Here is a 57,671-nt window from a genome sequence, read left to right as displayed (position 1 = left end):
GAACATGTTCCTTTCATGTTCTGGCTGATCGATTCGCTGCGGCCGCACCGGTTTGTCGAGCTTGGCACGCACACTGGAGTTTCCTATTGTGCCGCCTGCCAAGCCATTGAACTGCTGGGTCTCTCCTGCAGTTGCTACGCGATCGACACTTGGAAGGGTGATGAGCACGCGGGTTTTTACGATGAGGGCGTCTATGCCGGCCTTGCCACCTATCACGATGCAAAGTATTCGGCCTTTTCGCGTCTAGTACGGTCGACTTTCGACGAGGCAGTTGGCCATTTCGAGGATGAGAGCATCGACCTGCTGCATATTGACGGTATGCACACCTATGATGCCGTTCGCCATGACTTCGAGACGTGGCGACCGAAGTTGACGAAGAATGCAATTGTACTCTTTCACGACACGAATGTACGTGAGCGCGATTTCGGAGTCTTTCGCCTTTGGAGCGAGGTCTCGGCCGGCCGGCCGCATTTCGAGTTCCTTCATGGGCATGGCCTGGGCGTTCTAGCGATGGGCAACAGCTACCCGAAAGCGGTCGAGGCGCTTTTCACCAGCGGCGAACAAGATCATGGCCAGGAAGCTGTACGAACCATTTTCGCCCATCTTGGACAAGCAGTCGCCCAGCGTGGGAATACAGCCAATGCGATAAGGCAGGCGGAAGCGCGGTTTGCGCTGAGCCTTGAGGACTGGCGGCGACAGGTCGAGCAGCGCAACAGCGAGATCGAGGCACTGACAGCTAAGGGCGAACAGGCGGAAGCGCGGTTTGCACAGAGCCTTGAAGAACAGCGGCAACAGCACGAAAGCGAGATTGCAGCGCTTGAGAGCGAGCGTGCCGAGAAAGCAGAAGAATTCCGGGGGTTGCAGGGAGAAATATCGGCTGCCAACGCAACCGCGAGCGCACTGCGGACCGAGCGCGACAAAGAGATCGCACGAGCGCGAGCGCAGACGGCCGCGCTCCAGGCAAAAATAGAGCAAGGTCAGCGCGCTGTTCAAGAGTTCAAGGACTCAACAAGCTGGCGGATAACCAGTCCCCTGCGAGCGCTGTTGAATGGCAGGCGGTTACTGAAAAGGGTCGCCGCAAGGTTTCAACGGGTCGTCGCCGCAAAGTTTCGTTGAGAGCGAAATTGAATTGGGCATGGGCAGCCCTGCTCTTGTCCTCTCCATCAGATATCCGCTTCCCTGAGCGAATTCGCCTGAACGCCATGAACTCGGCGCCGCCCGGAGCCTCCTCGCGCCGTTGTTGGCAGCCACAAAAACAGCTTATTTTGCCGAAGCAGGTAGCGCGCGGAAGCAAAGTTCTTTAGGTCCATATGGAACACGGCAGCCGATCAGCCTTGCGGAAAGAAGAGGGTGGATTGTCAAAGCTTATTATTCAAATCCCATGCCTGAATGAGGAGGGGACGCTCGCCGTTACGCTGGCCGATCTGCCGCGTCAGGTCGCGGGTTTCAGCACGGTGGAATGGCTCGTAGTCGATGATGGCTCCACCGACCGAACAGTCGAGGTTGCCCGGGAAAACGGCGTCGATCACGTGGTCTCGCTGCCCCACAATCAGGGGCTTGCCAAAGCGTTCATGACCGGCATCGAAACCGCGCTGAAACTGGGCGCGGACGTCGTCGTCAACACCGATGCGGACAACCAGTACGATGCCTCCTGCATTCCCGATCTCGTCCGGCCCATACTGGAGAAAAAGGCTCAGATCGTCATCGGCGCAAGGCCGATCAGCGAGATAGAGCATTTTTCACCGGTCAAGAAATTTCTGCAGAAGCTTGGCAGCTTCGTCGTCAAGCTTGCCAGTGGCACGACGGTCCCTGACGCCCCGAGCGGTTTCCGGGCCATTCATCGCGACGCGGCGATACAGCTCAATGTCTTCAATCGCTATACCTATACGCTGGAAACGATCATCCAGGCGGGACGCAGGAACATCCCGATCACCTCGGTGCCGATCCGTGTCAACGGCGATCTTCGACCCTCGCGGCTGGTCAAGAGCATACCAAGCTATGTTCGGCGCTCGTTGATAACGGTCGTGAGGATTTTTGTCGTCTATAGCCCGCTGCGCTTCTTCTCGACATGTGCGGCAATCGTCGCCGCGCCGGGGTTGGTCGGGGTTGTCCGGTTCCTTGTCCACTATTTGTTGGGCGAAGGCAGTGGCAACATCCAGTCACTCGTTCTGTCCAGCGCCTTGCTCGCGCTTGCCGGCATTCTTGCGATGAGCGGCATCATTTCCGAGCTCATAGCGGTCAACAGGCAATTGCTTGAAGAAATAAGGATCAGGCAATTGCAGCAAGAGTATGGTGCAAGGGCCAGGATCCGGTCGTTTGCGATGGAGAGCAAAGAGTCAAAAATTGAGAAAATAGTGTAGGCGGCGGCAGTCATGTCAACCTGCGGCGCCCGCATCGACAATCTGCCAATAGATATTTTGGTGAATCCGGTCTCGCATATCCAGATGAACGGCGAGTTATTTTTATCCGCCATTGTTCTCTTTGGCGTTGCCGCCGAGTGTGCAGGTGGGAAGGTGGCAAGATTGCATTTCAAAGAACACCAAGATTGAGCATGGGGCGAACGCTGAAGGTTCTTTTGTGGGGCACCTATGATACCGGCAAGCCCAGAATCCGGATTTTGCGGAAAGGTCTTCGAGAGGCGGGAGTCAACGTCGACGAACTGCATTTCCACGTTTGGCGCGGCATCGAGGACAAGAGCCAAGTTTCCTCGGTGTGGTCTGCTTTTCGTCTGATAGGCACAGCTGCGATTTGGTACCCCATACTTCTGTTTCGGTACGTCTTCTCCGCTCGTCATGACTTTGTTGTCTGCGGCTACTTTGCTTATCTCGATTCCTTGCTTATCTGGCCGCTGGCGAAGCTGAGGCGTGAAAAGGTAGTCGTGGATGCGTTCCTTCCGATCTTCAACACGGTTGTTGAAGATCGGAAGTTGTTTAAGGTTGGCTCCCTCCCGTCGCGCCTCATTCATTGGTTGGAGAGAATATCGCTTAGATCGGCAGACGTTGTGCTGGTCGATACGGATGCACATGGCAGATACTACGCCGACACGTTTTTGGTTGATCCGAGGAAAATAGTTAGGGCCTTTGTTGGAGTGGAGAGCGAGAATTTTAGCCCAAAGGATGCAGTCGACTCCGGACCTATAGCCACCGTTTTGTTTTATGGGCAATTCATTCCACTTCATGGTATTGAAACCATAGTGGAAGCGGCTCGTTTGTTGTCTGATACGGCGATCAATTTTCGAATCGTCGGAACGGGTCAAGAGGCATCGAAAATTCGCGATATGATTGCAGAACGCAATCCTGGAAACCTGGATTGGACCGAGTGGGTCGAGTATAAAAAGCTCCAGATTGAAATCGAGAAAGCGACTGTCTGCCTTGGGATATTCGGGACGTCTGATAAATCGGGCAGGGTAATTCCAAACAAAGTCTTTCAGATAGTCAGTGCGGGCAAACCCCTTATCACTCGTGATTCTCCTGCCATTCGAGAGCTGTTTGGAGACAACCCGCCAAGAGGTGTAACTCTGATCGAGGCGGGCAAGCCGCAAGCGCTCGCGCAAGCCATCGTTCAAGCGATCGGCGCGACCGACACCGGGTATTCGGACAGGATCATTGCCGAAATTGCGCCTTCCAAAATCGGTCAGCGGTTGCGCGACGACCTATTGCAACGGATAGGAGTTTGAAACGTGTTCAAGCATTTTCTTTACGGGACCGCGGCCCCCGAACTGGGCTGGGTGCCGGCGCCAAGATACATATTGCGCCGGTCACGAGTCCTTCATCATTTGAAGATCGGTAAAGGTCGGCGTTCCCTGGATATCGGGTGCGGCGCCGGTGCGCTGCTGGTTGATCTTTATGACCGAGGATTCGAAGCTAGCGGTCTTGAATCTGGGCCAGACGCCGTGTCGGTTGCGAAGGCGCTGACTGTTCAAACAAGCGTCAATATCCTTTCTGATCCTGACCCTCAGTGGCGCAGCACTTTCGACGTGATTTCCGCCTTCGAGGTCCTGGAGCACATCAAAGAGGATCATGAGGCGCTCGGCCTCTGGGTCTCATGGCTAAAACCGGGCGGTCTGTTTCTCGCATCCGTGCCGTGTCTTATGAAGCGCTGGACTGTTTCCGACGACTGGGCTGGCCATGTGCGCCGCTACGAACGACAAGAACTAGAGGACCTTTTCGACAAGGCGGGCCTCGATATTGTTGCATTCGAATCCTACGGGTTTCCACTTGCAAATCTATTGTCTAGCCAGCGTATCAAGTACTATCAGGCGGAAATGGACAAGCGAAGCGCAGTCAAGGGCCTCGATCAAAGCACGGCATCTAGCGGCATCGATAGGAGTGGTCTTATTAGCGTATTCAACAAGATGTGCACTTGGCCGGGTCTCTTGGCCATGTGGCTATCAATCCAGTTGCAACGACCGTTCCTGCGCACGAACCTAGGCGATGGATATTTCGTGGTAGGGCGCTTTCGCGGTGACAAGTAGTTCGTGGGTCGCAATTGGAAAACGCGCTGCAGGTTACGTGGGTGCGGTACTCACGGTTGCGGCAATCGTTTACGTAGGCAGAGCCTTCTGGATCAACAGAAGCGTAGTTCTTTCGCAGCCGCCGTCATTCTATTTTGAACCGTCATTTCTAACGGCATTACTGATGTACATGCTGAGTGTGATGTCCGGTGCTCTGGCCTTTGGAATGTTTTCAAAGGCTTTTGGTGTGCGTCTTCCACCGTCTCGTCTCTTGTATATTTTCCTTGTCTCTCAAATCGGCAAGTATATCCCGGGCAATGTAGGTCAATATGTTGGCAGATTTTATCTGTCTGGGAAGCATGGCGTATTACATAGAGCGACGGCGTCCATAATAATAATGGAGATAATATCCATTGTCGTATCATCTCTAGGAATAATTACCTATTCATCACGGACCATTGACTTCACATTGCTGCCCGCGTGGATCAGAAATGACGAGGCCGCTGCAATTTATGAATACAGAATGCCTATCATGGTTGCCGTTCTGATAATTTTCGTCGGCGCAGGCTTGGCTTTCGGGGGATTAAGAGGGAAATTAGCTGCATTTTTTGCATCAATATTATCTGGAGTTCCTTGTTTTATTTTTCTTGCACTTAGCTTGAGTTATTTGCTCAAGGCCCTCGGTGCGGATGCAGATTTTTCGAGCCTGGTTGTTTGGACATCGATCAGTTGGTTGCTGGGATTTGTTACCCCCGGCTCGCCCGCAGGCGTAGGCATTCGGGAGTATCTGCTTATACAGTTCCTGTCACCGGTATACGGGGCCGGTTCAGCTACTGCGGCAGCCTTGCTTTTTCGGATCATCTCTTGTGCCGGCGATTGCCTGTTGGCGTTGCTCGGCCTCTTGTTTGGCAGGTATGCCGCCACCCGCCATGCAGAAGATAAAAGTTAGCGCGTAGGTCACCAAAAGGGAAAAGTGTATGGACACGCAGATGACGGGAACGTCCGTGCAGGACAACCATGTACCGGAGCAGGCGCCATTTTTGCGGCACGTCATTTCGCTGGTGCTTCTTTTCGTTCTCGTCCTGGGGATTGTGGGCGTCAATCCTTTTCGGCAAACGCTGGCACCGATGGATCTGCTGTTGGCCTATCCGGGATGGGACAATGCCGGGATCGACACTCCACTTGTCAACATGGAGCGTTCCGACATATTGGATAGCCGGCTGCCAAACTGGCGGGAGTTCAGGCGAGAGTTGCGGGAAGGGCACATCCCGCTATGGAACCCACTCAATCAGCTGGGTACGGCCGGCATCCAGGCGCCGATCTACGAAGGCCTGTCGATACCCTTCCTGGTTTATGCCCTCACGCCCAATGAGGCCATGGGCTACACGTTTGCAATTTTGTCAAATTATCTGCTGGCGGCTTTCGGTACCTATTGCCTGCTGTTTTTCATGTTCAGAAATCATGTGGGTGCGGTTTTCGGCGCCATCACATTCGCCTTTTGCGGGTTCAACATCGCTTGGGCACACTGGCCGCACCTGACAACGAGCGCTCTTGTTCCCTGGGTTCTCGCCACTCAGCTTCGCTATTGGCAAACAGGACGTTTGGGTTGGGCGTTTGGGTTCACTCTCAGTGTCGCCTTGATAGGTCTGGCCGGTTTTCCATTCGTCGCCCTCCTTGGTGGTATATCGTCCCTGATGCTGGCGATCGCAGTCCTCTTCGTCGAAATCCGGAGCGCCGGCATCGGTCAGCTTCCGTTCAGGCGAATTTTTGGGCTGGGATTAGCAGGCATTGCGGGAGCGCTCCTCGCCCTTCCCGGCCTTTTGCAAGTTAAAGAAATTCTGGATTCAACTGATCTGTCGAGCCGAACAGGCGGAACTTGGTTCACGCCCTACGACATTGTCAATATGTTTGGCTCTGACTTTGTGAACAATCTGGGCGTCGAGCGTACCTTTTCGGCAGGAATACCTGCTGCTCTCCTAACCCTTCTCGCGTTTTATTTCATTTTCAAGTCACCCAATCGATTTGCTGTTTTTGGGCTATTAGTGGCGGTATTTACGCTGGCAACCGTATTTGGCATGGCGCCGGCTAGCTTCGTGAATGCAATTCCGGGGTTTGGTTTCAATACGTGGAGCAGGGGGTCAGTTTTATTTGGATTGTCGGCGGCTGTATTATCTTCATATTCCATGAAATTCATGTCGCCGCCGTCTACGAAGCCTGGATCATCTTATAGATTTCATTTGGTGATTTTTATATGCCTCTTGCAGGCAATCAATCTTGGCTATTGGTTCAGGCAGCTTAACGCACGACCTGACATTGAGACTTTTTTCCCGGATACACCGTCGATATCCTATGTGGCATCCAAGATCCTTCCAGGTCAAAGCATCATTGCGGACGGCAGCTTCCTTGTCTCGGGATTGTTATCAAACTACCGGCTGCCAGAATTGTTTGCTCACGGATTTCGTACCGATGCTCAAAAGAAGATAGCCGCGGACGTAGCCCCTTCCTTTCAGACAACATACACGGCCTCCATCGTTCAATGCTCTGACATTAATTTTTCCAGCCCGGGGATCACCTATGCTGCTGTCCGTTTCTTCCTTGTCAAAGAGGGTTGTAATGAACCGAGTTACGAGACCAGTGGCGTTGGCCAGCGGGCTACCGCCTCCCTCACCAATGGAGCTCTTCAAGGTGACTTGGTAATTGACAAGTCCATCACCGCTGCGAACACGCAAGTGTTGTTCGGAACCTATGACAGGGATTTCGCCCCTTCGGCGGTGATGTTTGATCTTTATCGAGACAAGCTCCTCGTGGCTCATGCTGAATTGACACCGGAGGCGATACGCAACAACCAATACGCCACCTTCAATTTCAATCACGACGTTCCTCTTGTGGCCGGAACGTATCGGTACGTCATTTCAATGGCCAAACCCGATAGCCAGAAGATGCTCAGTGCATGGGCTTTCGAAACCGCTGGAGGGGCAACTTATCAAATTGGGTCGAGTGTATTTCCCGGCATCCCGAAAATGAGGATTGGTGAGAGAGTGCGTCTTCCACAGAATTTCTCGATCGCGTCGCCAGAGCCGGGCATTAGCGTTATTGAGGATCACGCGGTTTCAGGTTCGGGCTATTATGTGAACGGGTTAAGCGGACAACCGGAACCGGATTTTGGCCCTGTGCGCCTTGCGACGTATCAACCGGACGACCTGACAGTGGAATATTCGGGCGCAACCCATGGATGGGTCGTTTTCCCCATTCGTACCAATAAGTATTGGCGAGCCACGCTGGATGGAAAGCCGGTTGAATTAGGGAAGTTTTTAGATTTTTTCCCTGCCGTTGAGGTGAGCGGGCCAGGCAAAATTCGTTTCTATTACGACAGCAGTCACTTGCTGAAAACGCTGGAACTTTGCATTGCCGGCTTTGCGGCTTCAGTCATTCTCTTGATCATGGTGAATGGCAGAACGTCCAGGCCACGAGCCGGCGCCGGTTAATTGGTTGCCTGGGTGCCGAAAATGGGACCGCAAACCAGACCGGTGCATAGCACTGCACGTGACTGGACCGCGACAAATTTGGAGTGCTTCAGGAAGCAGGCAACATGTTGATCGGCTGATCGGGTCGTTTCGTCAGAGATTCGCGGTTTGCTGCAACCCTCTGCCGGCAGGCGCGGAAACCCGAATGCGACGCCCCAAAATCCAATTCGACTGGAGCTGGCCTCTTGTATCTATTCAAATAAGGTTGACGCTGATAACGAACGGGCACGTCAATGAAACGGAATGCTGCTTGAATGCCTAAAACATGCGTGGTGACCGGCGGAGCTGGATTCATTGGATGCGCGTTGTCCGCCAAATTGGCAAACCGCTTCGATCGCGTGGTTGTCCTTGACAGTTTGCATCCGCAGATCCACGCAGAGCGAAAGCGTCCCGCCGACCTTGATCCTCGCGTTGAACTCGTGGTTGCCGATGTGACCGAGGCCTCGACCTGGGCGCAGGCGCTGGAAACCACCCGACCTGAAGTTGTCGTGCATCTGGCTGCCGAAACGGGCACGGGTCAGTCGCTAACGGAGGCCTCTCGCCACGCAATAGCAAATGTTCTTGGCACCACCCGCATGCTGGATTCCTTCGCCACGGCATCGCACGTTCCAGAGCGTTTTGTCCTGGCTTCGAGCCGCGCCGTCTATGGAGAAGGGGCATGGCGGTCAGGGAAAAAAGGCGAGATAAAGTATCCCGGCCAGAGATCGAAGCAGCAGCTCGAACGCGCGGAATGGGATTTTCCCGGGCTCGAACCTCTGCCGATGGATGCGGAAAAAACGATACCGAATCCAACCAGCATCTACGGCGCAACGAAGCTGACCCAGGAGCAGATATTGCGTGCCTGGGCTCTTTCGTTCGGAACCTCCGTCAACGTCCTTCGCCTTCAGAATGTCTACGGTCCCGGCCAGTCGCTGACGAACAGCTATACGGGTATCGTGTCACTGTTCATCAGGATGGCCAAGGAAGGCAAAAGTATCCCGATCTACGAGGATGGAGACATCGGCAGGGACTTCGTTTTCATCGACGACGTGGCTTCGGCGATCGACACGGCAACGCGAATAAATTTGTCGCAGTCGATCGCCTATGATGTCGGTACAGGGTCCAGAACAACGGTTCTTGAACTGGCGAGGATCGTTGCAAAAAGATACGAGGCACCGGAACCAAGCATCAACGGCATGTTCCGCAACGGCGACGTGCGCTCCGCGGTTGCCAGCATTGACAGGACGGTGCGCGATCTGGGATGGCGACCGCAGGTCGATGTCGAGCAGGGAATCGAGAAGCTTTGCAACTGGATCGACTCACGCCTTGGTTAGGACGACGAAGACAGTTTTTCAGCGAACTTGATATTTTAGTCAGGAGCACGAGGTGCATCGTATTGCAGTGTTTTCTTTCTACAACGAGCGTGGAATTGCGGATGATTATGTCATCTTTCTGCTCGAAAAACTGCAAGAGGTCGTCGACAAGGTTATTGTCGTTTCCAACGGCGATCTGTCCAAGCATTCGGAAATAGCGGTCAAGGCCAGTTGCGATCAGCTGCTGGTGCGCGAGAATGAGGGGTTCGACGTCGGGGGATACAAAGCCGGAATGGAAGCTATCGGCTTTGATGAGCTTTCCAAGTATGATGAACTTATCCTGCTGAACGACACCTGTTACGGCCCGCTTTTTCCTTTCTCCGAAATGTTTTCAGAGATGGAAGGTCGCGAAAGTGATTTCTGGGGCGCTGCCGCCCACAAGGAAATGACGCCAAATCCATTCACCGGAACGGGCCATCTGCCTTGGCATCTCCAGACGTATTTCATCGCTATCCGAAAGGACATGCTGAAATCGGCTGACTTCAAGAAATACTGGGTAAATTTGCCGGAAATAAAAACGTATACGGATGCCGTTCTGCTTCATGAATCGCAGTTCACGAGACATTTTACGGATCTCGGCTATTCGGCGGAAGCCTATATCGATCCAGAGAAATATGGTTCCCACTATCCAGCGTTTATCAATATCGATGAAGCTATAATCAACCGCCTTCCATTGCTGAAGCGACGGCTATTTTTTCACGACCCAACATTCCTTGAGCATAATGCTATCGATTTACCACGCGCTTTGCGTGTTCTGGAGGAAACATCCGATTACGATATGAATTTGATTTGGCGCAATGTTCTGCGTGTCTCGGAATTGCGCAATCTCAACAGCAATGCGGCACTCATGAGTGTACTGCCGGACAAGCGGATCAAGGGCGATGGCGCCCCCGCCGACTACGGCAATGTCGCTGTGTGTGCGCATATCTACTACACCGATATGCTCGACGAGATGCTGGATCTGACCGGGAACATTCCCGTCCGCTATGATTTCATTGCCACCACGGACACGCCGGAAAAAAAGGCTGACATCGAAGCCGCCTTGGCGAAACGCGCTGGCATAAACAAGGCCATCGTCCGTGTCGTGGAGCAGAACCGCGGCCGGGACATGTCGGCGTTTTTCATTTCCACGCGCGATCTGTTGGTTGACGATCGTTATGACCTTGTCTGCCGCGTTCACAGCAAAAAGACGCCTCAGGTGCAGGCATCGAAGGGTAACCTGTTCAAGCGCCACATGTTTGAGAATCTGCTGAACAGCCGTGGTTATGTTCACAACGTGCTGGACATGTTCCACGACAATCCTTCGATCGGGTTCGCCATCCCGCCGATGATTCATATCGCCTTTCCAACCATGGGGCACTCATGGTTTGGCAACAAGCCGAGGGTTGCGGAAACCGCGCGCCTGTTGAACATCGACGTCAAGTTCGACGACACCACTCCGGTGGCTGCCTATGGCGGCATGTTCTGGTTCCGGCCCCGCGCCCTTCGCAAAATATTCGCACGCACTTGGAAGTGGGAAGAGTTCGATCCCGAACCGTACTTTGACGATGGCGATTTGGCTCATGCGCTCGAGCGCTTGATGGCCTACGCGGCCCAGGATGCTGGATACACCACACGGCATATTGCGTGCTCGCACCAGGCTGCGCACACCTACGCCATGTTGGAATTCAAGATGCAAAAGCTTGCAAGCGTGATGCCGTCGGGCGACTTTCTCTGGCACGGCCATGTATTGTCCGAGTGGAAAAAGGCCGGCTATCCACTGGAGGCGCCGCCAGCGCCGCCACCCCCAGCGCCACCACCGCCATCGGTAAAGCGTTCTTTGGCTGACCTCAATCTGGCGATCAAAAGCTCTTTGAAGTTTAGAGTGCCAATCCTGTTCACGATATTGAGGCCGTTTTATCGAGGCACGAGGGCAGTTTTGAAGCCGGTTTCTCGGCGCAATGAACAGCGCACATCATGATTGCAGAAGTAGCGATGTTCACGGTCTAGTTAGCAGGAGCATCCAAGTGCGTCGTATTGCTGTGTTTTCTCTCATCAACGAGCGTGGCGTCGCGGATGACTATGTCATCTTTCTGCTCGAAAAACTGCGAGAGGTCGTTGACAAGATTGTTGTCGTTTCCAATGGCGATCTGTCGAAGCCGTCGGAAAAAGCGGTCAAGGCAAGCTGTGATCAACTGCTAGTGCGCGAGAGAGAGGGATTGGACCTCTGGGGATATAAGGCTGGAATTGAAGCGATCGGCCATGACGCTCTTTCCCAGTACGACGAACTGATCCTGCTGAATGACACCTGTTACGGCCCGCTTTTTCCTTTCTCCGAAATGTTTTCAGAGATGGAAGGTCGCGAAAGTGATTTCTGGGGCGCCGCCGCCCACAAGGAAATCGCGGCAAATCCATTTACTGGAGCAGGTTATCTGCCTTGGCATCTCCAGACATGCTTTATCGCCATCCGGAACGACATGCTGAGATCGGAAACCTTCAAGAGATACTGGGCAAAATTGCCGGAAACAAAGAGTGACCCAGATGCCTTTCTGATTCACGCGTCGCAATTCACAAAACATTTTACAGGTCTGGGCTATTCGGCGGAAGCGTATATCGACCCGGAGAAATACGGCTCGCACGATCCCGCGTTCATCAATGTTGATGAAGCAGTCATCAATCGTTTTCCGCTGCTGAAGCGAAGCTTGTTGTTGAACGACCCAACTTTCCTTGAGCACAATCCTGTCGATTTACCGCGCGCTTTGCGCGTTATCGAGGAAACGTCCGACTACGATATGAATTTGATTTGGCGCGATGTTCTGCGCGATTCCGAATTGCGCAATCTCAGCACCAACGCGGCTCTGACGAGTGTGCTGCCGAATGAGCGCATCAAGGACGATGATGCTCCTCCCGACTACGGCAAAGTGGCGGTTTGCGCACATATTTACTACATCGATATGCTCGACGAGATGCTGGATCTGACCGAGAACATCCCTGTTCCCTATGATTTCATTGCCACGACGGACACGTCGGAAAAGCAGGCCAAGATCGAAGCCCTCTTGGCAAAGCGCCCCGGCATTAACAAGGCGATTGTCAGGATCGTGGAGCAGAACCGCGGTCGGGACATGTCTTCGCTGTTCATCTCCTTGCGCGACCTGCTGGTCGACGATCGTTATGACCTTGTCTGCCGCCTGCACACGAAAAAGTCACCTCAGGTGCAGTCATCGAGGAGCAACCTGTTCAAGCGGCATCTGCTCGAGAACCTGCTGAATACCCGTGGTTACGTTCACAACGTATTGGACCTGTTCCAGGACAACGCTTCGATCGGTCTCGTCATTCCACCGCTTATTCACATCTCCTATCCAACCATGGGGCGCGTCTGGTTCTCCAACAGGCCCAAGGTTGAGGAAACCGCGCGCCTATTGAACATTGATGTCAAATTCGATGACACCACTCCGGTGGCTGCCTATGGCACCATGTTCTGGTTCCGGCCCCGCGCCTTACGAAAATTATTCGAACATCGGTGGAAGTGGGAAGACTTTAATGCCGAACCACATCATGTCGATGGCGGCCTGGCTCATGCGCTTGAGCGCCTGACGGCCTACGCGGCCCAGGATGTGGGCTATATCACCCAGCACATCATGTGCGCTCATCAAGCGGCGCACAACTACGCCATGCTGGAATTCAAGATGCAAAAGCTTGTCGGCATGCTGCCGATGAACGACTTTCCATTGCACTATCAGATGCTGTCTACGTGGAAAAAAGCTGGTTTTCCCCTGCTTGCACCAGCACCGCAATTGCCAGTGCCGCCACCGTCGGTGAAGCGCTCTCTGGCTGAACTCAATTTTGCCACTAAAAGCTCCCTGAAGTTCAGGGTACCTATCCTGTTCAAGATTCTAAGGCCGTTCTATCGCTGCGTCAGGGCGGTCTTAAAACCAAATTCTCGGCGTAATAGCGCATAGCCTGGAATGACTCGTCTGAGGTCCCAACCCGCTCATCCATCAGTGGAATTTTCAGCCTTAAGCGGCCGCTGCTGCAATGCCAAGCGCGCCACATGAAGCCGAACCAACCGAGGATTTTTACATGGATGCCGCTCCGCCAGAATTCAGCAGAAATGAGCTTGCCGCTCTTGTCGGTCGCAAATCAACCCTCGAACTGGGGCCTTTCACGAATCCAACCCTGCGTGGTCGAAATGTAAAGTATTTCGACGTCATGGACAAACACGGATCAAGAGGGCGGATGCGATCGGCTATGCCTACTCCAGCCCCGTCGATATTCATTATGTCTCCAGCAATGGCGACTTGAGTATCGTCGACGAAAAGTTTGATTTTTGCCTGAGCAGTCACTGCATCGAGCATCAACCGGATCTGATCTATCATCTGAACCAGGTCGCGAGAATTCTCGTGCCGACGGGCAGATACCTCCTGATTATCCCGGACAAGCGCTACTGCTTCGATCATTTCATTCCAGAGAGTTCAATTGCGGATTTCATCGGCGCTCGGGGCAACAAGGTTCACACCGCAAAGAGCGTTGTCGAACACATAGCTCTAACCACGCATAATGACGCGGCACGCCATTGGGCTGGAGATCACGGGGTCGCAAAATTTCGGCAAGATATGACGACTGTCTCGCAGGCAATGAGCGGGTACGACAATTCCGGCGGGGCCTACATCGATGTGCACGCCTGGCAATTCACCCCGCAAAGTTTCCGCTCCGGAATAGAGGTACTTGCCAATCTCGGCCTCATTGGGCTTGACGTGGAGCAAGTCTATGCCACGCCGCACAAAACTTTTGAATTCTGCGCGATCTTGAAGCGACGGCTGGGGACTAAACGCTGACTGGATGTACCGCCAGGACAGATTTATCTGCTGCCAATCATAGCCCCCGCAGGGGTCGATGGAGGTGCCAGCCTAAAGGTGGCGCCGTGCCGGAATGATGCCCTTTCAAAGCCGACAGGTTGCGTAACCGCGGTGGGCGCGTCGACGATGCAGATACCGGTGCTGGAGGCGCCGATGCTGGAGGCGGCGGTGATGTCGGTGCCAGTGACGCCAACGTCAGTGAAGCCAACGTCAGGGAAGCGCTCTCTGGCTGAACTCAATTTGGCCGTCAAGAGCTCCCTGAAATTCAGGTCGCCTATCCTGTTCAAGATTCTAAGGCCGTTCTATCGCTGCGTCAGGGCGGTCTTAAAACCAAATTCTCGGCGTAATAGCGCATAGCCTGGAATGACCCGTGTCAGGCGCCAATCCACCCATCCATCAGTGGAAATTTCAGCCTGCCGCAAACCCCAGGCGCGTACCTTCATACCCTGGCTCTACGTCTTGAACAAGGGCGATGAATCGCCCAATTCGATCCCGTCAATGGTGATCACTCGGCGGGCTGAATGGTTGAGACGGGCACACGTTTTCCAAGAACGGCATTGCCGATCTTATCGAGAAGCCATTTTTCAATGAACTGATAGATGGCTGCGCCGAAAGCGATCGCCAACACGCAGGCGACACCAGCAACGAGGAGGCGCGGCCGCAGATCCATCAGCCCGGCGCGCAGAACGATCAGCGCCAGAATGGCGAAAAAGGTCTGGTGGCTCAGGTAGATCGAATACGACGCATTGCCGAGATACTGCCAAACCTTCGGGAACGTCCACAGGCCGCGCAATTCGATCGTGATGAGACCATAGAGGATAAAGCCCGTGGGAATGCCCCAACACGCCGTTCGCCACCATGGGGCGAGAGCCCACCAGCCGCCATGCCGATGCAGCACAACGCTACCGAGGGCGTACAACACCACACCCACAACGAACGATGTTTTCGCAAAGGCGGTTTGGCCCATGCCGATCAGCAGGGCAACGAAAACTCCGAACATGAACTCGAAGAAGAGAGATGACGCCCAGACATGGTGCATCCAATCCTTACCCCAGGCAAACGCTACCAAAATGCAAGCGAGCGTGAACGCAAACCAGATCATCAATCCGACGAGAAGATGTTGACGAAAAATCAGCAATGATAATGTCGCCACCATATAATAGATCATTTCATAGTGAAGGGACCATGCCGCCAGGATGATGTTGTTCGACGCGCTTAACAAAAGAAGCAATGAAGACGTGGGTGGCACCGGCATCGGCACGAAGGGAATATCAACGATATAAGCAATCGTAAGCGAAGCAAAAAGGAACATCACCCAATAGATCGGGTAGATTCTGATCAGCCTCCTCAGCAGGAAATCCAGCGTCGATTGCAAGCGGCTCTTCGTACGGTCGGCACCGGATTTGACCCCAACCGTGTAGATGATAAAGCCCGAAATCACGAAGAAGATGTCGACGCCACCAGGGCCGAAGTTATAAATGTATGGAGTTATCCAGTGAGCCTGCATTGGCGTGAAGGGGTGAAGCACGTGACTGACCAGAACCATCAATGACGCGATGGCGCGCAGGCCCTGGACATTCCGATAATGCATAGCTCTAGATTCTCCAAAGCCATCCTCTATCGGCGTGGGAGTTGCCGATCAAGTCCGCTGTCGCCGACGCCAAAGAAGTTGGCAGCGCCGCGCGTTTTCAAGGCAAGGGCGCTGACGATCGCGACCAGGTTGTTGGACGGATGGGGAGCAATAGTTAAAAGCCAGAATCGAACCAGCCAAAGTGTCGGGCGGGCTCACCTCGACAAACCATGGCAAGCCCGCACGTTGGCGCCGAAGGGAAGGTTGCCTGTCTCCGGCCTTTTTTATCGACACCGAATGGTTTAATGCAGCTTGCCCATTGCCTCGAAATTGCCAGAGATTCGTCGGCTGGTCACATTCGAGCCGAGAGATCGTCGACGTATATCGCCCTCCAACATTTCGGATGTTGAAATATCGTGAGCTGTTTTTCGAAGCCAATTTCAAGTGCCATTTGCGCCAAAGAGAGATAGATCGATGAGGCGCCTGGCAATCGCATTTTATTACGATCAAGATGGCAAGATAGATGAGTATTATTTTCACCTGATCGCATCGATAAGGCCTTTTGTTGAAAAACTGCTGGTGGTTTGCAACGGTCCGGTGGACGAAGCGGCCGAATCTCGCCTTTCCGAGGCCGCCGCCGACGTCCTGGTCAGGGAAAACAAGGGGTTCGATGTCTGGGCCTATCGGGCTGCCCTCGAACATATGGGGTGGGATGAACTTTCACACTTCGACGAGATATTGTTTTTCAACCACACTTTCTATGGGCCGATTTTCCCCTTCTCGGAAATGTTCTCGGAGATGGACCGGCGTCACTGCGACTTTTGGGGAATCTCCGCCCACAGGGCGTTAAGACCCCATCCGATCGACGTCACAAAATCCGAACTGCCTTTCCATCTCAACTCCCATTTCATCGCAGTGCGGCGGTCCTTGCATCAGTCGAAGGCGTTTCGTGACTATTGGACCCGGATGGTGTCCATCAACTCGTATATGGAGTCAGTTGCGAAGCACGAGATGGTGTTCACAGCGCATTTTCAGGCTTTGGGCTACACCTGTTCGGTATTGCTCGATCCGGAGCGATACAAGACGCCATACCCGGTTTTCATGGAGCCGGACAAAACGCTAGAGGACCGGAGCCCGATCCTGAAGCGTCGCCTCTTCTTTCATGACCCGCTGTTTCTCGAGCGCGAGGCGATCAATCTGCCGCGAGCCTTGGAGATAATCGAAGAGCGATCGGACTACGATTTGTCGCTGATATGGAGAAGCGTCGGTCGCCTGGGCCCACCCCGAACGCTCAATAGCAACGCCGCGCTGCTCTCCGTCCTGCCAGATGTGCATATTGGTGCTCGAAGAACCCGGTTTCGGGTAGCTGTTCTTGCCCATGTCTATCACGCCGACATGATCGATGAGATTCTGGGCTACACCGAAAACATCCCGAAGGGTTATGACCTCATCATTACGACCGACAATACCAACAAGCAGGCGTTGATCCAGCAGGCAATCACCAAAGCACCGAACTGCAGAAAGGCCGTGGTTCTGGTCGTCCAGTCGAATGACGGCCGGGATACTTCAGCCCTTCTCATCGGGTGCCGTGACTATGTGCTCGAGGACCGCTACGATTTGATATGCCGGATACATTCCAAGCGATCTTTCCAAGACGGCACAAAGGGAGATTTGTTCAAGCTTCACATGTTCGAGAACCTTCTCCACAGCCCTGATTATGTTCTAAATTTGCTTGATCTTTTCGCCAAGAACCCCGCACTTGGTCTCGTTATTCCTCCGATCATCCATATTGGATATCCGACCATGGGAAACTCATGGTTCGGCAACAAGCCCAATGTTGCAAAATTGGCCAAAAAACTGGGTCTGAATGCCCATCTGGATCACAGTACACCTGTCGCGCCTTACGGTGGGATGTACTGGTTTCGCCCTGCAGCTCTAAGGAAGCTTTTCGAAGAAGAGTGGGGCTGGAACGATTTTGCCAATATGGATTATCGGGATGGGAGTTTGGTCCATGCCATAGAGCGGCTCATAGCCTATGTCGCAATCGACGCCGGCTATAGCTTCCGGCACGTGATGACCACAAGGAATGCTGCTCACAACTACGTAATGTTGGAAACCAAATTGATATCATTGCTGGAGAATGCATCGCCGGCGGAATTCGGAAACCTCGGCGTGAAAAGATCCTTTCACGGCCTCCTCTTCTCGATCAAGAGGTCGATCGTGTTCAGATCGCCACTAGCGTTCAGGATTCTCAGGCCACTCTATCGCGGCCTGCGAAGAATAATCGCGTTTGGGGATTAGCCAGATGGCGATGCAACAAACAGAGCACTCTCACGTGGGCAAGTCGCTCGTGAGGGCGCCAACTGCCTCTCGCCGCGCGTTTGCTGTCCGCGCATGCATCAGCCACGGGCGAACAAGCGACGTATCAGCCGCAAAGGTGCGGTCAGCCGCCAACTGCGCGACGTGAGCAGCGCGTCGCGCTCATTGGCGATGCAGTTCATGTCCCGTAGGAGCGCATCGCGTTCGGCGATTAAGCTAGCTTGGGCATCTACGAGGGCATCCCGTTCAGCGATCAGAGTGTCGCGAAATCCGACGAGGGCATCACGTTCGTCAGCCAAGCCGCGGACTTGAACGGATTGCTGTTCCAAGAAGCTCGCAAGCTTCGAATTCTCTTCACGGACCCACTTTATCTCGGTGCTGCGCGCGCCAAGCTCACCATGCAATTGCGCAACCGCCAATTCCTCCGTCGCCATGGCCGCCGAAAATGTTTCGCAGGCTTCGTCGAATCTCGTCCGCATCATATCCAGCTGAGCAAGCAAGCCATCGTCTTCATCGCCGGCGGCGATTGCGGTCAGAATTTGATAGCTCTCACGGACCAGCGCCGTAACATCCGGATGATTACGCACATCTTCCAGCGTGGACCTTTCATGATAGAGGTCTGTCGTCAGAAACTGTTCGATCTTGACGTCCGAGTGGTCGGGCTGAGCTGGCCAGGCGACACCGGTTTTTTCAGCTGCGCGGTCCATATGCTTTCGCCAGTCGGCTAGGAACCCTTCATATGACAGAATATATCGCGGCATGTGTCGTGAATGATATTCAGCTTCGAGCACATGCCTGAGCCACAACAGCAGGGACGCTGGCAGCGCTAAATTATGTCGCCGGCGCAGCGAATATGCGACCTCAAGAGGATTGCGTACGGGCAGAAGGGCGACAGGGCTGACATTCATTTCGTCCAAGATCGACGACATGAACGGAACAAATCTGCATGTCCGTGGGTCTTTGATAACGATCAACGGTTCGTCGCCGAACTCATCGATGAGCAGCTGTTTTATTTTCTGACGACACGGTTCTGTTGCCTTTGAGTTCATCCTTTGCTGATCGAGTTGACGCCAGTCAAGCCAGGACGAGCCTGCCAATGCGAGCAGTTCGTCGTGGGCAAGGGCAAGGGGCGCGCTCTCGAAGAATCCGCGCGGATTGGCCGCGTGCGACGGCATCGGGGTCTTCGGGCCGGCTGCTCCCAATGCATTGATTACGCCCCCAAGCGCCGAGGTTCCGCTCCTGTGCATTCCCAGGATTAAGATGGCTTGACGCCTCGGTGCCTGTGACAATCCGGCTGTTGGGGTTATCAAATTGAGGTGCTTTTCGGTCCGGTTGGTCAACGTTCAGTACGCTTAGACCAGCCTCTATCAAAACGTCAATCTATGAAGATCGCGACGGACGCAACTCTTGGTCGGGTTGCGGGGCTGACAGGGCGGGCCGATTTCTGTCGTTCGGCCGTGGCTTCGCGAGTGGTTTTGGACCGTTGACGGCCTGCGGAAAAGGATGATGCTACGACTATCGAGCCCTTGCTCGATCTCGATATCGAATATCGCGAGACGCTTTAAGCCAGCGACTCCACCCGGCCACCTCTAAGTGTGAGTTTCTTCGTGCAAACGCGCTGGATGAGCGCATCGTCGTGGCTGGCCAGCACGATGATGCCGGCCTTTTCCGCCAGTTCGTCCATGCGTCGTTTGGCTTTTTCCTGGAACGACGCGTCGCCGGCGCCAATCCATTCATCCATCAGCAGAATTTCAGGCTCGAGAGTGGTCGCTGCTGCAAACGCCAAACGTGCCGCCATGCCTTGGCTGTACGCCTTGAACGGCAGGTCGATGAAGTCGCCCAGTTCGCTGAAATCGATTATTTCTTCCATCTTCTCTTCGATCTCGGCCGCCGTCCAACCGCTGATCAACCCTCTCAGCACGATGTTTCTGCGCCCGGTGGCCTCGGGACGAAACCCTATGTGGATGTTGAACAGGGCATCGACCTTGCCGGCGATCGATATCGTGCCACCCGATGGCTGGTAGATTCCGTATAGAACCTTGAGCAGGGTGGTCTTGCCGGCGCCATTCGGGCCGACAAGCCCTAACCGGTCGCCCGCCTTGAGCTCGAAGCTGACACCGTCGAGCGCCTGCACGACCTGTTTGGTGCCCGACTTGGCTATATTGCCGCCGAGAGCGCTCCGACGCCGGCCGGGCGCCGAAAGCGTCAACTTTTCAAACAGGCGATAGACGAGGCTGACATTGTTCAGGGTGATGGAGGTCATGGAACTCAGATCAGGAAAACGATGCGCTTGCGATAAAGGCCCAGCAGCAGCAGCGCAATAGCCCAGAGGCCGAGGCAGAAATAACCTGTCACCGCCAAGGAATGCCCCGGAAATATGCCCGCCGTGATCGGCTCGCGCACGCCCTCCAGGAAATAGGTGAACGGGTTCCAATGATAGGCATATTCTTGAACGCCCTCTTGCCCACTATAGACCCAGAAGACCGGCGTGAAGAACATGCCCACCCGCATCAGGTTGCCGACGATGAATTCGCTGTCGGGAAAGAATGCGCCCAGGAACGCAAAAACCACCACAAATGCAGGGGTTGCCAGGATGAGGAGCAACAATCCCAACAAGGACAGCAGCCAGTTCGTGTTGATGCCGTAACCGCTCAAAAGCAGAATGAGAACGCAACCCGCCAGCGAATAACCAGCCCGAATGATGCATTGCATCGTCAATCGCATCACATACACGAACAACGGCAGCGTCGTGCCCTGAATGAAGCTCGCTTCGCGCTGGAAGAGAGACACGCTCATGGTGATGGTCTCGGTAAGATAGAACCACACCAGCATGCCGATGGCCACATAGGCTATATAGCTGGGGTTGCTTGCGTCCTTGGTCACGAAAACAAAGGCAAATGTGCCGACGAAAGCGAAATAGTTGACCAGCATCCAAAGCGGGCCGAGTGTCGTGCGTCTGTGCTGGTCGCCGATGTCCTCATGGGCAAGCGCGATCCAGACCCGGTGTAATCTCATGGCTTTTGAGATGTCGTCAAAAGCGCCGTTTAGTGCCGCAATCATAGCTGGGAGTATCGCAATCCGTTGTTCTGGCGCATTGTCCTTCGCTGGCCATGGCGAACCACCACACCCATCTCTAATAGCCATTTCGACAGGCATATGGCAACGCATTGCGTCGTAACGAGGTCAAGAGCAGAGTCAACTGCGGCAAAACTGGACACGGGCTGATGCCATGCGGCTTTCTTCGTTAGCCGAGACTAATGTCAGGCTCGCGGCAATCTCCCAAGGATGATGCGCCACGCTTCTCTATTGACCGTCGGCTCTTCCCGAAAAAACCTCTGGCTATGACTTCGAGCCCACAGTATGCGATACAACGCGACGGGCCGGAAATCGCCCTTTGAGGAAAGAACGGCCATGAGCGATTTTCGTGTTCGCACTGTGCTGGTGTTCACGTCCACGAACCTGGAGCTGGTGCCATCCGATGAAGCTGGAATCTGTATTCGGACTTCGGCCACAGATGCACCTCGCCTTCATGAACTCAAGTAAGGTGTTCGACATTCGTGGATAGGGCAGATCTGCGCATAGCGGTGCTGATGGGCACGAAAGACGGCGCCGCGTTCATTGATGAGCAGTTGCAATCCCTGCTCGCACAGTCGCATCCGCTCATCGACCTCTGGATCTCCGACGATGGCTCCGTCGACGGCACGGTTCCCATCATCGAAGCCTGGAAGTCCCGCTGGACAAAGGGTCGAGTGACGTTGGTCGAGGGGCCGCACCGAGGGTTCGCGGCCAATTTCCGTTCGATGATAGTCGACCGGCGTATCGATGCCGACTTCTATGCCTTCAGCGATCAGGACGATGTCTGGGAGCCGGACAGGCTGGAAAGTGCCATCCAATGGATGCAGGCGTTCGGCGCGGAAACGCCGTTGATGTTCTGCTCGCGAACCGCGACCATGACCGAAACGGGAAGCCTTGTCGGCCAGTCGCCATTGTTTCGGCGGCCGCCGTCCTTCCGCAACGCGCTCGTGCAAAGCATCGCCGGCGGCAACACCATCCTGCTCAACCGCGCGGCACGCGACCTGTTGGCAAGGGCTTCGGCACGCACGGGCTTCGTCAGCCACGACTGGTGGGCCTATCTGATTGTCACCGGCGCCGGCGGCGTTGTCCACTACGACCCGCGGCCCCTGGTGCACTACCGGCAGCACGCGGCGAACCTTGTCGGCGCCAACGTGTCGTGGCGGGCAAGGTTCTCGCGGCTTGGGCGCCTGTTCAAGGGCGAGTTTGCCGACTGGACCGATGTCAACCTTGCCGGTCTGGCGGTCAATCGCGACCTCCTTACGCCGGATGCCGCGGCGTGCCTCGACCTGTTCGCAAGCGGTCGGCAGGGCAGTCTTTTCCAGCGTTTGCGCACTCTGGCCGCAAGCGGCGTCTATCGGCAGACCCTTGCCGGAACCTTGGGGCTCTATCTCGCATTCATCCTGGGTCGCATCTGAAATCGAATCGCTTCAAGGCGCGTGGTCGAGCGGTGCACCCGTGCTCGATCGGCGGAGCGTTTCTTCGCCGGCACAAGTTGACGGCGATACGTCGGGGAGTTCCCGCATGAGGCCAGCGAACGCAGTGACCCCGTCGGAAGGGGTCTTGCGCCAGTGCGAGAACCATCTTCATGAGACGGCCGCTGTTCAATCCGCGGACGTGATCGCCCGCGCCCTTTCAAGCGTCAATGCCACGATCGCGGCCGCTCTGTCCGCGTTTGCAGCCTCCGAATAGCAGCGAAGTTCAGGTGCGTTGCCGGAGGGCCGCAAATGGATGATCTCACCAGTTTGCATTCGCATCCTGAAGCCGTCGGTCTCGTCGACTTCGGCAACGGTCCCGAAAGGCGCCAGGAATTGCTGCAACGCATCCCGATCCGCGAGGCGGTGCATAAGGCTGTGCGAGCTTTCCACCGGGAAGTTTTCAAGTCGCTCGCTTGCGCAAACCGGAAGCTTCCAAACCGCGCGCAGCTGCGACAGCGTTTTTCCTGTCGATGCAACCAGACCCAGGACGGCGAGGATCGGGAGTAGGGAATCCCGTGTCGGCAATGCCGCCAGTGTCTTTCCGCGCAGGGAACAATCCGATCCCAGGAGAACGCCGCCATTGGCCTCGAAGCCGACGACGATGCGGCCGGCATGGTATGATGCTTCCATCCCTTCGATGACAAAGGGAGATCCGACTTTCGTTCTCACGACCTCGAAACCGAAAGCTTTCGAAATGCCCGAATTGGAAGTCACCGGCGTCACGACGACGTCTGCCCGCAAGAATAAGGCGGTGGCGAGGCCGATCAGGTCGCCGCGAAAAAGATCGCCATTCTCGTCGGCGATAAGCGGACGATCGGCATCGGCATCTGTCGACACGATGGCATCGAGGTTGAATTCCCCAGCCCAACGTTTGAATTTGGCAAGTGTGGTCGGGCTGACGGCTTCGGTGTCAACGGGCACAAAGGTACCGGATTTCCCGACAGGCGTCACATGAGCGCCAAGGGATTGGAGAATCTCGACCAACAGATCCGCCGCCACCGAGCTGTGCTGATAAACGCCGACCCTCATGCCGGAAAGGGAATTGGGCTGCAATATGATCTCGGCGCGCGCGCGATAGGCGGCGATCGCCTGATCATGGCGTGTTGGCAAGGCCGTTCCTGGCGGAGGCGGAGGGCGATAGGCTCCCGATCTTCCGGCGGCGTATTGTGCCATGGCGGCTTCATCCGCCTTGCTGATCTCGCCGTGCGGGCCGTAAAATTTGATACCGTTGCGGTCAGCGGGAATATGCGAACCCGTCACCATAAGTGCCGCTGCGCCATGCTGCTGGCCGTACAGCGCCAAAGCCGGTGTTGGAATGGCGCCGCAATCGACCGGTTGAAGCCCGCTTGCCGCCAGGGCTGCCATGCAGTTGGCGGCAATGGTGGGGCTGCTGTCGCGTAAGTCACGACCCACCAGCACCATGGCATTCGGCTGAATCCCGCCGGCAGCCAGGCGCCAGGCGAAAGCCTCAGTATAAAGCCCACTCGGGTTCCCGACCAATTCCGAAGCCAGGCCTCTGAGGCCACTCGATCCAAATTTCATCACTTCGCTTTGGCTGATGAGAGGGAAGCTGTCATATCGAGGTAGGTTCCCCTGTTAACCGAAAAGCGCTTCGCCGCCCACCCGAGGTTTTCCCCGAGAGCTTGAAAAATAGTGCGTCGCGATGAACGAACGGGTAACGGCAGCGCTGTGGAAAGTGCGTCAGACGCCAGCCAATCGCACCGCCTGACCTGCTCCTGGCAACAGCGTGAACCTTAAACCTCTCCGCCGGTTGCGCGATATCTGGTCGGCACTTGATCGCAATCGAACTGTCTGTGAAAAAATCTCTGGCGATGACCTCACGTCCACGCTATGCGGTAGCGATGGCGGGGGCCGAGGATTTGACGCTGAGAACAGGTGGCCGGTGACGGATGGTATTCGATCTGACGCCGCATTAGTGTTGAAGTTCTCACGCCTGGAGTTCAATACTCGCCAATGACTTCCTTTGCAGAAGCCGTGTTCGGATTTCGACCGAAGATACGGCGCGTCATCATCATGGTCCAGGACCTGCTCATGGTCCTGGTTGCGGTGGCGCTTAGTCTCGTCCTCTCCCGGTCAGACCTTTCGTTCGATGCATTCTCCTACCAAGGCCTGGTCGCCTGGGCCGGGATCGTTCTCATCAGCCACCTGCTGTTCAGATATTGTGGTCTCTACACCACGATCTGGCGCTTTGCCTCGACCCCGGACTTTTTCAACATTCTGAAGAGCTGTGCGATTCTGACGGTCGTGCTTTATGCTGTTTCGCGGATGTTTCGTCTCATCCAGCCCGTGGCTGGCCTCAACGAACGCCAATTCATCGTCTTTTTCCTCGTTTCCTTTACCATCATATCGGCGCCGAGGCTGTTCTATCGATTTCTTCGCGACGGCGCGAGCTGGGGCATCCTCACCCTCAGGGTCGATAAGGTGCAGGCCAGGCGGGCGCTGTTCGTCGGTCGGCTTGGTGAGGCCGACCTGATCATTCGCTTCACGCGCACGGCAGAGCCGACCGACTATTCCATTGCCGGCATCATGGCGACCGAGCGCGGCGCACCGTTGGGCACACGGATTCAAGGTGTTCCCGTGGTGGCGTCCCGGCCACGCCTGATCGATGTCCTGGAGGACTACGCCGCCGGCACCAGGAGCATCGACCTGCTTATTTTCGGCAGCGGCGTCGAGCATGAGATCGAGGAATATTCCGAGCTTGTGCGTGTCGCCCGGCATGGCGGCATAACCGTCTTGCAGTTCTCGAGCCTTTCGCAGCTTGGGCAGGAGGGAAAGATCGTTCTCGATGAAGTCGAGATGGAGACGATCCTGCGCCGCCCGACCGTGCCATCCGATATCGCGCGTATTGGCGCCTTCGTTGGCGGCAAGCGCGTTCTGGTGACGGGAGGCGCCGGATCTATCGGCCGCACGTTGGTCAAGCGGTCGCTGGAGCTGGGAGCAGGAGCGGTGCTGGTCGCCGACAATTCCGAGTTCGGCATCTTCCAGTTGAGCCAGTATGTCGACGAAAAGCACCATGATCGCCTGAAGGTGCGCATTGTCGATGTCGCGGACCGGCGTCAGATGACTCGTGTCGTCACGGAATTCAAACCGGACATCATCTTTCATGCCGCGGCGCTGAAGCACGTTCCGCTGCTCGAGGAGAACTGGGAATCGGCTATCCAGACCAATGTTTTCGGTACGCTTGTCTGCGCTGAGGTTGCCGCCAAATGCGGTGTTCCGCAGTTCCTGCTCATATCGAGCGACAAGGCCGTGGATCCGACCTCGGTGCTTGGCATCACAAAGAGAGCCGCCGAGCAACTCGTCAGTTCCTTGCACGAAAGCCACGCAATCGCGCCGGACGGGCGCCGTACGGGCACCAAATTCATAGCCGTGCGGTTCGGCAACGTGTTTGGCTCCAATGGTTCGGTGGCGACCATCTTCCAGGCACAGATCGAAGCCGGCGGCCCGGTCACGATTACCGATCGACGCATGACCCGCTATTTCATGACGGTGGCGGAAGCCGTCGATCTCGTCATCATGGCGGCCGCCGACGCCCAGTCGCGTAACGGCAAGGACGACTATGCCATCTATATGCTGGACATGGGCAAACCCGTGCCGATTCTTGAAGTCGCGGAAACCATGATCCGCATGGCCGGCAAGACGCCCTATGCGGATATCCCGATCCGCTTCACCGGCATCAGGCCCGGCGAGAAGCTGCATGAGACGCTACAGGGCGCCAACGAAGAGATCATCACGCTCGACATCGCCAAGATCTTCGGTCTCAGGACCGATGTGGTGGCGTGGCCTACGGTTCAGGCTGCGCTGGCCGCGTTGCAGGCGGCAATGAAGAGCCAGGACAAGGCTTCCGCCCTTGCCGTGTTGGCGCAACTCCATCTGCCGGAGACGCCGGCGCCCGACACGCAGCAGGAAACTGGCCCGAGAAGGGTCGGGCAAGCAGGTTAGATACGTTGCGGCTGACGGTTGAATGGCGGGATTTTGCCTGGATATCGATTCCGCGGCCGGCGGTGTCGGAGCAATTTCCGCCGGGAAAGCGCTCCTGGCCTTTGCCGGGAAAACCGTTTCACACTCTTCCTGGAATGGCGCTAGTGATGAGGGGACGGCTGTGAAGGGACTGAAACGTGCCTTCGATCTCGTCGCGGCGGTCTTGCTGTTGTTGGTGACATCCCCTGTTCTATTGCTCTGCATGCTTGCGGTGCGGGCATCGTCGCCCGGTCCGGTGATTTTTTCCCAGACGCGGGTCGGCCGCGATGGTGTGTTGTTTCGCTGCCACAAATTGCGGACGATGTATCAGGGCACGCCGTCCTTGCCCTCGCACGAGGCGCCAGCAAATGCCGTGACCGCGGTCGGAAGGACCTTGCGGAAGTTCAAGCTCGATGAGCTGCCGCAATTCTGGAATGTTCTTCGGGGCGAGATGAGCCTGGTCGGGCCGCGCCCTTGCCTGCCGACACAGACGGAACTGATCGAGCGTCGCCGGCAGCTGGGGGTTTTGGCGGCACGTCCGGGCATTACCGGCATGGCCCAGATCAGGGGCATCGACATGTCCAACCCGCGGCTTCTGGCCGAAACGGATGCCGCCTATCTCAGGACGGCGTCGTTCTGGCTCGACCTTCGCATCCTGTTTGGAACGCTCTATCGCAACTGAGGCGATTGAGCGTCTCCGAGCCGCGCTATTTCGGCCAGCCGCTCCAGCGTTCCGGTCTCCGGCAGCCAGCCTTCGGATACGAGCAGGGAAGGGTCGCATATCTGTGTCGCGGTCAGACTGTCCCAGGACGCCCGCTTGCCCAACAGGATCGCGGCCGCCCGCAACGGCCTGGCCGGCACGTCCACAAGGCGCCTCGGCCGTCCGAAACCGTCGCGAAAGGCGCCGACAATGTCGGCGATCGAAACCGGCGGCACATCGCTGGCGACATAGATCGATCGCAGCCGCCCCGAAAGGCTGAGCAGATGCCATACCGCACCTGCCGTCGATTGCGATGACAGCAGCGAGCGGGTTCCCGTCAGGGCACCTGTCGGCAGCGGCAGGCCCGTATCGGCCAGGCGCATCAGCGCCGCCAGGTTTCCTTTCATGCCGGCTCCGTAGACTGGTGGCAGCCGCAGCACGGTGGCGTCGGAACGGCCATGCGACGCATAGGCATCCAGCACCCTGATCTCTGCTTCGCGCTTCGAGCGCCCATAGGCGCATTGCGGATCGGGAATCGTGTCCTCGTCGATCGTTGCACTGACGCGCGCGCCGATCACGGCCCGGATCGAGGAGAGCTGGATGAACCGTCCGCTTGCCTGTTCGGCCGCCGCCTGCGCCAGCCTTGCGCTCAATTCCGCATTGGCCGCCCGAAAATCGGCTTCGGCGGCGTTGCCTTCATCATTGTTCAGACCCGCGCAATGAACGACATCGGTAACACCCCCGGCAAGCGCCAGGAAGGCAGCCGTCGGCGCATCGACATCGGGCATCTGCATGGCCTCATGCCCCCGACCAAGCCTCTCCGGGTAGCGGGACGCGAGGCGAAGCTCGGCGCCCGCCTCATGAAGCCGATGCACCACTTGACGGCCGATGAAGCCTGTCGCGCCGGTGACCAGGACTTTCATTGGTCTTGCCCTGAACCGCTATTGAGTGAATCGAAGCGCCCGATCTTCATCCCTGGACGAAGGGCGTCTTCCGTCACCGGCGGAAGCGCTCGCTCTTCCGTCTCGGGCGGAAACGCCTGGTCTTGCGGCAACGGAGCCTGGCGGCCCGAGGCGAGATACGTTCCCGACACCAGGAAGACCATCAGCACCGAGTCCAGAATGTCGTGGCCAATCAGGATGCCTGTCATCCCGGACGTGAGATAGGTGATCACCACGATGACAATCATGGTAGCGCCAAAACGCTCGATCGGATCGGTGCTATTTCGCAAAACCACGGCTGCGTTCCTGGCGGCAACGACGAAGATCGCGGCCAGCGTCAAGGCGCCCAGGAGTCCTGCCTGCACCAGGGCGGTCAGGAAGCCGTTGTGGAAATGATTGAAGCCTGCATCCATCCCGAACTGATCGTGGAAGCCCTGTTTTATCAGGGCCTGGGTGGCACCCACTCCATGTCCGAACAGCGGCATCCCACGAAACGCCTTCAGGCCAATATCCCACACGGCCAATCGCAATCCTGTAGCCGTCGTGTGGTCACCGTTGAGGGCGAGCGCGTCCAAGTCGGAACGCAGAAAGTCGACACGCCCGGATATTGTCTGGAAGCCGACAGCCGCGATGACAGCGCCGGCCGCCAGCAACAGCACCAGCAGGCGAATGGCGTTCCTTCCCTTGAGCCTGTGCTGGTTGATCAGTAGAACGGCGATACCGGCAATCAGCAGTGCCAGCCAGACAATGCGGGTGCCGGAGTAGATGATGGCGATCGTCCCGCCAAGTGCCGCGCAAATGAGGGCGATCCTGTGTCGCTCGACATCCGACAGGGCGCCGGCCACGCAGACCGCCACGGCAAGGCAGAGGACCTCCGCGAACACAATTGCATTCCCGGCCCCACCCTCGGCGCGGATACCAAGCCAATGTTGTTGGAAGACCGCCAGAAGCAGCGCGACAAAACAGGTCGCCATGCTGCTCAGCACGATGATACGGACAAGCGTCGTCTTCCGCGTAATGCTCCAGGTCGAATAGGAGATGGGGAAAAACAGGAAGGTGACTAGCGGGATCAGGTGCAATGCGTCCCTGGCGATCGCATGGTTGACGATGGACGCCACCAGATTGGCCGCGCAATAGGCATAGATCGCGATCGTCATCGCCATCATCGCCGGGTCGGTATTGAAGCGCCTTTTCTTGAGGGCGATCAACAGGACGGACGACAGCGCGCCGCCGTTGAATACGAAGCTGACCACCGATCCCAAAACCGGCGGAAAAAAGAAGCAAAGAATGGAGAAGTAGATATTGATCCGCGACGGCGTGAGTTGCTGACTTGCAGACGAAAGCCGGGTCAAGTTTCGGGCTCGCTATTCTCGAGTAGCTCTATGCGGCACATCCTGTTCGGCCGACCGAGTGTGCTCGCGTTGAAATTTGCCCGTGCCTGATGACGCATCTTGCCCGCTTCCGGGGGTTGTATAGCGGCTGGGCTGTCTTTTCGATAGTGCGGTGGAGCTTGTCGTCACCTAAAATCGGCGGCCGGTGCCCGACGATTGGGAATGGGCTCAAGGGGCGTCCGTCAACATGGTCTGCCGAGTAATTTTTTCCTAGCCTTTTCCCGGTTGCAAGCCTTGCGAACAGAAATTTCCGGGTTTTGGCGAAAGCATGGAAAAATCATTCCCGAACTGACTGCTGCCGGGCTCGTCTTGCATTGTTTTGCCGTGCGCCGATCTGCTAGAACGCCCGCACGAAACACTTTGTCCAGAAGCGACGCTTGAACCGGGCACAAAGCTCGATGATTTGACGCAAGGTCTTCTGTCGCAAGGCACGAGAGAACGCTCACAGTCTATGACAATCGCGCTTACGCATCTGCAGCGGCTTGAAGCCGAGTCCATCCACATTTTCCGCGAGGTTGCGGCCGCCTTTGCCAAGCCGGTCATGCTCTATTCGGTCGGCAAGGATTCATCCGTGCTGATGCATCTGGCGATGAAGGCGTTTTATCCCGCCAAGCCGCCTTTCCCGTTCCTGCATGTCGACACGACCTGGAAGTTCCGCGAGATGATCGCTTTCCGCGACCAGATGGCGCAGAAACTGGGCTTCGACCTTTTGGTTCATGTCAATGAAGACGGCGTGCGCGACAACATCAATCCGTTCGACCACGGCTCGAACACCCACACCCATGTCATGAAGACCGTGGCGCTGCGCCAGGCGCTCGACAAGTACGGTTTCGATGCCGCCTTTGGCGGCGCCCGCCGCGACGAGGAAAAGTCGCGCGCCAAGGAGCGCATATTCTCGTTCCGCAATGCCCAACATGTCTGGGATCCGAAGAACCAGCGCCCCGAAATGTGGAAGATCTTCAACACCCGCATCGCATCGGGTGAATCGATCCGCGTTTTCCCGCTGTCGAACTGGACCGAGCTCGATATCTGGCAGTACATCCTGCAGGAGAACATCCCGATCGTGCCGCTCTATTTCGCCAAGGAACGGCCGGTGGTGGAGCGTGACGGGATGCTGATCCTCAAGGACGACGACCGCATGAAACTGCGCCCCGGCGAGACAGTGGAGAACCGCCTGGTGCGGTTCCGCACTTTGGGCTGCTATCCGCTCACCGGCGCCATTGAATCCGATGCCGACACGCTCGAAGCCATCGTCGGCGAGATGCTGACTGCGCGTACATCCGAGCGGCAGGGCCGCCTGATCGACCGTGACGAAGCCGGCTCGATGGAAAAGAAGAAGCGCGAGGGATATTTCTGACCATGCGTCACATCATGGCAAAAAGCCTCGCCCCCACCGACAGCATCCGCGACTACCTGGCAGCGCAGGAGAAGAAGTCGCTGCTGCGCTTCCTGACCTGCGGTTCGGTCGACGACGGCAAGTCGACGCTGATCGGCCGCCTCCTGTCCGACACCAAGCAGATTTTCGAGGATCAGCTTGCGGCGCTCGAACGCGACTCGCGCAAGCATGGCACCACGGGCGATGACATCGATTTCGCGCTGCTGGTCGACGGTCTCGAGGCAGAGCGCGAGCAAGGCATCACCATCGACGTCGCCTACCGCTTCTTCGCCACGCCGAAGCGCAAATTCATCGTCGCCGACACGCCCGGCCACGAGCAATACACCCGCAACATGGCGACAGGCGCCTCGACCGCCGATCTGGCGATCGTGCTGATCGACGCAAGGCAAGGGGTGCTGCGCCAGACAAGGCGCCATTCGATCATCGCCTCGCTGCTCGGCATCCGTCACATCGTGCTGGCCGTCAACAAGATCGATCTCGTCGATTTCGACCAGGCGGTCTTCGACCGGATCGTCCAAGACTATGCACAATTCTCGCGCGATCTCGGCTTCCAGACCATCGTGCCGATCCCGATGTCGGCCCGCTACGGCGACAATGTCAGCGGCCGCACCGACAACATGCTATGGTATTCCGGTCCGACGCTGATCGAGCACCTTGAGACCGTGTCGGTCGAAGAAGCCGCCGTCGAGCAGCCGTTCCGTTTTCCGGTGCAGTACGTCAACCGCCCCAATCTCGATTTCCGCGGCTTTGCCGGCACGATCGCTTCCGGCGCCATCGCGCAGGGCGACGAAGTCGTCGTCGCCAAATCCGGCAAGTCCTCGCATGTCAAACGCATTGTCGCTCATGGCGGCGATCTCAAACAGGCGGTGGCCGGCCAGGCCATCACGCTTGTTCTCGACGACGAGGTCGAAGTCTCCAGGGGCAATATGCTGGTTTCGCCGGCCGCCAGGCCGCAGGTCGCCGATCAATTCGCCGCCAACATCGTCTGGTTTGACGAGCATGCGCTGCTGCCGGGCCGCTCCTACATCCTGCGCACCGAAACCGACCAGACCAGCGCCACCGTCACCGACCTGAAATACCGCATCAACGTCAACGACTTCGCCCATGAGGCGGCCAAGTCGCTTGAAATGAATGAAGTCGGCATCTGCAACATCTCGACACGGGCGCCGATCGCCTTCGATCCCTTCGCCGAAAACCGGACCACCGGCGCCTTCATCCTGATCGACCGCATATCGAACGCCACCGTCGGCGCGGGCATGATCGTGCACTCGCTGCGTCGTGCCGAGAACATCCATTGGCAATCGCTCGATGTCGGCAAGCGCGTGCGCGCCGACATGAAGAACCAGCGCCCTGCTGTGTTCTGGTTCACCGGGCTTTCCGGCTCCGGCAAGTCGACCATCGCCAACCTGTTCGAGAAGAAGCTGTTCGCCACCGGCCGTCACACCTATATTCTGGACGGCGACAATGTCCGTCACGGTCTCAACCGCGATCTCGGCTTCACCGATGCCGACCGCGTCGAGAACATCCGCCGGGTCGCCGAAGTGGCCAAACTAATGGCCGATGCCGGGTTGATCGTGATTGTCTCCTTCATTTCGCCGTTCAGCGCCGAACGGCGCGTGGCGCGCGAGTTGATGGCCGATGGCGAGTTCATCGAGGTGTTTGTCGACACGCCTTTCGAGGAGTGCGCCAGGCGCGATCCGAAAGGCCTTTATGCCCGCGCGCTGAATGGCGAGATCAAGAATTTCACCGGCGTGGATTCACCTTACGAAGCACCGGAAAACCCGGAGATCCATCTGAAGACGCTCGGCAAATCGGCGGAAGAGATGGTAGATGCCCTGGAACATTGGCTGAATGAGCGCGACATTGCCGAAGACCAATATGAAAGTGGCGGCGGTATCTGACGACAGGTCGATGCTCGACGTCTTCGAGCGGCTGGCCCTGGCGGCTGGACGCGAGGTGATGCGCGTCTTCCGCGCCGGCTGCGCGGTCGACCGGAAATCAGACGCCTCGCCGGTGACCGAGGCGGACCGCGAGAGCGAGAAGATCATTCTCTCCGGCCTGCGCGCCGCATTTCCCGAGATTCCCTGCGTGGCCGAAGAGGAAGCGGCGTCTGGAATCATGCCGACCGATCTTGGTGAGGCCTTTTTCCTTGTCGATCCGCTCGACGGCACCAAGGAATTCGTCAATCGCCGCACCGACTTCACCGTCAACATCGCGCTTGTCCGCCATGGTGTGCCGGAAGTCGGCGTCGTTTTCGCGCCTTGCACCGGCCGCTTCTTTTCGGGACGGCCGGGCCGCGCGGAAGCCCTGGAAATCAATGACGACTATCAGATCGTCGGCCGCCGGCCGATTTCGGTGAGAGCGGCGACATCACCACTTGCCGTGGTTGCCAGCCGCTCCCACAACACGCCTGAAACCGAAGCCTATATTCGCGACCTCGGCGCAGCCGAGATCGTTTCCGTTGGCTCTTCCTTGAAATTCTGTCTTCTCGCCAGCGCCGAGGCGGATGTCTATCCTCGCTTTGGACGAACCATGGAATGGGACACCGCCGCGGGGGACGCGGTGCTGCGCGCGGCGGGCGGTACGACACGAACGCTCGATGGCAAGCCCTTGGCTTACGGCAAACGCGATCAGGCCGATGACGAGGATTTCGCCAACCCGCATTTCATTGCCAGCGGCAGGGCAGGGGCGAGCCCCGCCTGAGAGCTGCTGCCGATTACTCGGCTGCGGCCTGCGCCGAGTTCGAGCCGATATAGTTGCGGATCGTCTCGATGATCCGGTCCTGGTCAGCTTCGCTGAGATACGGGTGCATCGGCAGGCACAGGATGCGCTTCGGCAGTTCCTCCGAGACGGCAAGACCGGTCGGCGTGCGCGGGTAGTCGCTATAGGCGACCTGCGCATGTAGCGGCTTGACGTAGTAGATGACGGACGGAATGCCCTTTTCGCTCAGATGCACCTTCAGGCCGTCGCGCTTGGTCGTCTCGATGGCGTACTGCGCCCAGGCCGAACGGCTGCTGTCGAGGTTGCGGGCTGCGGTGACGACATCGCCCAGCCCTTCGGCATAGCGGTTTGCCACCACCTGGCGCGCCACCATCTCGTCTTCGAGAATGGCGAGCTTTTCAATGAGGATCGCCGCCTGCAGCGTGTCGAGCCGCGAATTGATGCCGACGCGGATGTTGTCGTACTGCGTCTCGCCCTTGCCGTGGAAGGCAAAGGAACGCAGCTTGTCGGCCATCTCGTCGTCATTGGTGAACATCGCGCCGCCGTCGCCATAGCAGCCAAGCGGCTTGGCGGGATAGAAGCTGGTCGAGCCGACATGGCCGAACGCACCGCACATCTTGCCATCGAGCGACCCGCCCATCGACTGGGCGGCGTCCTCGATCACCAACAGCCCTTCGCGGTTGGCGATCGCCATGATCGCATCGTAGTCGGCGGCGAGGCCGAACAGGTCGACCGGGATGATCGCCTTCGGCTGCAGCCGGCCTTCTTTCTTGATCATGGCGATGGCCGCCTCGAGGCTGGCGATGTCGATGTTGTAGGTCACCGGATCGACATCGACGAACACAGGTTCCGCCTTGGCCAGCGCCACCACTTCGGCGGTGGCGGCAAAGGTGAAGCTCGGCACGAACACCGCGTCGCCCGGGCCGATCCCGGCGGCGAACAGCGGCAGCAGCAGCGCATCGGTGCCGTTGGCGCAGGCCACGACATGTTTGGTGCCGATATAGGCCGCAAGCTTCTTCTCGAACTCCGCGACCTGCGGGCCAAGGATATAACGGCCGTCCTCGACGACATGGTCGATCGCGGCCTTCAGCCGGTCGCGGATGCGTTCGCGCTGTGCGCCAAGATCGATGAACTGCATGTCAGCCTCAAAAACGATTTTTAACCGGGCGGTTTAGCCAAAGAACGGCCCGCTGGTACCAGAGTTGTGCTTGCCGAGAAAGCCGGACAGCCAGAGCCGCCAATTGCCTGGGTGTCGCAGTCTGTTACCTCCGATTTCCGGCGTATCTTCACAAGATGCCGGAAATCCGGGCTTCGTCAGGCGCGCTTGCGTCTTTATAGTCCCGCTGGGCGGCCCCGCGAAACATAAAGTGATCGGCTGGCTCAACTTAAATTGAGCGTTACTCAGGCGATTTCATGCCGCCATGGCGGATTGGCGCCCGCGCGCGACACGGTCACTGCCGCTGCCTTGGCACCAAGCGCCAATGCCTTGCGAATGGCGTCTTGCGGAAGGCCGCCGATGGCCGCCTTCGTCAGCAGGCCCTGTTCATGCAGCGAGGCGAGAATGCCGGCGTTGAACGTATCGCCCGCGCCGACCGTATCGACCACCTCGACCTTTTCCGGCATCACGGTGACGGTGTGGTCCTTGGTGTAACCGACGGCACCTTCGCTGCCATGGGTCACGACGATCAGCTTGGGTCCTCGATCGAGCCAGTTGCGGATGACATCGTCATGCGAGCCGGCTTCGCCGAACCAATGGAGGTCTTCGTCCGACAGTTTCACGATGTCGGCCATCGCCATCATCTCGCGGATGCGCTTGAGGTGCTTGGCCTTGTCCGGGATGAAGTTCGGCCTGATGTTGGGGTCGAGCATCATGACGCGGCTTGCATGCTCGCGCCGCATGAACTCTTCATAGGCGCCGCCGGCTGGCTCCGAGATCAGGCTGATGGCGCCGAACAGCATGGCCTCGATCTCGTTGCCGAGCGACGGCAGGTCGTCGATCGTCAGCATGCGCCCCGCGGTGTTCTCGTCGTAGAACGTGTAGGTCGCCTGGCCATTGGTGAGCCGCACGAAGGCGAGCGTGGTCGGCCTGGGCGAGGTGTGGGCATAGGTGGAACTGACCTTGCTCGCGCCCAGCGCATCCCTGAACTGGCCGCCGAAAAGATCCGACGACAGGCCCGAAAAGAAGCCGGCCGGCGCACCCAATCGGCCAAGCGCGATCGCCGTGTTGAACACCGCGCCGCCGACATAAGGGGCAAAGGCCGGCTCGCCCTGCGTCGTGATGCGCGGCAGCATGTCGATCAGGGCTTCGCCGCAGCAGAGGATCATGGCGTCTTGGTCTCCGGCGGATAGATCACGCCCTTGCGGATGATGATGTTGGCGTAAAGCCTGGGCTCGCTTGTCGCGACAATGGCATGCGCCGACTTGACCCGTGCATAGAAGTCGGCGCCTGCCAGTGCAACCACCTTGCGGCCCGGTGCGTGCTTGGCGCAGATCGCCTCGATCTCGTGATGGACTGGATCGGCAATCGAGGGATTGCCTTTGACGGAGGCGCGAAACAGGGCTTCCGGAACGGCGTCGTCGACCGGCAGCACGCTCAAGATCGCATCAAGCACCGGAATGAGGTGATGACCATCGGCCCGGATCAGGCGCTTTGCCTGCTCCTCGGCCGGATAGTTTCCGTCGACCAGGGCGATCTCATCGCCATGACCCATGGCGCGCAGCGTCGCCAGAAGGTCCGGACCGAGCAGCGCCGGGATTCCGATAAGCATTCAGGCGCTCCTGGAAATCGTCGTCGAGCCGATCAGGAAGCGCTCGGAAAGCGGCAGGCTGGCGCCGCCGAGCGCCCGGGCATGAATGCCGACGGTGCCCTCGCGAACGGCGGGAAGTTTCAGACCTTCGCCGTCGATTGTCGCAATGGCCGCGATGATGGCATCGACCAGCCTGCGGCGCACCGCCTGCGGCATCCAGCCGTCGACCACCGCCGCCTCGAAATCGATGACCGAGGACGCCGCGACGATGGCATAGGCGAGCGCCTGTGAAGCGCTGGCGATCCAGTCGTCGAGTTCGGAACCGATCTCGCCCCAATCCTCGGGCGACGTCCATAGGTGCGAGGCCTCGACGCCGCGGGCATTGAGCGCTTTTTCCAGCATGGCGATCGACGCCACGTCGATCAACTGGGTCGGCTTGCCGTCCGGCCCGGGCACCGGCATGGAGCCGAGCGCGCCGGCATTGCCGGTTGGCCCGCCGAACAGCCGGCCGTTGAGCACGATGCCGCCGCCGGCGAAGGCGCCGATATAGAAATAGACGAAGTCACGTGCGCCGCCCGCCTGGCCGAAGACGAGCTCGGCGCCGCAGGCTGAGGTGGCGTCGTTCTGCAGATAGACCGGAAAATCGCATTGCGACTGGATATCGGCCCTGATGTCGCGGTGGCGCCATTCGTCCATGACATCGCGCGGCGCACCGGCGGTGTCGGCCCAGTTCCACAGTTCGAACGGCATGGCGATGCCGAGCCCGGCGATGCGCTTGTCCTGCGCCGGTGTCAGTTCGCCGCGCATCTTCTTCATCCCTGAAGTGACGAATTCAACCGTCTCGCGCGGTGCCGGATAGCGATAGGAGTGCTGCAGCATCGAGCGCACGTGCCCAAGAAAATCGATCAGCACCAGTTCCGCGCTGCGGCGGCCGATCTTGAGGCCGATGAAGAAGGCGCCCTCCGGATTGAGCGCCATGGGTATTGAAGGCTGGCCGATCTTGCCGCGCAGCGGCGCCTGGCGCACGAGCAGGCCTTCTTCCTCGAGTTCGCGCATGATGACCGAAACCGTCTGCGCCGAAAGTCCGGTCATGCGGGCGATGTCGGATTTCGCCAGGCTGCCTTGCTGGCGCACCAGCGAGAGCACTAGCCGCTCGTTGTGATCGCGCATGCCGCTCTGGTTGGTGCCGCGGTGAATCAGGCTGTCATTCGCTTCGGGCGAACCGTGCCTCGCAGTGGCGGTCTCCACCCTGTTCCTCCCATCGTTTCCCCTCAACGCTTTTGGGCCAGAATGAGTGAACGACGCAAGGCTGTCAATAATAAATAAGAGTGATTTAATTATTGACAGCGGCCGCGGTCTGGTGTCTGTTGAGGCGGCGTCCACGCTGGGAGAATTCGTAGGATGCGCCGTAGATGCCGGTGGCCGGCATCCGGAATGGTTCCACTGGGAGGAAGATCGTGACCAATACAAAATTGTTGAAATCGACCGTGTTTGCCGCGGCTGCCCTGGGTCTGATGGCGTTTGCGTCGTCCGCCTCCGCAGCCGGCGTCGGCGCTTGCCTGATCACCAAGACCGACACCAATCCCTTCTTCGTCAAGATGAAGGAAGGCGCGACCGCAAAGGCCAAGGAACTCGGCGTCGACCTCAAGACCTATGCCGGCAAGATCGACGGCGACAGCGAAAGCCAGGTGGCGGCGATCGAAAGCTGCATTGCCGACGGCGCCAAGGGCATCCTGATCACCGCATCCGACACCAAGGGCATCGTGCCGACCGTGAAGAAGGCGCGTGACGCCGGCCTGCTGGTGATCGCGCTCGACACGCCGCTCGACCCGATCGACGCGGCCGATGCGACCTTCGCCACCGACAATCTGGAGGCCGGCAAGCTGATCGGCGCCTGGGCCGCCGCGACGCTCGGCGACAAGGCCAAGGACGCCAAGATCGGCTTCCTCGACCTGACGCCGTCGCAGCCGACCGTGGACGTGCTGCGCGACCAGGGCTTCATGATGGGCTACGGCATCGACGTGAAGGATCCCAACAAGATCGGCGACGAAACCGATCCGCGCATCGTCGGCCACGACGTCACCAACGGCAATGAGGAGGGCGGCCGCAAGGCGATGGAGAACCTTCTGCAGAAGGACAACACCATCAACGTCATCCACACCATCAACGAGCCCGCCGCGGTCGGCGCCTACCAGGCGCTCAAGGCTGTCGGCCTTGAAAAGCAGGTGCTGATCGTCTCCGTCGACGGCGGCTGCCCCGGCGTAAAGTCGGTGACGGAAGGTGTCATCGGCGCGACGTCGCAGCAGTACCCGCTGCAGATGGCGGCGCTCGGCATCGAGGCGATCGCCGCCTTCGCCAAGGATGGAACCAAGCCGAAGCCGACCGAAGGCAAGAATTTCTTCGACACCGGCGTCAACCTGGTGACCGACAAGCCGGCCAACGGCGTGAAGTCCATCGACACCAAGGAAGGCCTCGCCAAGTGCTGGGGCTGATGCCGACCTGACCGGCAATTACCGAACTCGAGCGGTCGGGGCTTGATCCCCGGCCGCTTCGGGTGGACGATGGGTCGCGTGACCGCGAGCAATCCCGGCGACAGACCGGAAAGACGTGGATGGGCGTCGGCGCTAGGCTGACCCCTCACGGGGAGGAAACATGGCTCAAACTCAGGAATTCGAGAAGGTTCTCTCGGGCAGCGACACCAGCGTTGCCGCGTTCGACGAACACAAATCCGCAGTCAGGCGCGTCCAGCATTTCCTGCATTCGACGCCGGCGGCGGTGCCGCTGATCGTGCTGGTCCTGTCGATCATCATCTTCGGCATCACCATTGGCGGGCGCTTCTTCTCGTCCTATACGCTGACGCTGATCCTGCAGCAGATCGCCATCGTCGGCATTCTGGGCGCTGCGCAGACACTGGTCATTCTGACCGCCGGCATCGACCTGTCGATTGGCGTCATCATGGTGATTTCAGCCGTGATCATGGGCAATTGCGCCGTCAGTTACGGCTTGCCGAGCGTAGTGGCCGTGGCGCTCGGACTTGCCGCCGGTGCTGCCTGCGGGCTGCTCAACGGGTTGCTGGTCGCTTACATGAAGCTGCCGCCTTTCATCGTGACCCTTGGCACGTGGAACATCGTCATGGCCACGAACTTCATCTATTCGGCCAATGAAACGATCCGCGACACCGACGTCGACACCCAGGCGCCGCTGCTGCATCTGTTCGCCCTGAGCTTCAAGGTCGGTACCGCGGTGCTGACGCTCGGCGTCATCGCCATGGTCGCGCTGGTGATGCTGCTCTGGTACGTCCTCAACCACACCGCCTGGGGCCGCCATGTCTACGCTGTCGGCGACGACCAGGAGGCGGCCAAGCTGTCGGGCATCCAGACCAAGAAGGTGCTGGTGACGGTCTACACCCTTGCCGGGCTCATCGCTGCTTTCGCCGCCTGGGTCTCGATCGGCCGCAACGGTTCGATCTCGCCGTCGGCGGCCGTCACCGACTACAATCTGCAGGCGATCACCGCGACGGTGATCGGCGGTATTTCCCTCTTCGGCGGGCGCGGCTCGATCCTGGGCACGCTGTTCGGCGCGATGATCGTCGGCGTCGTCTCCATGGGCCTCAACATGCTTGGCGCCGACCCGCAGTGGAAAGTGCTGCTCACCGGTGTGTTGATCATCGGCGCCGTGGCGGTCGACCAATGGATCAGAAAGGTTTCGGCATGACCCAGGACCCCATTCTCACCGCGCGCGGCCTGGTCAAGCGCTATGGCCGCGTCACCGCCCTCGACAATGCCGACTTCGACCTCTATCCCGGCGAAATCCTCGCCGTCATCGGCGACAACGGCGCCGGCAAGTCGTCGCTCATCAAGGCGATTTCAGGCGCTGTCGTGCCCGACGAAGGCGAAATCCGGCTTGAAGGCAAAACCGTTGCCTTCAAGTCGCCGATGGAAGCCCGCGAGGCCGGTATCGAGACCGTCTACCAGAACCTCGCGCTGTCGCCGGCACTGTCGATCGCCGACAACATGTTCCTCGGCCGCGAGATCCGCAAACCCGGCTTCCTCGGGCAATGGCTGCGCATGCTCGACCGTCCGGCGATGGAAAAGCGCGCCCGCGACAAACTCACCGAACTCGGCCTGATGACCATCCAGAACATCGGCCAGGCGGTGGAAACGCTCTCGGGCGGCCAGCGCCAGGGTGTCGCGGTGGCGCGCGCCGCTGCCTTCGGCAGCCGCGTGGTGATCATGGACGAGCCGACGGCGGCCCTTGGTGTCAAGGAGAGCCGCCGTGTGCTCGAACTGATCCTGGACGTCAAGAAGCGCGGCCTGCCGATCGTGCTGATCTCGCACAACATGCCGCATGTCTTCGAGGTGGCCGACCGCGTCCACATTCATCGCCTCGGCCGTCGCCTCGCCGTCATCGATCCCAAGCAATATACGATGTCCGACGCCGTTGCCTTCATGACCGGTGCCAAGGCGCCTCCGGAGGCTGCGCTGGCCGCCTGATTGTCAAATTGCCGCAGGGTAAGCTGGCGGGCGTTCATCTAAATCGATTGAATATATGTTGCAATGCGGTAACATGGGCTGGGATGAATGGTGAAAGCCGGTATGATCGTTGCAACCGCACGAGAGGCAGCATGACGCGCGCAATGACATCCGAAACCCTTCCGCCCCTGCTCGAAAATCCTGATCCGAAGACGCTCGCAAGGGAAGTCTTGGTGGCCCTCAAATACCGGGTCGGCAAGGACACCACCGTCGCGACCCAGTACGACTGGCTGACGGCCTCGATCAAGGTCGTGCGCGACCGCATCGTCGATCGCTGGATGCAGGCAACCAAAGAGGCCTATGACCAGCAGGAAAAGCGCGTCTACTATTTGTCGCTGGAGTTCCTCATCGGCCGCCTGATGCGCGACTCCTTCTCCAATCTTGGCCTGATGGCCAATATGCGCGAGGCGCTGTCGTCGCTCGGCGTCGACCTCGATCTCATCGCGGCGCTGGAACCCGACGCGGCGCTCGGCAATGGCGGCCTTGGCCGGCTTGCCGCCTGCTTCATGGAAAGCATGGCGACCGTCGACATTCCCGCGCATGGCTACGGCATCCGCTACGCCAACGGCATGTTCCGTCAGGAGATCCACGACGGCTGGCAGGTGGAACTGCCCGAGACATGGCTCGATCACGGCAACCCCTGGGAGTTCGAAAGGCGCGAACGCTCCTTCGAAGTCGGCTTCGGCGGTTCGGTGGAGTCCATCACGTCGAAGGACGGCCGGCTCGAGCGCCACGTCTGGAAGCCGACCGAACATGTCCTGGCTGTCGCCTACGACACGCCTGTCGTCGGCTGGCGGGGCAACCGCGTCAATACGCTGCGGCTGTGGTCGGGCATGCCGGTCGATCCGATCCTGCTCGACAAGTTCAATGCCGGCGACCACATCGGCGCGCTCGCCGAAAGCAACAAGGCGGACGCGCTGTCGCGCGTGCTTTACCCCGCCGATTCCCACATGGCCGGGCAGGAGCTCAGGCTGCGGCAAGAGTATTTCTTCTCGACCGCCTCGCTGCAGGACATCGTGCAGCGCCATCTCAGCCAGTATGGCGACCTGAAGTCGCTGCCCGACAAGGCGGCGATCCACTTGAACGACACCCACCCGGCGATCGCCGTGCCGGAGCTGATGCGGCTCTTGATGGATGTCCACGGCATGGACTTCGACCTCGCCTGGGACATCACCAAACGCACCTTCGGCTACACAAACCACACGCTTCTTCCCGAAGCCCTGGAAAGCTGGCCGGTGCCGCTGTTCGAGCGGCTTCTGCCGCGCCATATGCAGATCGTCTACGCCATCAACGCGCAGGTGCTTCTGGAGGCACGCGCCACCGACCAGTTCTCGGGCGAGCAGATCAGCCGCATTTCGCTGATCCAGGAAAATGGCGACCGCCGCGTGCGCATGGGCAATCTGGCCTTTGTCGGCTCGCATTCGATCAACGGTGTGTCGGCGCTGCATACCGAGCTGATGAAGGAAACGGTGTTTGCCGACCTGCACAAGCTCTATCCCGATCGCATCAACAACAAGACCAACGGCATCACGCCGCGGCGCTGGCTGATCCAGTGCAACCCCGGCCTGACCTCGCTCGCCCGCGAGGCGATTGGTGACCGTTTTCTCGACGATATCGACTCCATCAAAGGGCTCGACGGCTTTGCCGATGACAGCGCGTTCCGGGAGAAATTCGCGGGCGTCAAGCGCCAGAACAAGGCGCGGCTGGCCAATCTCGTCGCCGACCGACTCGGCATCAAGGTCGACCCGTCGGCGCTGTTCGACATCCAGGTCAAGCGCATCCACGAATACAAGCGCCAACTCCTCAACATCCTCGAGGCGATCGCGCTCTACGACCAGATCCGCTCGCATCCCGAGCGCGACTGGATGCCGCGCGTAAAATTCTTCGGCGGCAAGGCGGCGCCCAGCTACCACAACGCCAAGCTGATCATCAAACTCGCCAATGACGTCGCCAGGGTCATCAACCGCGATCCGGCGGTGCGCGGCTTGCTGAAGGTGGTGTTCGTGCCGAACTACAATGTCAGCCTGGCCGAAGTATTGATGCCGGCCGCCGACCTGTCCGAGCAGATTTCGACCGCCGGCATGGAGGCGTCGGGAACCGGCAACATGAAGTTCGCACTCAACGGCGCCCTGACCATCGGCACGCTCGACGGCGCCAATGTCGAGATCAAGGAATGCGTCGGCGACGACAACATCTTCATCTTCGGCCTGACCACGGCCGAGGTCGCTGAACGGCGCAGCAACGGCTACAACCCGCGTGCCGTGATCGAGGGCTCGCCCGAACTGTCGCAGGCGGTCGCGGCCGTTTCCTCGGGCGTCTTTTCGCCGGACGATCCGGACCGTTACCGCGACCTCATCAACGGCCTCTACACCGGCGACTGGTTCATGGTCGCCGCCGATTTCGACGCCTACGCCGCCGCCCAGCGTGATGTCGACGCTGTCTGGCGCAACAGCCCGGACTGGTATGCCAGAGCAATCCGCAACGTCGCGCGCGTCGGCTGGTTCTCGTCCGATCGCACCATCCGCCAATACGCGAAAGAAATCTGGAACGTGCCTGCCTGATGTGATTGCATGAGGCCACGAACAATGTGGTCCCGGTGATTTGGGTTGAATGCGAACTCACATCACCAGAAATAGACACCTGGTGCCCTGGGAGGGACACTGCCTGATGAGGAAGCCGCGCGTGACCGCTGCGACAAGCGGGCCGGACGGACTGGCGCCAGCCAGCGATGTTGCGGCGATTGTCGCCGGCACGCACGGAGATCCGTTCGCGGTCCTCGGTGTCCATGAGGTCGGCAAAAGCCTGTTTGCCCGTTGCTTCGTTCCACATGCCGAGGCCGTCATTGCCTATACGCTGACGGGCATCGAGGCCGGTGCGTTGTCCAGGCGAGACGATGCCGGCTTCTTTGAAGGCAGGCTGTCGATCAAGAAGCGGCAGCCGCTGCGCTATCACGCGCGCAATGCCGGCGGTGACTGGTGGCTGACCGATCCTTATTCATTCGGCCCGGTGCTGGGGCCGATGGACGATTACTATATCGCCGAAGGGTCGCATCTCAGGCTGTTCGACAAGCTTGGCGCGCACGTCATCGAGCACGAAGGCGCCACCGGCGTGCATTTCGCCGTCTGGGCTCCCAACGCAAGACGCGTCTCGGTGGTCGGCGATTTCAACGACTGGGATGGCCGCCGCCACACGATGCGCGATCGCCGCGACACCGGCATATGGGAGGTGTTCATCCCGGACATCGGTGCCGGACGACCCTACAAATACGAGATCATTGGACCCGATGGCGTCAGGCTGCCGCTGAAGGCCGATCCGTTTGCGTTCAAATCCGAACTGCGTCCCGCCACCGCTTCGGTTGTTGCCGTGCCGCCGGCGCATGAGTGGGGCGACGAGGCGCATCGCAACTACTGGCGCAATGCCGATCCCCGGCGCGAGGCCGTCTCGATCTACGAAGTCCACGCCGGATCCTGGCAGCTTCACGACGACGGCACGTTCCTGTCATGGGACGAAATGGCCGACCGGCTGATCCCCTATGTGGTCGAGACCGGCTTCACCCACCTCGAGTTCATGCCGATTTCCGAGCATCCCTATGATCCGTCCTGGGGCTATCAGACGACCGGCCTCTACGCGCCGTCGGCCCGCTTCGGCGATCCGGACGGCTTTGCCCGTTTCGTCGATGGCGCGCATCGCGCCGGCGTCGGCGTCATCCTCGACTGGGTGCCGGCGCATTTCCCGGTCGACGCGCATGGCCTGGCCCATTTCGACGGCACCGCGCTCTACGAACATGCCGATCCGCGCAAGGGTTTTCATCCCGACTGGAACACAGCGATCTACAATTTCGGCCGCCGCGAGGTGGTGTCGTTTCTGGTCAACAATGCGCTGTTCTGGGCCGAGAAATATCATGTCGACGGTTTGCGCGTCGATGCGGTCGCCTCGATGCTCTACCTCGACTATTCGCGCAAGGCCGGCGAGTGGATCCCCAACGAGAAGGGCGGCCGCGAGAACCTCGAGGCGGTCTCTTTCCTGCAGAAGATGAACAAGGAGGTCTACGGCCACCATCCCGGCGTCATGACCATCGCCGAGGAATCGACCTCATGGCCGAAGGTTTCGGCGCCGGTGCATGAAGGCGGGCTGGGCTTCGGCTTCAAGTGGAACATGGGCTTCATGCATGACACGTTGGAGTATTTCTCCAAGGAGCCGATTTTCCGCAAGCACCACCACAACGACCTGACCTTCGGCCTGACCTACGCCTTCTCGGAGAATTTCGTGCTGCCGCTCTCGCATGATGAGGTCGTGCACGGCAAAGGCACGCTGCTGGGCAAGATGGCCGGTGACGACTGGCAGAAATTCGCGACCTTGCGCGCCTATTACGGTTTCATGTGGGGCTACCCCGGCAAGAAGCTCTTGTTCATGGGACAGGAATTCGCGCAGCGCCGCGAATGGAGCGAGGCGCGCGCTCTTGACTGGAATCTGCTCGATTTCCGCCCGCATCGCGGCGTCTGGCAGACCGTGCGCGATCTCAACTATCTCTATCGGTCGCGCCCGGCGCTGCACGGCCGCGACTGCGAACCGGAAGGGTTTTCCTGGCTGATCGTCGACGACAGCCAGAATTCGGTTTTCGCCTGGGTGCGCAACGCGCCGGGCGGTAGCCCGGTGGCCGTCATCTCCAACTTCACGCCGGTGCCGCGCGACAATTATCGCGTGCCGCTGCCGAAGGCCGGCAAGTGGCGCGAGATCATCAACACCGACGCATCCGAATATGGCGGTTCCGGCATGGGCAATGGCGGCATGGTCGAGGCAAGGGCGGAAGGCAAGAGCATCTCGGCGACGATGCTTCTGCCGCCGCTGTCGACAATCATGCTCGAACTCGTGGCCGAGGCCGACGAACAGGGCGAGACTTGAGTAAATTGGGAGGGTAGAAATGGCAGACTTGAAACGGACCCAGCCGCTGGCGCGCGATGCCATGGCCTATGTACTGGCCGGCGGCCGTGGCAGCCGCCTCAAGGAACTGACCGACCGTCGCGCCAAGCCGGCGGTCTATTTCGGCGGCAAGACGCGCATCATCGACTTCGCGCTCTCCAATGCGCTCAACTCCGGCATTCGCCGCCTCGGCGTCGCCACCCAGTACAAGGCGCATTCGCTGATCCGCCACCTGCAGCGCGGCTGGAACTTCCTGCGGCCGGAACGAAACGAAAGCTTCGACATCCTGCCGGCCAGCCAGCGCGTCTCGGAAACGCAGTGGTATGAAGGTACGGCTGACGCCGTCTACCAGAACATCGACATCATCGAGGCCTACGGCCCCGAATACATGGTCATCCTCGCTGGCGACCACATCTACAAGATGGACTACGAGATGATGCTGCGTCAGCATGTCGACGCCAATGCCGACGTCACCGTTGGCTGTCTCGAAGTGCCGCGCATGGAGGCGACGGGCTTTGGCGTCATGCATGTCGATGCCAAGGACAACATCATCGCCTTCGTCGAAAAGCCGGCCGATCCGCCCGGCATTCCGGGCAATCCGGACTTCGCCCTGGCCTCGATGGGCATCTACGTCTTCAGGACCAAGTTCCTGATGGAGCAGTTGCGCCGCGACGCCGCCGAGCCGGGCTCAAGCCGCGATTTCGGCAAGGACATCATCCCCTATATCGTCGAGCACGGTAAGGCGATCGCGCACCGTTTCACCAAATCTTGCGTGCGTTCGACCGCCGAGAACGAAGCCTATTGGCGCGATGTCGGAACGGTCGACGCCTATTGGGAAGCCAATATCGACCTGACCGACGTGACGCCGGAGCTCGACCTTTACGACCGTGACTGGCCGATCTGGACCTACGCCGAGTTGAAGCCACCGGCAAAATTCGTCCATGACGAGGATGGCCGGCGCGGCTCGGCCGTTTCCTCGCTGGTCTCGGGCGATTGCATCGTCTCCGGCGCGACGCTGAAGAAGAGCCTGATCTTCACCGGCGCGCGCATCAATTCCTATTCGACGCTGGAAGAGGTGGTCATGCTGCCCGACGTTCATGTCGGCCGGAACGCAAAGTTGAAGCGCGTCGTCATTGACCATGGTGTTAGGATACCGGAGGGGTTGGTCGTCGGCGAGGATCCCGTGCTCGACGCCAAGCGCTTCCGCGTTTCGGAGAAGGGCATCTGCCTGGTCACGCAGGACATGATCAACAAACTCGGGCTCTAGAGCAATTCCGCGAAAAGTGCGAAACGGGTTTCCGTGCGGGAATTGCCTGGAAACAAAGAATTGGACAGGATCGGGATAGACGCATGCAGGTTCTGTCGGTCACGCCCGAGATCTTCCCGCTGATCAAGACCGGCGGGCTTGCCGACGTGACCGGTGCGCTGCCCGTCGCGCTGGCGGCCAAGGGTGTGACCATGCGCACGCTCATTCCAGGCTTTCCCGCGGTGATGGAGGGCTTCAAGAAACGCAAGGCCGTCTACCAATATCCGCTGTTGCAAGGCGGCAAGGCCTCTATCCATGCCGTCGAGCTTGCCGGGCTCGACCTTTTCGTGCTCGACGCGCCGCATCTGTTCGACCGTCCCGGCGGTCCCTACGGCAATGCTTCGGGCGCCGACTGGCCGGACAATTGGCGGCGTTTCGCGGCCCTGAGCCAGGCCGGCGCCGATATCGCCGGCGGCGCCATCTCGGGCTACCTGCCCGACATCGTCCATGCCCATGACTGGCAGTCGGCGATGACGCTGGCCTATATGCGCTACGGCAAGGCGGTCGGCACGCCGTCGATGATGACCGTCCACAATCTCGCCTTCCAGGGACAGTTCGGCGCCGGCATCTTCGGCGAACTCGGCCTGCCGGCAGTGGCGATGGCGCTTGACGGCGTCGAATATTATGGTGGCGTCGGCTTCCTCAAGGCTGGCCTGCAGGCGGCCTGGGCGATCACCACGGTGAGCCCGACCTATGCGCAGGAGATCCGTTCGCCGGAATTCGGCATGGGACTCGACGGCCTGATCAACATGCGCTCCAGCGATCTCTATGGCATCGTCAATGGCATCGACACCGCCATCTGGGATCCGGAGACGGACAAGCATCTGGTGTCGAACTATACGGCCGCAACGCTCAAGGCACGGGCGCCGAACAGGGCGGCCGTGGAGGAGCGTTTCGGCCTCGACCGCGACGACAGCCCGATCGTCTGCGTCATCAGCCGGCTGACCTGGCAGAAGGGCATGGACATATTGGCGACGGTGATCGATGGCATCGTCGCGACTGGGGCGCGGCTGGCCATACTGGGCTCCGGTGACGCGGGCCTCGAAGGCGCGCTGCTTGCCGCCGCCGCACGCCACCGTGGCCGCATTGGCGTGGTCATCGGCTATGACGAAGGGCTGTCACACACCATGCAGGGCGGCTGCGACGCCATCATCATCCCGTCCCGCTTCGAACCCTGTGGACTGACGCAGCTCTACGGCCTGCGCTACGGCTGCGTGCCGGTGGTCGCCCGCACCGGCGGCCTTGCCGACACCATCATCGACGCCAACGAAGCGGCTATGGCGACCAGCGTGGCGACAGGGTTCCAATTCGCTCCCAACAATGGCGGCGCGATGCTGCACGCCATACGCCGCCTGGTCGATGCCTACGCCGATCCCGCGGCCTTCGAGACCATCCAGCGCCAAGGTATGAAGGGCGATGTGTCATGGGACAAGAGCGCGGAAAAATATCTTGAACTCTATCGCCTGCTGCTTTCGAAAAGGGTTGCCTGAAGCATGATACGGACCGTCCCCACCAAGCCCTATTCAGACCAGAAGCCCGGCACGTCGGGCCTGCGCAAGAAGGTGCCCGTGTTCCAGCAGGAGCACTATGCCGAGAACTTCATCCAGTCGATCTTCGACGCGCTTGACGGCTTCAAGGGCAAGACGCTGGTGATCGGCGGCGACGGCCGCTTCTACAACCGCGAGGTCATCCAGAAGGCAATCGCCATGGCGGCCGCAAACGGCTTCGGCAAGGTGATGGTCGGGCAGGGCGGCATATTGTCGACACCGGCCGCCTCGCATGTCATCCGCAAATACAAGACCTTCGGCGGCATCATCCTGTCGGCCAGCCACAATCCCGGCGGCCCGCATGAGGATTTCGGCATCAAGTACAATGCCGGCAATGGCGGCCCGGCGCCGGAAAAGCTGACCGATGCGATCTTTGCCAAGACCAAGGCGATTGCGAGCTTCAAGATATCGGACATCGATCCGATCGACATCGATACGATCGGCACCGTCACGGCCGCCGGCATGACGGTCGAGATCATCGATCCGGTCGCCGATTATGCCGAGCTGATGGAAAGCCTGTTCGATTTCGACGCGCTACGCAGACTGTTCAAATCGGGCTTCCGCATGCGCTTCGACGCCATGCATGCGGTGACAGGTCCCTATGGCAAGGAAATCCTCGAGAACCGGCTTGGCGCGCCCAGCGGCACCTGCCGCAACTTCAAGCCGCTGCCGGATTTCGGCGGCCATCATCCGGATCCGAACCTGGTGCACGCCAAGCATCTCTATGACGAGATGATGGGGCCGGACGCGCCGGATTTTGGTGCCGCTTCCGACGGTGACGGCGACCGAAATCTGATTATCGGCAAGGGCATTTTCGTCACCCCGTCGGATTCGGTGGCGATGCTTGCCGCCAATGCCCGTCTGGCGCCCGGCTACAAGGACGGGCTGAAGGGCATCGCCCGCTCGATGCCGACCAGTGGCGCCGCCGACCGTGTCGCCGAAAAACTCGGCATCGCTATCTACGAGACGCCGACCGGCTGGAAGTTCTTCGGCAATCTGCTCGATGCCGGCATGGCGACGATCTGCGGCGAGGAGAGCGCCGGCACCGGCTCCAACCATGTGCGCGAAAAAGACGGCCTGTGGGCGGTGCTGCTCTGGCTCAATATCCTCGCCGCGCGGGGCGAAAGCTGCAAGCAGGTCGTCACCGAGCACTGGGCGGCCTATGGGCGCAACTACTATTCCCGCCACGACTATGAGGAGGTCGAGAGCGACCGCGCCAACGCTCTGGTCGATGAACTGCGTGCGAAGCTCGGCTCGCTGCCCGGCACCAGCGTGCGCGGCCTGAAGATCGCCAAGGCCGACGATTTCGCCTATCACGACCCGGTCGACGGTTCGACCAGCGAGCATCAGGGTATCAGAATCCTGTTCGAAGGCGGCTCGCGCGTCGTCTTCCGGCTTTCCGGCACTGGCACGTCCGGCGCGACTTTGCGCGTCTACATCGAGCGCTACGAGCCGGACAAGGCCAGGCACGATCTCGACACGCAGGCAGCCCTTGCCGACCTCATCGCGGCCGCCGACGACATTGCCGGGATCAAGAGCCACACCGGCCGCAACAAGCCGAGCGTGATTACTTGAGGGTGGAGGCGGAGGCTCCCCCTTCTCCCCTTGTGGGAGAAGGTGGCCGAGCGAAGCTCGGACGGATGAGGGGTGCTCCAGCTTGGCGCAAACCGACGCCCAGAACACCGGCGCCTTATTCCTTCCAACACCCCTCATCCGTCTCGGCGCTGCGTGCCGATCCACCTTCTCCCACAAGGGGAGAAGGTGAGGCGCTCCCATGACCCAACTCGGCGCCACCGTCACCCGCGAGGGCATCCGCTTCGCAGCCTGGTCCTCGTCGGCGCGCCGCCTCTGGGTGTCGATCTTCGACGGGCAGGGAAACCGCGAACTCGACCGGTTGGAGTTGCAGCCGGAAGGCGAGGGGGTGCATGCGCTCTTCGTTCCCGGCCTTGCCGCGGGCACGCGGTATGGCTTCCGCGCCGACGGCGACTATGCCCCCGAGTGCGGGTTGTGGTTCGACCCCGACAAGCTGCTTACCGATCCCTACGCCGTCGAAATCGACCGGCCATACGCCTATCACTGGCGGCTCGCCGCGCGGCGCAACGAGGGCGCAGACACCGCGCCGCTGATGCCCAAGACCCTGGCGAAAGCCGTGCCCGAAGCGGTGCCTGTGTTGCCGCCGCTGTTTCGACCGGGCGGCCTGATCTACGAGGTGCCTGTGCGCGCCTTCACCAAGCTGCATCCCGACATTCCGCCAGCGCGGCGCGGTACGATCGCGGCAATTGCTCATCCTGTCGTCATCGAGCATCTGCAAAGGCTCGGCGTGTCGGCCGTCGGACTGATGCCGGTGACGGCGTCGATCGACGAGCGGCACCTGCCGCCGCTGGGCCTGAGCAATGCCTGGGGCTACAATCCTGTCACCTTCATGGCGCTCGACCCGCGTCTTGCGCCCGGCGGCCTCGGGGAATTGCGCGACACCGTGGCGGCGCTGCGCAAGGCCGGCATCGGCACCATCCTCGACCTCGTCTTCAACCACACAGGCGAAAGCGACCGGCTGGGGCCGACGCTGTCGCTGCGCGGCCTCGACAACCAGGGCTACTATCGGCACCGGCCGGATGGCAGGCTGGTCAATGACACCGGCACCGGCAACACCGTCGCCTGCGATCATCCCGCAGTGCGGGACATGGTGCTCGACACGCTCCGGCATTTTGTCTGCAACGCCGGCGTCGACGGCTTCCGCTTCGATCTGGCGCCGGTGCTGGGCCGCGTCGACGGCGTGTTCGATCCCGCGGCGCCCTTGCTCGCGGCGATCGCCGGCGATCCCGTCCTTGCCGATCGCGTGTTGGTCGCCGAGCCCTGGGATATCGGCCCTGACGGCTACCAGCTCGGCAACTTCCCGCCGCGCTTCCTCGAATGGAACGACCGCTATCGCGACGACGCCAGGCACTTCTGGCGAGGCGATGCCGGCGCGGTAGGAGCGCTTGCGACGCGGCTTGCCGGTTCGTCCGATGTTTTTGGCAAGGCCGGCCAGCCGGCCAGCCGCACGCTCAATTTCATCGCCGCCCATGACGGGATGACGCTGGCCGACATCGTCGCCTATGAGCGCAAGCACAACGCGGCCAATGGCGAGCAGAACCGCGACGGCCACAACGACAATTTGTCCTGGAACAACGGCGCCGAGGGCGAGACGGACAGTGCCGCGATCACCAAAGCGCGCTTCGACGACCAGTGCGCGCTGCTCGCCACGCTGTTTGCCTCGCGCGGCACCATCATGCTGACAGCGGGCGACGAGTTCGGCCGCTCCCAGAAGGGCAACAACAATGCCTATGCGCAGGACAATGCCATCACCTGGCTCGACTGGGCCGGCCGCGACCAGGCGCTGGAGCGCTACGCATCGGCGCTCGGCATGCTTCGCCGTACCGTCCCCGCTTTGTCGGATACCGATTTCCTGACGGGACAACCGGCCGATGCGACAGGCATCCTCGACGTCGCCTGGTTGACCGAGACCGGTATGCCGCTTGCCGAGACGGACTGGAACGACCCCGCGCGACACCGCCTCGTCATGCTATTGGGTGATGCAGGCGGCGACCGCCTTGCCGTCATGATCAATGGCGATCGTCGCCAATGCGTCTTCACCTTGCCCGTGCGGGAAGGCTTCCGATGGCAGCCGGCGATCGAGACGCAGGCGATCGACCTTGTGCGGCCGCTGCCGGGCCGCAGCGTCCATTTCATGGCAGAGCATCGGACCGAAAAGTGGCAGCCGGGCTTCGGGCAATCCGATGCGAAAAAAACCAGTTCGCGCTGGACCGCCAAGGGTCGCGCCAGGAAGGGTTCGTGATGGCCGACAACAATGCCGACCCTTGGGCGGGGCAGGGGGCCGAATGGTGGCGCGGCTGCGTTATCTACCAAGTCTATCCGCGCTCCTTCCAGGACACGACCGGCGACGGCAGCGGCGATCTCAGGGGTATCACCGCGCGACTTGCCCACATCGCCTCGCTCGGCGTCGATGCCGTCTGGCTATCGCCCTTCTTCAAGTCGCCGATGGCCGACATGGGCTATGACGTGTCGGACTATCGCGACGTCGATCCGATGTTCGGTTCGCTGGAGGATTTCGACGCTCTGGTCGCCGAGGCGCACCGGCTGGGCCTGAAGGTCGTCATCGACCAGGTCTTGTCGCACTCATCCGACAAACACGAATGGTTCATCGAGAGCCGCGCCAGCCGCGACAATCCCAAGGCCGACTGGTACGTGTGGGCCGATACGAAACCCGACGGCAATGCGCCCAACAACTGGCTGTCCGTCTTCGGCGGCCCGGCCTGGGAGTGGGATTCGACCCGCCGGCAATATTACATGCACAATTTCCTTGCCTCGCAGCCCGATCTGAATTTCCACAATCCGGAGGTCCAGGACGCGCTGCTGGACACGGTGCGCTTCTGGCTGGAGCGCGGCGTCGACGGCTTCCGGCTCGACACCGTCAACTATTATTTCCACGACCGCTGGCTGCGCAGCAATCCGCCCCTGGCGTCGAGCGTCGCCGGCACCAATGGCGAGACCAACACCTACCTTTACCAGGAGCATTTGTTCGACAAAACGCAGCCGGAGAATCGGGCTTTCCTCAGGCGTTTCCGGGCGCTGCTCGACGAATATCCAGAGCGCGCCGCCGTCGGCGAAATCGGCGATGAGAGCCGCTCGCTGCAGACGCTGGCCGCCTACACCTCCGGCGGCGACAAGCTGCAGATGTGCTACACCTTCGACCTGCTCGGTCCGCGGTTCTCGGCGGCGCATGTGCGCGGCTGCGTCGAGGCCTTCGAACATGCGGTTGCCGAAGGCTGGGTCTGCTGGGCGTTTTCCAACCATGACGTGGTGCGCCATGTCAGCCGCTGGACAGCGCCGGATGGCGATGCCGAGGCGGTGGCCAGATTCTCGATCATGCTGCTCGCCTGCCTGCGCGGTTCGATCTGCCTCTATCAGGGTGAGGAACTCGGCCTGGAGGAGGCGGAGCTTGCCTATGAGGATCTGCGCGATCCCGTCGGCATCCGTTTCTGGCCCGGTGTGAAGGGCAGGGATGGCTGCCGCACGCCGATGGTTTGGGAAGCCGGCGCCGACAATGCGGGCTTCTCGACGGGCAAACCCTGGCTGCCGGTCCCCGCCAGCCATCGCGCCCGCGCCGCCGATGTGCAGAACGGCAGCGACCAATCGGTGTTGTCCGCCTACCGTTCGACGCTCGCCTTGCGCAGGCGCCATCCGGCGCTGGTCAGCGGTTCGATCCGCTTTCTCGACGCCGAAGGCGACGTGCTGGCCTTCATCCGCGAAGGCGGCGGGCAGAAACTGCTCTGCGTCTTCAATTTCGCTGGAGAGCCGGCGAATTGGCCCTTGCCGCCGGATATTGGCGCTGTCGCTGCTGTCCTGGCTGGCAACGCTGCCGGCGAGGAAGAAGCGCTTTCGCTGCCGGCTGTCGGTTGCTTCCTTGGCCGGCTCGACTGACCGGCCGTTCGACTGCGCCTTGGCCAGGCGACCCGCTTGGCCACGAAAACCTTACTGAACGAGCACCGCCCGACCGCAGGTCGCTCCAGTGACGCGTATGTCGGCCTGGCCGACGCCGACACCCAGCGCGGACAGCACATTGTAGAGCAAGTCGTCGACGGGCGCCGTTACGGTGTTGAGCAGGGTCACCACCGCCGGTTTGACCGTTCCGAGCAGCGCGGTGAGATCGATGCCGAGACCAAGCACATTGGCCGAAAGCGACAGGTTGTTGACCAGCGACGTGGTGAGCGACTGCGAGATGTTGCGCGTCGAAACGGTTTTGACCGTCTTGTTGGCGATGTCGGTCGCATTGAACGTCAAGGTCTGCGGATTGTTGTTGGTGATGGCGGTCGCGGCCGAACCCATCACCTGGATCAGCGGTATCAACAGCAGCTTCACATCGGCGATGTCCGCATCGGTGAAGGTCTGCGGCTGGCTGAAATCGGCGAAGCCGGAGGGATTGTTGCTGTTAGCCAGGTTAAGCTGGGCAACGCCCGGGTGCGCGGCGATCGAAACGCTGATGCTGGAAGGCCCTGTCGGACAGCTGATGTCGGTCAGCTTGGCTTCGGCATAGGCGACTTCGACATTGAGCGGCAGGTTGACGGCGAGCAGGCTGCTGCCGCCGCCGAGGCCCGGCGTGCCGACACCGACGGAGGCCGTCAGTTTGATGCGCGTCTGGGCGGTGCGCACGACAGTGCCGATGCCGTCGACCGCGAGCCAGGGCGAGGATTGCGGCGGCTGCCCGATGGCGATGTTGAGCTTGGTCGAGAGCAATCCCGGAATGGTGGCGCCGAGATCCACCGCAGCCTGGTTGGTGCCGTTGGCGAGCACGGCGGCGGCGGTCAGCATTCCCATGGCGCTTGCATCGACGCCGAAGCCGGACGGCTGTTGCCCGAGGCCCAGGCTGCCGACGGAGCCGAGATCGACAAGGCTGCTGAGCGGGATCTTGACCGTGCTGGTCGACTTGGAGGCGATGGTCTGCAGGGCGACCTTGGCCGTGTTGCCGAGGCCGGGGACGTTGGCCATGGCGGTGGCGATCTGGCCGACAGTCGCTTTCGAGGCCAGTACGTCCGAATAGGTGCCGGCCGTGATGTTCAATTGTATGGCGAGCGCACTGATGAAGGACAAGACGCTGACATCGGCCGAGATCAGCCCGTTATAGTCCATGACACTGAGCGAAATGTTGCCGCCGAGGAGCCCGCTCAGCAAAGCATTGAGGATGCCGCCATTGACGCCGAGCAGTCTCGACCCCACCGAGAATGCCGCCTGCGGCGTCATGCTGGCCGTGGCTTGGGTGCCGATGACCGGAGTGGGGATGAGCGAACTTGCAAAATAGCGGGTGGGGACTTTCGCCAGCGTGACACGTACCGCATTGTAGGGTGTCACGCCCGCCTGGAAGCGTTGGGTGACGTTGGTGGTCGTCGAGGCATATCGGCCCTGCGTGACCGTCACCACGGTCTTGCCGAGGGCCGCGGCAATGGTCTGGCCCGAGGCTTGAACGACGACACCCGGCATGCCGTTGTCGGTGAGCGTGGTGACGACCGCCGTGTTGACATTGTTGATGTTCGAGGCTGCGGTGATCGCCGCCAGATCGACCATCGCCTGGGCCTGCCGGCGCTCCGAGTAGATGGAGGCTTCATCGATGGCCACCGCGGCCAGCGCCAGGGCGACCGGCGCGCTCAGCGCGGTCATGACGGCGAAATTCGCCTTCCTGTCCTCCATCATAGACCGTGCAAGCCGGCCGATGCCCTTGCCCGCACGCTGCAGCATTCAGATACCCCCAACCCTGATCGTTGACTGACGCTTGATGGTGGTCCCTGGCATGGCTATGCCCGGGAAGAGATTCCAGATCGGCAGGTTGTGTGCATCGTACGAGACCGACACCACGAACTGGCTGCCGTCGGCCACGCTGTCATTGGCCTGGTAGGTCAGTTTGCTGGCGTCCACGAAGGGGTAACCACCGGCATTGTTGGCGAGGAAGGCGGCAACGAGCGTCTGCCGCTCGGTCTGATTCAACCCGGCTATAGCCGTCCGGGCGGCATCCGCCGCGATCTGCTGGATCGAGTTGGCAGCACCAAAATAGATACCGTACGCAACCATTCCGAGCAGAAGAAGGATAAAAATCGGCGACAGCAGGGCGAACTCGACCGCCGACGTTCCCGAATTGTCTGTTCGGAACGCACGTCTTCGGAGCCTGGAAATGAGGTTCTGTACCATGATACCAGCTTGCCAAAGTTCGCATGCAGAAAGCGAAAACTCTGGGTGCAACCTGGGGATGCGCGCGATTGAAAATGCCGTTCTAATTTAGCTGTTGCTTCTTCGTTTTTGAGGATTGACTTAGGGTCAATCAGTACTCGGTTGAAAAGAGCTTACCTCCTGTCTAGTCTCCTGCCACCAGCTGCCGGGGGGAACCGGCGGCACGCTCAAAGGAACCAGGCATCGGTTCCGGGGCGTCAACACTCAAAGGCGCGCCGCGGGCAGCGCCGACAGGGAGAACTTCATGCTGAAAAACATGCTGAAGGCGACGGTATTCGCCACCACCATGGCGGTAGCCGCCGGCGCATTCTACTCGCCGGCGTTCGCCGAGAGCGTCTATAACAGGGGCACCGCCGCCGAATCGGAGTCGGTCGACCCGCACAAGACCTCGACGGTGTATGAAGCCAACGTGCTGCGCGACCTGTTCCAGGGACTGGTCATGCAGGACGAGAAGGCAAATCTCATTCCGGGCGCCGCCGAAAGCTGGACGGTGTCGGATGACGGCACCGTCTACACCTTCAAGCTGCGCAAGGACGGCATGTGGTCGGACGGCAGCCCGGTGACGGCGGACGACTTTGTCTACGCCTTCCACCGGCTGGAAGATCCGGCGACCGGGGCCGAATACGCCTCGATGCTGTATCCGGTGAAGGGCGCCGAGGACGTCAACACCAAGAAAGGCAAGCCCGAGGACATGGGCGTCAAGGCCATCGACGCCAACACCCTGGAAGTGACCCTGAAGGCGCCGACGCCCTACTTCCTGGAGATGCTGACCCACCAGGCGACCTATCCGGTCAGCAAGGCTTCGATTGAGAAACTCGGCGCCGACTGGATCAAGCCCGGCAAGCTCGTCTCGAACGGCGCCTACACGCTGGCAGAATGGGTTCCCAACGACCACATGAAGCTGGTCAAGAATCCGAAATTCTGGGACGCCGCAACTGTCAAGTTCGACGTGGTCAACTATATCCCGACCGAAGACCGCTCATCGGCGATGAAGCGCTTCGAGGCAGGCGAACTCGACAGCTATGACGATCTGCCGACCGAACAGCTTGCCGACCTCAAGACCAAGTTCGGCGACCAGATCCATGTCGGCCCCTATCTCGGCACCTATTA

The 57,671-nt window shown here is 59.5% G+C and carries 42 protein-coding genes (1 of these 42 cut by a window edge); 29 read left to right on the top strand and 13 right to left on the bottom strand.

Going from position 1 to position 57,671, the window contains the following annotated elements; genetic code table 11:
• Positions 1–15 precede the first annotated feature (15 nt).
• The 11 genes from CK227_RS22785 (at position 16) to CK227_RS22740 (ending at position 14,143) form a co-directional block, all read left to right on the top strand.
• The gene (locus CK227_RS22785; RefSeq protein WP_245318020.1) at positions 16–1,116 is read left to right on the top strand and encodes a class I SAM-dependent methyltransferase; all 1,101 of its coding nucleotides are present in this window, start codon (positions 16–18) and stop codon (positions 1,114–1,116) included.
• Between the two features lie 239 nt (positions 1,117–1,355).
• Positions 1,356–2,360, top strand: a complete 1,005-nt coding sequence (locus CK227_RS22780; RefSeq protein WP_348628937.1) for a glycosyltransferase family 2 protein — start codon at positions 1,356–1,358, stop codon at positions 2,358–2,360.
• Between the two features lie 12 nt (positions 2,361–2,372).
• Complete coding sequence (locus CK227_RS36830; RefSeq protein WP_179295762.1) at positions 2,373–2,549, top strand: hypothetical protein; 177 nt, start codon at positions 2,373–2,375, stop codon at positions 2,547–2,549.
• Between the two features lie 2 nt (positions 2,550–2,551).
• On the top strand, positions 2,552–3,676 hold the full coding sequence (locus CK227_RS22775) for a glycosyltransferase (RefSeq protein ID WP_095770848.1): 1,125 nt from the start codon (positions 2,552–2,554) through the stop codon (positions 3,674–3,676).
• Positions 3,677–3,679: 3 nt separating this feature from the next.
• Complete coding sequence (locus CK227_RS22770; RefSeq protein ID WP_095770847.1) at positions 3,680–4,474, top strand: class I SAM-dependent methyltransferase; 795 nt, start codon at positions 3,680–3,682, stop codon at positions 4,472–4,474.
• 163 nt (positions 4,475–4,637) lie between these two features.
• Positions 4,638–5,402, top strand: a complete 765-nt coding sequence (locus CK227_RS22765; protein WP_095770846.1) for a lysylphosphatidylglycerol synthase domain-containing protein — start codon at positions 4,638–4,640, stop codon at positions 5,400–5,402.
• 28 nt (positions 5,403–5,430) lie between these two features.
• Complete coding sequence (locus tag CK227_RS22760; RefSeq protein ID WP_095770845.1) at positions 5,431–7,938, top strand: hypothetical protein; 2,508 nt, start codon at positions 5,431–5,433, stop codon at positions 7,936–7,938.
• Between the two features lie 293 nt (positions 7,939–8,231).
• Positions 8,232–9,290 carry an NAD-dependent epimerase/dehydratase family protein gene (locus tag CK227_RS22755; RefSeq protein ID WP_095770844.1) on the top strand — a complete coding sequence of 353 codons (1,059 nt, stop codon included), beginning with the start codon at positions 8,232–8,234 and terminating at the stop codon, positions 9,288–9,290.
• Between the two features lie 52 nt (positions 9,291–9,342).
• Positions 9,343–11,289, top strand: a complete 1,947-nt coding sequence (locus CK227_RS22750) for a rhamnan synthesis F family protein (protein WP_095770843.1) — start codon at positions 9,343–9,345, stop codon at positions 11,287–11,289.
• A gap of 46 nt (positions 11,290–11,335) precedes the next feature.
• Positions 11,336–13,267 (top strand): rhamnan synthesis F family protein, encoded by a 1,932-nt coding sequence (locus CK227_RS22745; RefSeq protein ID WP_095770842.1) that lies wholly within the window; start codon positions 11,336–11,338, stop codon positions 13,265–13,267.
• A gap of 339 nt (positions 13,268–13,606) precedes the next feature.
• Complete coding sequence (locus tag CK227_RS22740) at positions 13,607–14,143, top strand: class I SAM-dependent methyltransferase (RefSeq protein ID WP_245318017.1); 537 nt, start codon at positions 13,607–13,609, stop codon at positions 14,141–14,143.
• Positions 14,144–14,669: 526 nt separating this feature from the next.
• On the opposite strand, the gene CK227_RS22730 is transcribed toward CK227_RS22740, so the two are convergent.
• Positions 14,670–15,755 carry an acyltransferase gene (locus CK227_RS22730; RefSeq protein ID WP_095770840.1) on the bottom strand — a complete coding sequence of 362 codons (1,086 nt, stop codon included), beginning with the start codon at positions 15,753–15,755 and terminating at the stop codon, positions 14,670–14,672.
• 453 nt (positions 15,756–16,208) lie between these two features.
• Between CK227_RS22730 and CK227_RS22725 the strand changes: the two genes are divergently transcribed.
• Entirely contained in the window at positions 16,209–18,035 is a 1,827-nt protein-coding gene (locus CK227_RS22725; protein WP_095770839.1) for a rhamnan synthesis F family protein, read from the top strand.
• A 98-nt stretch (positions 18,036–18,133) separates the two neighbouring features.
• Here CK227_RS22725 and CK227_RS22720 read toward each other — a convergent pair whose 3' ends face one another.
• From CK227_RS22720 to CK227_RS22710, 3 genes are all read right to left on the bottom strand, one after another.
• Positions 18,134–19,228, bottom strand: a complete 1,095-nt coding sequence (locus CK227_RS22720; RefSeq protein ID WP_245318016.1) for a sulfotransferase family protein — start codon at positions 19,226–19,228, stop codon at positions 18,134–18,136.
• A 386-nt stretch (positions 19,229–19,614) separates the two neighbouring features.
• The gene (locus CK227_RS22715; protein WP_245433485.1) at positions 19,615–20,262 is read right to left on the bottom strand and encodes an ATP-binding cassette domain-containing protein; all 648 of its coding nucleotides are present in this window, start codon (positions 20,260–20,262) and stop codon (positions 19,615–19,617) included.
• 59 nt (positions 20,263–20,321) lie between these two features.
• Positions 20,322–21,113, bottom strand: coding sequence for an ABC transporter permease (locus tag CK227_RS22710; RefSeq protein ID WP_095770836.1), 792 nt, complete (start codon positions 21,111–21,113; stop codon positions 20,322–20,324).
• A gap of 497 nt (positions 21,114–21,610) precedes the next feature.
• Here CK227_RS22710 and CK227_RS22705 point away from each other — a divergent pair, with 497 nt between their 5' ends.
• Positions 21,611–22,543 (top strand): glycosyltransferase family 2 protein, encoded by a 933-nt coding sequence (locus CK227_RS22705; protein WP_095770835.1) that lies wholly within the window; start codon positions 21,611–21,613, stop codon positions 22,541–22,543.
• A gap of 186 nt (positions 22,544–22,729) precedes the next feature.
• Here the strand turns inward: CK227_RS22705 and CK227_RS22700 are convergent, their stop codons facing one another.
• Positions 22,730–24,145, bottom strand: coding sequence for a phosphomannomutase (locus CK227_RS22700; RefSeq protein WP_095770834.1), 1,416 nt, complete (start codon positions 24,143–24,145; stop codon positions 22,730–22,732).
• Positions 24,146–24,577: 432 nt separating this feature from the next.
• On the opposite strand from CK227_RS22700, the gene CK227_RS22695 reads away from it, so the two are divergent.
• Together CK227_RS22695 and CK227_RS22690 are read left to right on the top strand one after the other, a co-directional pair.
• On the top strand, positions 24,578–26,566 hold the full coding sequence (locus CK227_RS22695) for a nucleoside-diphosphate sugar epimerase/dehydratase (RefSeq protein ID WP_095770833.1): 1,989 nt from the start codon (positions 24,578–24,580) through the stop codon (positions 26,564–26,566).
• Between the two features lie 160 nt (positions 26,567–26,726).
• Complete coding sequence (locus CK227_RS22690; protein ID WP_095770832.1) at positions 26,727–27,266, top strand: sugar transferase; 540 nt, start codon at positions 26,727–26,729, stop codon at positions 27,264–27,266.
• Here CK227_RS22690 and CK227_RS22685 read toward each other — a convergent pair.
• Positions 27,254–28,207, bottom strand: coding sequence for an SDR family oxidoreductase (locus CK227_RS22685; protein WP_095770831.1), 954 nt, complete (start codon positions 28,205–28,207; stop codon positions 27,254–27,256). The two genes, CK227_RS22690 and CK227_RS22685, sit on opposite strands and share 13 nt — an antisense overlap.
• Positions 28,204–29,577 (bottom strand): O-antigen ligase, encoded by a 1,374-nt coding sequence (locus CK227_RS22680; RefSeq protein WP_245318015.1) that lies wholly within the window; start codon positions 29,575–29,577, stop codon positions 28,204–28,206. The genes CK227_RS22685 and CK227_RS22680 overlap by 4 nt, the downstream gene beginning before the upstream one ends.
• 490 nt (positions 29,578–30,067) lie before the next feature.
• Between CK227_RS22680 and cysD the strand changes: the two genes are divergently transcribed.
• The 3 genes from cysD to cysQ are packed head-to-tail and all read left to right on the top strand — an operon-like array spanning position 30,068 to position 33,715.
• On the top strand, positions 30,068–30,973 hold the full coding sequence (cysD, locus tag CK227_RS22675) for a sulfate adenylyltransferase subunit CysD (RefSeq protein WP_010914955.1): 906 nt from the start codon (positions 30,068–30,070) through the stop codon (positions 30,971–30,973).
• Between the two features lie 2 nt (positions 30,974–30,975).
• Positions 30,976–32,913: a sulfate adenylyltransferase subunit CysN gene (gene cysN / locus CK227_RS22670; protein ID WP_179296333.1), complete on the top strand. Its 1,938-nt coding sequence runs from the start codon at positions 30,976–30,978 to the stop codon at positions 32,911–32,913.
• A gap of 10 nt (positions 32,914–32,923) precedes the next feature.
• On the top strand, positions 32,924–33,715 hold the full coding sequence (cysQ, locus tag CK227_RS22665) for a 3'(2'),5'-bisphosphate nucleotidase CysQ (protein ID WP_179296346.1): 792 nt from the start codon (positions 32,924–32,926) through the stop codon (positions 33,713–33,715).
• A gap of 13 nt (positions 33,716–33,728) precedes the next feature.
• On the opposite strand, the gene CK227_RS22660 is transcribed toward cysQ, so the two are convergent.
• From CK227_RS22660 to CK227_RS22645, 4 genes are all read right to left on the bottom strand, one after another.
• Complete coding sequence (locus tag CK227_RS22660) at positions 33,729–34,871, bottom strand: DegT/DnrJ/EryC1/StrS aminotransferase family protein (protein WP_095770829.1); 1,143 nt, start codon at positions 34,869–34,871, stop codon at positions 33,729–33,731.
• A 263-nt stretch (positions 34,872–35,134) separates the two neighbouring features.
• Positions 35,135–36,058, bottom strand: a complete 924-nt coding sequence (locus tag CK227_RS22655) for a carbohydrate kinase (protein ID WP_095770828.1) — start codon at positions 36,056–36,058, stop codon at positions 35,135–35,137.
• Complete coding sequence (locus CK227_RS22650; protein ID WP_095770827.1) at positions 36,055–36,501, bottom strand: RbsD/FucU family protein; 447 nt, start codon at positions 36,499–36,501, stop codon at positions 36,055–36,057. The genes CK227_RS22655 and CK227_RS22650 overlap by 4 nt, the downstream gene beginning before the upstream one ends.
• Positions 36,502–37,728 carry an ROK family transcriptional regulator gene (locus CK227_RS22645; RefSeq protein WP_095770826.1) on the bottom strand — a complete coding sequence of 409 codons (1,227 nt, stop codon included), beginning with the start codon at positions 37,726–37,728 and terminating at the stop codon, positions 36,502–36,504.
• 227 nt (positions 37,729–37,955) lie between these two features.
• Between CK227_RS22645 and CK227_RS22640 the strand changes: the two genes are divergently transcribed.
• From CK227_RS22640 to CK227_RS22595, 10 genes are all read left to right on the top strand, one after another.
• Complete coding sequence (locus tag CK227_RS22640) at positions 37,956–38,972, top strand: sugar ABC transporter substrate-binding protein (RefSeq protein ID WP_179295792.1); 1,017 nt, start codon at positions 37,956–37,958, stop codon at positions 38,970–38,972.
• Positions 38,973–39,132: 160 nt separating this feature from the next.
• Positions 39,133–40,194 (top strand): ABC transporter permease, encoded by a 1,062-nt coding sequence (locus tag CK227_RS22635; RefSeq protein WP_095770825.1) that lies wholly within the window; start codon positions 39,133–39,135, stop codon positions 40,192–40,194.
• On the top strand, positions 40,170–40,973 hold the full coding sequence (locus tag CK227_RS22630) for an ATP-binding cassette domain-containing protein (protein ID WP_245318013.1): 804 nt from the start codon (positions 40,170–40,172) through the stop codon (positions 40,971–40,973). Before CK227_RS22635 ends, CK227_RS22630 begins: the two co-directional genes overlap by 25 nt.
• Positions 40,974–41,104: 131 nt before the next feature.
• Positions 41,105–43,573 carry a glycogen/starch/alpha-glucan phosphorylase gene (locus CK227_RS22625; RefSeq protein WP_095770824.1) on the top strand — a complete coding sequence of 823 codons (2,469 nt, stop codon included), beginning with the start codon at positions 41,105–41,107 and terminating at the stop codon, positions 43,571–43,573.
• Between the two features lie 106 nt (positions 43,574–43,679).
• Positions 43,680–45,914: a 1,4-alpha-glucan branching protein GlgB gene (gene glgB, locus CK227_RS22620; RefSeq protein WP_095770823.1), complete on the top strand. Its 2,235-nt coding sequence runs from the start codon at positions 43,680–43,682 to the stop codon at positions 45,912–45,914.
• Positions 45,915–45,933: 19 nt separating this feature from the next.
• A complete protein-coding gene (gene glgC, locus CK227_RS22615; protein WP_095770822.1) occupies positions 45,934–47,199 on the top strand; it encodes a glucose-1-phosphate adenylyltransferase in 1,266 nt (421 codons plus the stop codon).
• Positions 47,200–47,282: 83 nt separating this feature from the next.
• The gene (gene glgA / locus CK227_RS22610) at positions 47,283–48,728 is read left to right on the top strand and encodes a glycogen synthase GlgA (protein ID WP_095770821.1); all 1,446 of its coding nucleotides are present in this window, start codon (positions 47,283–47,285) and stop codon (positions 48,726–48,728) included.
• Between the two features lie 3 nt (positions 48,729–48,731).
• Positions 48,732–50,360, top strand: a complete 1,629-nt coding sequence (locus tag CK227_RS22605; RefSeq protein WP_095770820.1) for an alpha-D-glucose phosphate-specific phosphoglucomutase — start codon at positions 48,732–48,734, stop codon at positions 50,358–50,360.
• Between the two features lie 199 nt (positions 50,361–50,559).
• Positions 50,560–52,620 carry a glycogen debranching protein GlgX gene (glgX, locus tag CK227_RS22600; protein ID WP_095770819.1) on the top strand — a complete coding sequence of 687 codons (2,061 nt, stop codon included), beginning with the start codon at positions 50,560–50,562 and terminating at the stop codon, positions 52,618–52,620.
• Positions 52,620–54,266, top strand: a complete 1,647-nt coding sequence (locus tag CK227_RS22595; RefSeq protein WP_095770818.1) for an alpha-glucosidase family protein — start codon at positions 52,620–52,622, stop codon at positions 54,264–54,266. The genes glgX and CK227_RS22595 overlap by 1 nt, the downstream gene beginning before the upstream one ends.
• 51 nt (positions 54,267–54,317) lie before the next feature.
• On the opposite strand, the gene CK227_RS22590 is transcribed toward CK227_RS22595, so the two are convergent.
• Positions 54,318–56,075 carry a TadG family pilus assembly protein gene (locus CK227_RS22590; protein ID WP_095770817.1) on the bottom strand — a complete coding sequence of 586 codons (1,758 nt, stop codon included), beginning with the start codon at positions 56,073–56,075 and terminating at the stop codon, positions 54,318–54,320.
• Positions 56,076–56,522 (bottom strand): TadE/TadG family type IV pilus assembly protein, encoded by a 447-nt coding sequence (locus CK227_RS22585; protein ID WP_095770816.1) that lies wholly within the window; start codon positions 56,520–56,522, stop codon positions 56,076–56,078. It lies immediately after the preceding gene.
• A 283-nt stretch (positions 56,523–56,805) separates the two neighbouring features.
• Here CK227_RS22585 and CK227_RS22580 point away from each other — a divergent pair, with 283 nt between their 5' ends.
• Positions 56,806–57,671: the 5' portion of a peptide ABC transporter substrate-binding protein gene (locus CK227_RS22580; protein WP_095770815.1), read on the top strand. 727 nt of this gene lie beyond the right edge of the window; the window shows 866 of its 1,593 coding nt (coding positions 1–866); the start codon lies at positions 56,806–56,808; its stop codon lies beyond the right edge, outside the window.

The sequence above is a fragment of the Mesorhizobium sp. WSM4308 genome, from assembly GCF_002294905.1.
Taxonomy (GTDB): Bacteria; Pseudomonadota; Alphaproteobacteria; order Rhizobiales; family Rhizobiaceae; genus Mesorhizobium.
This window is presented reverse-complemented; position numbering and strand designations above follow the sequence as displayed.

Bases quoted from the DNA above. Each gene is read 5' to 3' on its own strand.
- CK227_RS22605 (WP_095770820.1), top strand. From the start codon at position 48,732: ATGATACGGACCGTCCCCACCAAGCCCTATTCAGACCAGAAGCCCGGC.
- CK227_RS22700 (WP_095770834.1), bottom strand. From the start codon at position 24,145: ATGAAATTTGGATCGAGTGGCCTCAGAGGCCTGGCTTCGGAATTGGTC.
- CK227_RS22650 (WP_095770827.1), bottom strand. From the start codon at position 36,501: ATGCTTATCGGAATCCCGGCGCTGCTCGGTCCGGACCTTCTGGCGACG.
- glgC (WP_095770822.1), top strand. From the start codon at position 45,934: ATGGCAGACTTGAAACGGACCCAGCCGCTGGCGCGCGATGCCATGGCC.
- CK227_RS22730 (WP_095770840.1), bottom strand. From the start codon at position 15,755: ATGCATTATCGGAATGTCCAGGGCCTGCGCGCCATCGCGTCATTGATG.
- CK227_RS22695 (WP_095770833.1), top strand. From the start codon at position 24,578: ATGACTTCCTTTGCAGAAGCCGTGTTCGGATTTCGACCGAAGATACGG.
- CK227_RS22595 (WP_095770818.1), top strand. From the start codon at position 52,620: ATGGCCGACAACAATGCCGACCCTTGGGCGGGGCAGGGGGCCGAATGG.
- CK227_RS36830 (WP_179295762.1), top strand. From the start codon at position 2,373: ATGTCAACCTGCGGCGCCCGCATCGACAATCTGCCAATAGATATTTTG.
- CK227_RS22590 (WP_095770817.1), bottom strand. From the start codon at position 56,075: ATGCTGCAGCGTGCGGGCAAGGGCATCGGCCGGCTTGCACGGTCTATG.
- CK227_RS22635 (WP_095770825.1), top strand. From the start codon at position 39,133: ATGGCTCAAACTCAGGAATTCGAGAAGGTTCTCTCGGGCAGCGACACC.
- CK227_RS22760 (WP_095770845.1), top strand. From the start codon at position 5,431: ATGGACACGCAGATGACGGGAACGTCCGTGCAGGACAACCATGTACCG.
- CK227_RS22585 (WP_095770816.1), bottom strand. From the start codon at position 56,522: ATGGTACAGAACCTCATTTCCAGGCTCCGAAGACGTGCGTTCCGAACA.
- CK227_RS22725 (WP_095770839.1), top strand. From the start codon at position 16,209: ATGAGGCGCCTGGCAATCGCATTTTATTACGATCAAGATGGCAAGATA.
- cysQ (WP_179296346.1), top strand. From the start codon at position 32,924: ATGCTCGACGTCTTCGAGCGGCTGGCCCTGGCGGCTGGACGCGAGGTG.
- CK227_RS22630 (WP_245318013.1), top strand. From the start codon at position 40,170: ATGGATCAGAAAGGTTTCGGCATGACCCAGGACCCCATTCTCACCGCG.
- CK227_RS22765 (WP_095770846.1), top strand. From the start codon at position 4,638: ATGTACATGCTGAGTGTGATGTCCGGTGCTCTGGCCTTTGGAATGTTT.
- glgA (WP_095770821.1), top strand. From the start codon at position 47,283: ATGCAGGTTCTGTCGGTCACGCCCGAGATCTTCCCGCTGATCAAGACC.
- CK227_RS22785 (WP_245318020.1), top strand. From the start codon at position 16: ATGTTCTGGCTGATCGATTCGCTGCGGCCGCACCGGTTTGTCGAGCTT.
- cysD (WP_010914955.1), top strand. From the start codon at position 30,068: ATGACAATCGCGCTTACGCATCTGCAGCGGCTTGAAGCCGAGTCCATC.
- cysN (WP_179296333.1), top strand. From the start codon at position 30,976: ATGCGTCACATCATGGCAAAAAGCCTCGCCCCCACCGACAGCATCCGC.
- CK227_RS22660 (WP_095770829.1), bottom strand. From the start codon at position 34,871: ATGCAGTTCATCGATCTTGGCGCACAGCGCGAACGCATCCGCGACCGG.
- glgB (WP_095770823.1), top strand. From the start codon at position 43,680: ATGAGGAAGCCGCGCGTGACCGCTGCGACAAGCGGGCCGGACGGACTG.
- CK227_RS22755 (WP_095770844.1), top strand. From the start codon at position 8,232: ATGCCTAAAACATGCGTGGTGACCGGCGGAGCTGGATTCATTGGATGC.
- CK227_RS22775 (WP_095770848.1), top strand. From the start codon at position 2,552: ATGGGGCGAACGCTGAAGGTTCTTTTGTGGGGCACCTATGATACCGGC.
- CK227_RS22720 (WP_245318016.1), bottom strand. From the start codon at position 19,228: ATGCCGTCGCACGCGGCCAATCCGCGCGGATTCTTCGAGAGCGCGCCC.
- CK227_RS22685 (WP_095770831.1), bottom strand. From the start codon at position 28,207: ATGAAAGTCCTGGTCACCGGCGCGACAGGCTTCATCGGCCGTCAAGTG.
- glgX (WP_095770819.1), top strand. From the start codon at position 50,560: ATGACCCAACTCGGCGCCACCGTCACCCGCGAGGGCATCCGCTTCGCA.
- CK227_RS22655 (WP_095770828.1), bottom strand. From the start codon at position 36,058: ATGATCCTCTGCTGCGGCGAAGCCCTGATCGACATGCTGCCGCGCATC.
- CK227_RS22710 (WP_095770836.1), bottom strand. From the start codon at position 21,113: ATGATTGCGGCACTAAACGGCGCTTTTGACGACATCTCAAAAGCCATG.
- CK227_RS22625 (WP_095770824.1), top strand. From the start codon at position 41,105: ATGACGCGCGCAATGACATCCGAAACCCTTCCGCCCCTGCTCGAAAAT.